The organism is Mycobacterium sp. NGS29 (genome assembly GCF_059812965.1).
The window spans coordinates 1-57268 of record NZ_JCALDR010000011.1 but is presented as its reverse complement, the minus strand read 5'-3'; the positions used below and the strand labels follow the sequence as shown (position 1 = coordinate 57268).

At 67.0% G+C, this 57268-nt stretch carries 49 protein-coding genes and 1 pseudogene (1 of these 50 cut by a window edge); 17 read left to right on the top strand and 33 right to left on the bottom strand.

Annotated elements, in window-relative coordinates; genetic code table 11:
• The 3 genes from AC5Y5Z_RS16075 to AC5Y5Z_RS16065 form a co-directional block, all read right to left on the bottom strand.
• Positions 1-1977 carry the 5' portion of an MMPL family transporter gene (locus AC5Y5Z_RS16075; RefSeq protein WP_499926247.1) on the bottom strand. The gene continues 1314 nt to the left of window position 1, outside the view, so only the first 1977 of its 3291 coding nucleotides appear in the window; the start codon lies at positions 1975-1977; the stop codon falls past the left edge of the window.
• Positions 1978-2097: 120 nt separating this feature from the next.
• A complete protein-coding gene (locus AC5Y5Z_RS16070; protein WP_499926245.1) occupies positions 2098-3120 on the bottom strand; it encodes a TauD/TfdA family dioxygenase in 1023 nt (340 codons plus the stop codon).
• A gap of 150 nt (positions 3121-3270) precedes the next feature.
• Positions 3271-4296, bottom strand: a complete 1026-nt coding sequence (locus AC5Y5Z_RS16065) for an AbrB family transcriptional regulator (protein WP_499926243.1) — start codon at positions 4294-4296, stop codon at positions 3271-3273.
• 309 nt (positions 4297-4605) lie between these two features.
• On the opposite strand from AC5Y5Z_RS16065, the gene AC5Y5Z_RS16060 reads away from it, so the two are divergent.
• The 5 genes from AC5Y5Z_RS16060 to AC5Y5Z_RS16040 all read left to right on the top strand — a co-directional run bounded on the left by AC5Y5Z_RS16060 (position 4606) and on the right by AC5Y5Z_RS16040 (position 11672).
• Positions 4606-6279, top strand: coding sequence for a PecA family PE domain-processing aspartic protease (locus tag AC5Y5Z_RS16060; RefSeq protein WP_463824328.1), 1674 nt, complete (start codon positions 4606-4608; stop codon positions 6277-6279).
• Between the two features lie 63 nt (positions 6280-6342).
• Complete coding sequence (locus AC5Y5Z_RS16055) at positions 6343-7494, top strand: AAA family ATPase (RefSeq protein ID WP_499926240.1); 1152 nt, start codon at positions 6343-6345, stop codon at positions 7492-7494.
• Between the two features lie 52 nt (positions 7495-7546).
• On the top strand, positions 7547-8155 hold the full coding sequence (locus tag AC5Y5Z_RS16050; protein ID WP_463824330.1) for a TetR family transcriptional regulator: 609 nt from the start codon (positions 7547-7549) through the stop codon (positions 8153-8155).
• Between the two features lie 185 nt (positions 8156-8340).
• Entirely contained in the window at positions 8341-8769 is a 429-nt protein-coding gene (locus AC5Y5Z_RS16045) for an MmpS family transport accessory protein (protein WP_499926238.1), read from the top strand.
• Positions 8766-11672, top strand: a complete 2907-nt coding sequence (locus tag AC5Y5Z_RS16040; RefSeq protein ID WP_463824332.1) for an MMPL/RND family transporter — start codon at positions 8766-8768, stop codon at positions 11670-11672. The genes AC5Y5Z_RS16045 and AC5Y5Z_RS16040 overlap by 4 nt, the downstream gene beginning before the upstream one ends.
• A gap of 11 nt (positions 11673-11683) precedes the next feature.
• On the opposite strand, the gene AC5Y5Z_RS16035 is transcribed toward AC5Y5Z_RS16040, so the two are convergent.
• Both AC5Y5Z_RS16035 and AC5Y5Z_RS16030 read right to left on the bottom strand, forming a co-directional pair.
• Positions 11684-13333: a PPE family protein gene (locus tag AC5Y5Z_RS16035; protein WP_499926235.1), complete on the bottom strand. Its 1650-nt coding sequence runs from the start codon at positions 13331-13333 to the stop codon at positions 11684-11686.
• Positions 13334-13412: 79 nt separating this feature from the next.
• Positions 13413-14315 (bottom strand): hypothetical protein, encoded by a 903-nt coding sequence (locus AC5Y5Z_RS16030; protein WP_499926233.1) that lies wholly within the window; start codon positions 14313-14315, stop codon positions 13413-13415.
• 99 nt (positions 14316-14414) lie between these two features.
• Between AC5Y5Z_RS16030 and AC5Y5Z_RS16025 the strand changes: the two genes are divergently transcribed.
• Positions 14415-16664, top strand: a complete 2250-nt coding sequence (locus tag AC5Y5Z_RS16025; RefSeq protein WP_499926231.1) for a molybdopterin-containing oxidoreductase family protein — start codon at positions 14415-14417, stop codon at positions 16662-16664.
• Here AC5Y5Z_RS16025 and AC5Y5Z_RS16020 read toward each other — a convergent pair whose 3' ends face one another.
• The 3 genes from AC5Y5Z_RS16020 to AC5Y5Z_RS16010 are packed head-to-tail and all read right to left on the bottom strand — an operon-like array spanning position 16665 to position 20070.
• Complete coding sequence (locus tag AC5Y5Z_RS16020) at positions 16665-18347, bottom strand: tetratricopeptide repeat protein (RefSeq protein ID WP_499926229.1); 1683 nt, start codon at positions 18345-18347, stop codon at positions 16665-16667.
• Complete coding sequence (locus tag AC5Y5Z_RS16015) at positions 18344-19240, bottom strand: alpha/beta hydrolase (protein WP_499926227.1); 897 nt, start codon at positions 19238-19240, stop codon at positions 18344-18346. The genes AC5Y5Z_RS16020 and AC5Y5Z_RS16015 overlap by 4 nt, the downstream gene beginning before the upstream one ends.
• Positions 19237-20070, bottom strand: coding sequence for an enoyl-CoA hydratase-related protein (locus tag AC5Y5Z_RS16010; RefSeq protein ID WP_499926225.1), 834 nt, complete (start codon positions 20068-20070; stop codon positions 19237-19239). Before AC5Y5Z_RS16010 ends, AC5Y5Z_RS16015 begins: the two co-directional genes overlap by 4 nt.
• A gap of 94 nt (positions 20071-20164) precedes the next feature.
• Here AC5Y5Z_RS16010 and AC5Y5Z_RS16005 point away from each other — a divergent pair, with 94 nt between their 5' ends.
• The 3 genes from AC5Y5Z_RS16005 to AC5Y5Z_RS15995 all read left to right on the top strand — a co-directional run bounded on the left by AC5Y5Z_RS16005 (position 20165) and on the right by AC5Y5Z_RS15995 (position 23743).
• Complete coding sequence (locus AC5Y5Z_RS16005; protein ID WP_499926223.1) at positions 20165-21556, top strand: NAD(P)-binding protein; 1392 nt, start codon at positions 20165-20167, stop codon at positions 21554-21556.
• Positions 21549-22322 carry an acyl-[acyl-carrier-protein] thioesterase gene (locus AC5Y5Z_RS16000; protein ID WP_499926221.1) on the top strand — a complete coding sequence of 258 codons (774 nt, stop codon included), beginning with the start codon at positions 21549-21551 and terminating at the stop codon, positions 22320-22322. Before AC5Y5Z_RS16005 ends, AC5Y5Z_RS16000 begins: the two co-directional genes overlap by 8 nt.
• 83 nt (positions 22323-22405) lie before the next feature.
• Positions 22406-23743, top strand: coding sequence for an acyltransferase family protein (locus AC5Y5Z_RS15995; protein ID WP_499926219.1), 1338 nt, complete (start codon positions 22406-22408; stop codon positions 23741-23743).
• Positions 23744-23777: 34 nt separating this feature from the next.
• Here the strand turns inward: AC5Y5Z_RS15995 and AC5Y5Z_RS15990 are convergent, their stop codons facing one another.
• Positions 23778-23951 (bottom strand): DUF3349 domain-containing protein, encoded by a 174-nt coding sequence (locus AC5Y5Z_RS15990; RefSeq protein ID WP_463824342.1) that lies wholly within the window; start codon positions 23949-23951, stop codon positions 23778-23780.
• 130 nt (positions 23952-24081) lie between these two features.
• Here AC5Y5Z_RS15990 and AC5Y5Z_RS15985 point away from each other — a divergent pair, with 130 nt between their 5' ends.
• Positions 24082-25884, top strand: coding sequence for a thiamine pyrophosphate-requiring protein (locus AC5Y5Z_RS15985; RefSeq protein ID WP_499926217.1), 1803 nt, complete (start codon positions 24082-24084; stop codon positions 25882-25884).
• Between the two features lie 292 nt (positions 25885-26176).
• A complete protein-coding gene (gene mbp1 / locus AC5Y5Z_RS15980) occupies positions 26177-26410 on the top strand; it encodes a microaggregate-binding protein 1 (protein ID WP_463824344.1) in 234 nt (77 codons plus the stop codon).
• Positions 26411-26478: 68 nt separating this feature from the next.
• On the opposite strand, the gene AC5Y5Z_RS15975 is transcribed toward mbp1, so the two are convergent.
• The 5 genes from AC5Y5Z_RS15975 to AC5Y5Z_RS15955 all read right to left on the bottom strand — a co-directional run bounded on the left by AC5Y5Z_RS15975 (position 26479) and on the right by AC5Y5Z_RS15955 (position 29324).
• Entirely contained in the window at positions 26479-27174 is a 696-nt protein-coding gene (locus AC5Y5Z_RS15975) for an HAD family hydrolase (protein ID WP_463824345.1), read from the bottom strand.
• 5 nt (positions 27175-27179) lie between these two features.
• A complete protein-coding gene (locus AC5Y5Z_RS15970) occupies positions 27180-27551 on the bottom strand; it encodes a hypothetical protein (RefSeq protein ID WP_499926214.1) in 372 nt (123 codons plus the stop codon).
• Between the two features lie 124 nt (positions 27552-27675).
• A complete protein-coding gene (locus AC5Y5Z_RS15965) occupies positions 27676-28092 on the bottom strand; it encodes a ChaB family protein (protein ID WP_499926212.1) in 417 nt (138 codons plus the stop codon).
• Between the two features lie 25 nt (positions 28093-28117).
• Complete coding sequence (locus AC5Y5Z_RS15960; protein WP_463824348.1) at positions 28118-28657, bottom strand: DUF1360 domain-containing protein; 540 nt, start codon at positions 28655-28657, stop codon at positions 28118-28120.
• 40 nt (positions 28658-28697) lie between these two features.
• Positions 28698-29324, bottom strand: coding sequence for a flavodoxin family protein (locus tag AC5Y5Z_RS15955; protein ID WP_499926210.1), 627 nt, complete (start codon positions 29322-29324; stop codon positions 28698-28700).
• A gap of 74 nt (positions 29325-29398) precedes the next feature.
• On the opposite strand from AC5Y5Z_RS15955, the gene AC5Y5Z_RS15950 reads away from it, so the two are divergent.
• Positions 29399-30859: an aminotransferase class I/II-fold pyridoxal phosphate-dependent enzyme gene (locus tag AC5Y5Z_RS15950; protein ID WP_499926208.1), complete on the top strand. Its 1461-nt coding sequence runs from the start codon at positions 29399-29401 to the stop codon at positions 30857-30859.
• A 5-nt stretch (positions 30860-30864) separates the two neighbouring features.
• Here the strand turns inward: AC5Y5Z_RS15950 and AC5Y5Z_RS15945 are convergent, their stop codons facing one another.
• Positions 30865-31188: a MerR family transcriptional regulator gene (locus AC5Y5Z_RS15945; protein WP_463824351.1), complete on the bottom strand. Its 324-nt coding sequence runs from the start codon at positions 31186-31188 to the stop codon at positions 30865-30867.
• Between the two features lie 139 nt (positions 31189-31327).
• Here AC5Y5Z_RS15945 and AC5Y5Z_RS15940 point away from each other — a divergent pair, with 139 nt between their 5' ends.
• Together AC5Y5Z_RS15940 and AC5Y5Z_RS15935 are read left to right on the top strand one after the other, a co-directional pair.
• On the top strand, positions 31328-31774 hold the full coding sequence (locus AC5Y5Z_RS15940; protein WP_499926407.1) for an Hsp20/alpha crystallin family protein: 447 nt from the start codon (positions 31328-31330) through the stop codon (positions 31772-31774).
• Positions 31775-31889: 115 nt separating this feature from the next.
• Positions 31890-32567 (top strand): PAS and ANTAR domain-containing protein, encoded by a 678-nt coding sequence (locus AC5Y5Z_RS15935; RefSeq protein WP_499926205.1) that lies wholly within the window; start codon positions 31890-31892, stop codon positions 32565-32567.
• 12 nt (positions 32568-32579) lie between these two features.
• Here the strand turns inward: AC5Y5Z_RS15935 and AC5Y5Z_RS15930 are convergent, their stop codons facing one another.
• The 11 genes from AC5Y5Z_RS15930 to pncA all read right to left on the bottom strand — a co-directional run bounded on the left by AC5Y5Z_RS15930 (position 32580) and on the right by pncA (position 39895).
• The gene (locus AC5Y5Z_RS15930; RefSeq protein ID WP_463824353.1) at positions 32580-32768 is read right to left on the bottom strand and encodes a hypothetical protein; all 189 of its coding nucleotides are present in this window, start codon (positions 32766-32768) and stop codon (positions 32580-32582) included.
• Positions 32769-32809: 41 nt separating this feature from the next.
• On the bottom strand, positions 32810-33697 hold the full coding sequence (locus tag AC5Y5Z_RS15925; protein WP_463824354.1) for a universal stress protein: 888 nt from the start codon (positions 33695-33697) through the stop codon (positions 32810-32812).
• A 15-nt stretch (positions 33698-33712) separates the two neighbouring features.
• Positions 33713-34057, bottom strand: coding sequence for a ferredoxin (gene fdxA / locus AC5Y5Z_RS15920; protein WP_463824355.1), 345 nt, complete (start codon positions 34055-34057; stop codon positions 33713-33715).
• Between the two features lie 76 nt (positions 34058-34133).
• Positions 34134-35000 (bottom strand): universal stress protein, encoded by an 867-nt coding sequence (locus AC5Y5Z_RS15915; RefSeq protein ID WP_463824356.1) that lies wholly within the window; start codon positions 34998-35000, stop codon positions 34134-34136.
• A gap of 66 nt (positions 35001-35066) precedes the next feature.
• Positions 35067-35324: a hypothetical protein gene (locus AC5Y5Z_RS15910; protein ID WP_499926202.1), complete on the bottom strand. Its 258-nt coding sequence runs from the start codon at positions 35322-35324 to the stop codon at positions 35067-35069.
• On the bottom strand, positions 35321-35908 hold the full coding sequence (locus AC5Y5Z_RS15905) for an RNA polymerase sigma factor (RefSeq protein ID WP_463824358.1): 588 nt from the start codon (positions 35906-35908) through the stop codon (positions 35321-35323). The genes AC5Y5Z_RS15910 and AC5Y5Z_RS15905 overlap by 4 nt, the downstream gene beginning before the upstream one ends.
• A 1-nt stretch (position 35909) precedes the next feature.
• The gene (locus tag AC5Y5Z_RS15900; RefSeq protein WP_499926200.1) at positions 35910-36977 is read right to left on the bottom strand and encodes an acyl-CoA dehydrogenase family protein; all 1068 of its coding nucleotides are present in this window, start codon (positions 36975-36977) and stop codon (positions 35910-35912) included.
• Between the two features lie 9 nt (positions 36978-36986).
• Complete coding sequence (locus tag AC5Y5Z_RS15895) at positions 36987-37511, bottom strand: OsmC family protein (protein ID WP_463824360.1); 525 nt, start codon at positions 37509-37511, stop codon at positions 36987-36989.
• 75 nt (positions 37512-37586) lie between these two features.
• The gene (locus AC5Y5Z_RS15890) at positions 37587-38411 is read right to left on the bottom strand and encodes a DUF3097 domain-containing protein (protein ID WP_499926405.1); all 825 of its coding nucleotides are present in this window, start codon (positions 38409-38411) and stop codon (positions 37587-37589) included.
• A 126-nt stretch (positions 38412-38537) separates the two neighbouring features.
• Positions 38538-39335, bottom strand: a complete 798-nt coding sequence (locus AC5Y5Z_RS15885; protein ID WP_499926197.1) for a nuclear transport factor 2 family protein — start codon at positions 39333-39335, stop codon at positions 38538-38540.
• Entirely contained in the window at positions 39335-39895 is a 561-nt protein-coding gene (pncA, locus tag AC5Y5Z_RS15880) for a pyrazinamidase PncA (protein WP_499926195.1), read from the bottom strand. The genes AC5Y5Z_RS15885 and pncA overlap by 1 nt, the downstream gene beginning before the upstream one ends.
• Before the next feature lie 109 nt (positions 39896-40004).
• On the opposite strand from pncA, the pseudogene AC5Y5Z_RS15875 reads away from it, so the two are divergent.
• Positions 40005-41006, top strand: a pseudogene (locus tag AC5Y5Z_RS15875) (DoxX family protein); the annotation flags it as partial.
• A gap of 79 nt (positions 41007-41085) precedes the next feature.
• Here AC5Y5Z_RS15875 and AC5Y5Z_RS15870 read toward each other — a convergent pair.
• The 3 genes from AC5Y5Z_RS15870 to AC5Y5Z_RS15860 are packed head-to-tail and all read right to left on the bottom strand — an operon-like array spanning position 41086 to position 45130.
• Positions 41086-41574, bottom strand: coding sequence for a gluconokinase (locus AC5Y5Z_RS15870; RefSeq protein WP_499926193.1), 489 nt, complete (start codon positions 41572-41574; stop codon positions 41086-41088).
• 26 nt (positions 41575-41600) lie between these two features.
• The gene (locus AC5Y5Z_RS15865) at positions 41601-43619 is read right to left on the bottom strand and encodes a DUF7064 domain-containing protein (protein ID WP_499926191.1); all 2019 of its coding nucleotides are present in this window, start codon (positions 43617-43619) and stop codon (positions 41601-41603) included.
• A 5-nt stretch (positions 43620-43624) separates the two neighbouring features.
• Positions 43625-45130: a carboxylesterase/lipase family protein gene (locus tag AC5Y5Z_RS15860; protein WP_499926189.1), complete on the bottom strand. Its 1506-nt coding sequence runs from the start codon at positions 45128-45130 to the stop codon at positions 43625-43627.
• Between the two features lie 78 nt (positions 45131-45208).
• On the opposite strand from AC5Y5Z_RS15860, the gene AC5Y5Z_RS15855 reads away from it, so the two are divergent.
• Complete coding sequence (locus tag AC5Y5Z_RS15855) at positions 45209-45859, top strand: hypothetical protein (RefSeq protein ID WP_463824367.1); 651 nt, start codon at positions 45209-45211, stop codon at positions 45857-45859.
• Positions 45860-45862: 3 nt separating this feature from the next.
• Here the strand turns inward: AC5Y5Z_RS15855 and AC5Y5Z_RS15850 are convergent, their stop codons facing one another.
• A complete protein-coding gene (locus AC5Y5Z_RS15850) occupies positions 45863-47074 on the bottom strand; it encodes a cytochrome P450 (RefSeq protein WP_499926187.1) in 1212 nt (403 codons plus the stop codon).
• Between the two features lie 93 nt (positions 47075-47167).
• Between AC5Y5Z_RS15850 and AC5Y5Z_RS15845 the strand changes: the two genes are divergently transcribed.
• Complete coding sequence (locus AC5Y5Z_RS15845) at positions 47168-47800, top strand: TetR/AcrR family transcriptional regulator (protein ID WP_499926185.1); 633 nt, start codon at positions 47168-47170, stop codon at positions 47798-47800.
• Positions 47801-47804: 4 nt separating this feature from the next.
• On the opposite strand, the gene AC5Y5Z_RS15840 is transcribed toward AC5Y5Z_RS15845, so the two are convergent.
• From AC5Y5Z_RS15840 to AC5Y5Z_RS15830, 3 genes are all read right to left on the bottom strand, one after another.
• Positions 47805-49379, bottom strand: coding sequence for a PE family protein (locus tag AC5Y5Z_RS15840; RefSeq protein ID WP_499926183.1), 1575 nt, complete (start codon positions 49377-49379; stop codon positions 47805-47807).
• Between the two features lie 49 nt (positions 49380-49428).
• Positions 49429-51972 (bottom strand): PEP-utilizing enzyme, encoded by a 2544-nt coding sequence (locus AC5Y5Z_RS15835; protein WP_499926181.1) that lies wholly within the window; start codon positions 51970-51972, stop codon positions 49429-49431.
• 10 nt (positions 51973-51982) lie between these two features.
• A partial coding sequence (locus tag AC5Y5Z_RS15830) for a type I polyketide synthase (RefSeq protein WP_499926179.1) occupies positions 51983-57268 on the bottom strand: 5286 nt, incomplete at its 5' end.

The window sequence follows — 57268 nt, the reverse complement described above, 5'->3', positions numbered from 1 at the left end:
GAACATCTTCATGAATGACAGACCGTTGGCGAACGAGATCAGCGTGATCGTCAACAACAGCGCCGCGCTGGTGACGATCCGGCCCACGCGCCCCAGTCCGATGACCGTCGACGCGGTGTTCGACAGACCGGAGTCGCGGGCCTCCTTGATGCGGCTGAGCAGGAAGATCTCGTAATCGACGGACAAGCTGAAGGCGATGGCACACAACAGCACCACCATCGAGAGATTCAGCGGCGCAGGCGTGATGCCCAGCAGGCCGGCGAGATGGCCCTCCTGGAATACCCACACCATGATGCCCAGCACCCCGCTCAGAACCAGGAGGTTGAGCACGAGTGCCTTGACCGGCACCACGACACTGCCGGTGAACAGGAACAACAGGATGAAGGTGGCGCCGGCGATGAGCCCGATCGCCAACGGGAGCTTGCCCCCGATCGCGGCTTGACTGTCGATGAGCGTGGCGGTCGGTCCGCCCACTTCCACCTGGCGGTTGGTGATCTTGGCCCGGATGTCGCGGACGATGTGTTGGGCGGTATCGGAGTCGGCCTGAACCGAGAGGTAGACGATCGCGTAGCTGGAACCCGACACCGCGGGCGTCGGCCCGGCCGCCTGACCGTGCTCGAACCGGCCGATGGGGCCCGTGACCAGCACGACGCCGTTCATGCGCGAGATGTCCGGGGCCAGGTTCTGCAGCACGGTGGCATCGTTGCGGGTCACCAGGGTGATCGCCTGCGACGGATCCAGCGTGAAGTCCCGCTGCAGCGATTCGGCTACCAGCCGCGCACTGGAGTCCGTCGGCAGGGCTCGCTCATCGGGCGTGGCGAATTGGACGTTGAGAAATGGAATGCCCAAACCCAACAGCAGGACCACCACGGGCAGCGCGTAGAGCAGCGGCCGGTGCGTGACCACCTCGGCGAACCGCCGCCAGAACAGGGAGTCGGCCGAGGGTGGCACCTTACGGCGGATGACGGAGAGCGAGTCCACGCGCTTGCCGAGCAACGCCAGCAGTGCGGGCAGGACGATGATCGCGGCGAACGCCGAGAGCAGCACGGTGGCCGTCGCAGCGAGACCGACCGACCGCAGGAAATAGGTGGGAAACACCAACAGGCTGGTCATCGCCATGGTGACAGTCGCCGCGCTGAACAAGATGGTGCGCCCGGCGGTGTTGACCGTGGCGATGACGGCCGGGTGGTGGTCTTTGCCGTTGGCCAGTTCCTCCCGGAACCGCGACACCATCAGTAGGCCGAAGTCGATGGACAACCCGAGGCCGAATGCCGTCGTGACGGTCAGGGCGTGCACTGACACATCGGTGACCGCTGTCATCAGCAGCAACACCGACAGGGTGGACACGATGGACACGACGCCGACCACCACCGGCAGTACGGCCGCTATCAGTCCGCCGAACACGATGACCAGCACCGCCAACGAGATAGGCACCGCAATGCTCTCACTGGTCTTGAGGTCGCCTTTGACCTTGTCGCGAATCTCCTGCTGCACGCCGAGCGCGCCACCCGCACGCACCGTGACGCTGGTGTCGTGGGGCAGATTCGCGATGATCCGCTTGGCCGTCTCGGCGGATTCGTCGGCGGTTCCCCCGACGTGGACGAGCATCAGGCCCGAACGACTGTCCTTGCTGCGTAGGTCGGCGGCTCCCTCGTCGCCGAAGGATCTGGTGATCTTGGCCTTGGGCTCGGCCGCGACGACTTTGAGCACTCGATCCCGGATGGCCGCGACCTCGGGACTGTCGATGGTGCCGTCCCGCGGCAGCAGCTGAACGACGAGATTCGCGGTGGTGCCGAAGTGCTGGTCCAGAAACTCGTCGGCTTTCGAGGATTCCGATGCCGGGTCGGTGTTTCCGCCGGTGCCCAGCTTGTCCGACACCGATCCGCCGAGCACGACACTGATCCCCAGCAGGACCAGAACGGCCGCCAGCACCGATTTCGGGCGCTTGACGGTGAACGCGGCCAGTCGCCTCAACATGTCTGCCTCTCCCCAGTGAACTTCGTGCTGCTCGCGGTGGCTTGTCGTGCGGGCCTGGGCGCTCTCCGAATTGGGATGTCAGCGTGAAATCTAGGCCCGCACCGTCAGTCGTGTCGACGGTCAGTTACGCGGCTCGCCGGCGAGCCACAGGCGCACCAGGCAGCGTCGGGCGTGCACGTCGGGCGAATCGATGAAAGCGCGGCGATTGTGCAGGGTCGTGTGGTTGTCGGCGAACAGCACGTCACCCGGGTGCAGCGTGAACTCGACGGCACTGGCGGCGTCGCTCAGTGCACGGTCGAAGGCGTCGAGTGCCTGGCGCTGCCGGTCGGTGAGCGGCCGACCGCTGCGGTAGTGGCCGAGTTCGATGTGCAACCGGTTGTAGCGGATCCGGACACCGTCGGTGGTGTCGGTGAAGATAGCGCCATCGGTGAACGGGTTTTCGCCCGGCTCGGTCTCGTGCGAACGGTCGAAGCAGAACTGCCCGTAGAGCTCGTCGACCAACTCGGGGTGGGCGGCCAGCATCGCGTTGTAGGCGGTGTGCGCACTGACCATCAGCGACTCACCGCCGGACACTGCCTTGCGCAGACACAGCAGCCCCAGGATGTCGGGCCGGCTGCCGGCGTAGGCGCAGGCCGAATCCGTGTGGTAGATCAGCGCGGAGTTGGTCTTGGAGCCGCGGGCCTCGGCCACCGATTGCCCGGTGTCCTGAACCAGGTACACACGGTCGCCCTGCTTGTTCTGCGGCTGCGGCTCACCCAGGTAGGTACCCAGGCCCCAGTACAACATCGAGGCTTCCGCGTCCGTCCAGCCGTCCAGCGGCAGGCCGCGCAGCACACAGAATCCCGGCCCCAGCCGCAGGCAGTGCCGCATGGCGCGGGCGATCTCGACGAGCTCGGGCTCCCGGAAGTCCGCTGCCACGATCGTCTCCAGCCTGCGGCCGCGGCGGCGCAGGTCGTCGCGGATGCGCAGGCATGCCGCCACCTGGCGTGGTCCCACCCCGATCAGGTAGTCCCATGCGTGCAAGCTGTCGCGGTTCCACACCGACGGTCCGGCAATCGGCCGGCGCCCAGTGCCCCGGGATGGGTGTGCCGCGTTCTTGCCCAAGAGTTCGTCCCTGGTGCGAGTGTCGGTGACAGCCCCCATGATCTCATCCCCTTTCTGAAACTTTGGCGCTTTCTATGAGTTTGACTTGCTGCACTTGGCGGATTCTTGACGATTTCTAGACGGCCGCTAGAACCAGTCGTGGCCGATCAGCGGGGCACTGATCAGCCACAACGAGGTCCGGCGGGTGAGTTATGCGGCGACGGGGATCAGTTCCCGGCGCGACGAGTGCGGCGCCGCGGCGGGGGCACTGAACCGGATGAACATTTTCGCGATGAACGGCGCAGCGAACAGCATCAGGACCACCCGGATCACTTGGGCCGCCATCACGAACGTGACGTTGGAACCCGATCCCGCGGCGGTGCCGAGGACGGCGTAGATACCGCCGGGGCTCGTCGCCAGGTAACCATCCAGCGAGCTCAGGCCGGCCTCGTCGGCCAGCACCACACCCAAGCCGGCCGCGGCGAGGTTCAGGATCACGATCAGCGCGAACGCGCCGGGCAGGATCCGTCGGATGGCGCGCAGCGATTGCCGGTCGAACGACAGCAGCGTCTGCCAGACGATCATCATGATCCCGGCCTGGACCAGCAGCATCGGAACGGCGAAACCCTGAACCAGCCCGGAGAACTCCAGCGCGATCGTGATGGCCATCGGTCCCAGCAATCCCGCGCCGGGCAGTCGCATCGACCGACCGGCGAAGCTGCCCACCAGCACGATGGCCGCGATCAGCGGCAGCGTGACGCTCATCGATCGGGAAGACGTGTCGTCGGCATGTGCGCCCTCGGCGGCGGTGCCGTGGAAGAAGACTGCGACGACGACGGGCATGGACGCGGTGATGAGCGCCACGCGCAGGTATTGAACGGCCGCGACCACCCGGTCATCGCCGCCGAGGTCGCGTGCGATGGCGACGAGGCCGGACGAGCCGCCGGCCACCAGGGCCAGACCCCCGGTCAGCGGGCTGACGTCCTTGTGCAGACCGAGCAGCGCGCCGCCCGCGACGCTGACGATCAGGGTGCTGACGGTGATGGCGATGACGATCGGCCAGTGCGAACCCAGGGCGGCGAACGATACGTTGCGGACCATGAGCCCGGTGTAGACGCCGAGCACGCCCTGAGCGGCCAGGCCTGCGCCCGACACTGTTCTCGGGGCGTACCGCGCCAAGGCCCAAGCGAAGATTCCACAGCCGATGCCTACAACGGCAAGGTCGATGGTGTTCATGCCGTAGAAGGTCCAACATCGGCCTTGACGAATTCTTAATGCGCAGGTGGAGCGCACTTGTCAACCCAGTGTCCGGATCTCGGACGGGTCTCTCACCTGCCGACTGCGACCCGTGTCCCGTCGTTGGACTGACTCGGCGGCAGGCGGGTGGCAGGGACGACGGACCCTGTCGGCCTTTCGACAGGCCCCGACAGGTTATTTGTGTGAGTATCGGATGAGCCGCGGCCGGTGTTGCGCAAAGCCGCGATGTCTCGGCGGGATCTGGATAGGCTTAGCGCTCACACCGGAGACGGACGTTAAGGGGGCGACGTGTCGTTGCTAACCGTGTCGCCAGACTGGCTGACCGCTGCGGCAGCCGATCTGGAAAACATCGGCACGTCGCTGCACTCGGCGAGCGCGGCCGCCGCCCTCCCCACCACCGGAGTGGCCGCTGCCGCCGCGGACGAGGTGTCGGCCGCAGTAGCGGCGCTGTTCGCCGATTTCGGCGACGAGTTTCAGGCGATAAATTCGCAGGTCAGCGCCTATCACGCGCAGTTCTTGCAGACGCTGGGGGCAGCGGCCGGGTCCTACGCCTCGGCCGAGGCGACCGCGGCCACTGTGCTGGACCCGTTCGTCAACGCGATCAACGCACCGACCCAGCTCCTGCTGGGGCGGCCCCTGATCGGCGACGGGGCCAACGGCACTGCCGCCAGCCCGAACGGCGGGGCCGGCGGCATCCTGTGGGGCAACGGCGGCGCCGGATATTCGCAGACCACAGGCGGTCTGGCCGGCGGTAACGGCGGCTCGGCAGGCCTGATCGGCAACGGCGGCGCCGGCGGCAACGGCGGCCTCAACGCCGCGGGCGGGGCGGGCGGCAACGGCGGCTGGCTGTACGGCAATGGCGGCGCGGGGGGAACCGGTGGCGCTTCGCCTACGGTGGCCTTCGGTGGAGCCGGTGGAGCCGGCGGGCGAGCTTATTTGCTGGGGTCGGGCGCAAACGGTGGTGCGGGTGGATTCAACAGCCCCAGCGATCCGTCGCACGCCATCCGTGGGATGGGCGGCACCGGCGGCGTTGGTGGCATGGTCTGGGGTGGGGCCGGCGTCAGCGGTGCGGGTCTGGACGGCAGAACGATCCCCATGCCCACCGTCGCCAATACCGAGCCGGTGGTGAACATTTCAGTGAACGGCGGCGGCAACGCGCCGATCCTCGTGGACACCGGGTCCGAAGGTCTGGTCATGCAGATCAAGGACATCGGCGGACTGCCCGGCCTGCTCAAGATGGGCCTGCCCACGGGCCTCAACATCAGCGCGTACAGCGGCGGCCTGACGTATCTCTACGCCACCTTCCCCACCACGGTGGACTTCGGCAACGGCATCGTCACCGCGCCCACCAGTGTCAATGTCGTCCTGTTGTCGCTACCGACCTCGCCGTTCGCGATCCAGGCATACCTGTCCAATGTCATCAGGAACCCGTTCGTCACCCCGTTCGACGCGTATTTCGCCTCGGCAGGCGTTGACGGCGTGCTGGGCCTGGGACCCAACGCGGTGGGGCCGGGACCAAGTATCCCAACGCAGGCGCTGCCGGGTGATCTCAACCAGGGGGTCACCATCAACATGCCGGCGCAGGAGTTGCGTTTCGGCCCCAACGATCTGGGCGGCCCGACTGTCTCGCTGAACGGGTCCCCCATCACCAACCTTTACGTCAGGGTAGGTAGCGGACCCCTCCAGATGGTGCCGTCCATCGTGGACTCCGGGGGCGTCTATGGGACCATGCCCTCCTCGGTGATCGGCTCCTCGACATTGCCGGCGGGCACCATGATCACGGTGTACGCCGATTCAGGTGGCATGACGAAGCTGTACTCGTTCAACACGAACGACTACGCGCCCACCGTTATCTCCTCTGGCCTGATGAACACGGGTTACCTGCCGTTCAGTCTGGGCCCGGTGCACGTCGACTACAACCCGGCCGGAGTCGGGACGACGATCCTTTATCCTGTGCCCTAGTCGAATCACTGTGTTGGGCTGAGTGTTCCGACGCTGTCGGCGCCCGACGCTAGAGTCGCCTTCATGCTTCAAACGATCGCTGTCCGCGGCTACCGCTCGCTGCGCGAGGTGGTCCTGCCGCTGAGCCGGCTGTCAATTGTCACCGGCGCCAACGGAACTGGTAAGTCGTCGGTGTACCGGGCGCTTCGCCTGCTGGCCGACTGCGGCCGTGGTGAGGTGATCGGCTCGCTCGCCCGCGAAGGTGGATTGGAATCGGTGCTGTGGGCCGGACCCGAGCAGCTCAGTGGCGCCCGTCGGGAAGGCAACGTCCAGGGCACCACCCGCACCCGACCGTTGTCACTCGAACTCGGCTTTGCCGCAGATGATTTCGGTTATCTCGTCGATCTCGGCATTCCGCAGATGGCCGGCCACCGTAGTGCGTTCGCACGCGACCCGGAGATCAAACGCGAGGCGTTGTTCGCCGGGCCGGTACTGCGCCGCGGGACCACTTTGGTGCGCCGTACCCGTCAACTAGCTGAAATCAGCGGCGACGCAGACGGATTCGACGAACTGTCCCGAAACCTGCCGCCCTACCGCAGCGTGTTGACCGAATATGCCCATCCGCAAGCACTTCCCGAGCTCGCGGCGGTGCGCGAACGGCTGCGCAGTTGGCGCTTCTACGACGGCTTCCGGGTCGATGCCGCCGCTCCCGCCCGACAGCCGCAGGTGGGCACGCGCACTCCGGTGCTCTCCGACGACGGCAGAGACCTTGCGGCAGCGGTCCAGACGATCATCGAGGCCGGCTTGGACGACTTGGCCCGCGCGGTCGCCGACGCATTCGACGGCGCCACCCTCGACGTCGACGTCAGCAACGGCCTTTTCGATCTTCGCCTGCAGCAGCGCGGGATGCTGCGACCGCTGCGCACAGCCGAATTGTCGGACGGCACTTTACGATTCCTGCTGTGGGCCGCGGCACTGCTGAGCCCGCAACCACCCTCGCTGATGGTGCTCAACGAACCAGAGACCTCGCTGCACCCCAGCCTCATCGGCCCATTGGCGGCACTGATTCACACGGCAGCCACCCACACGCAGGTGGTGGTGGTCACCCATTCCCGTTCGCTGCTCGACGCCCTCGACAGCGGAGTCGAAATCGAACTGCACAAGGATTTCGGCGAGACCCGCATCGCCGGTCAGAGCCTGCTGACGACGCCGCCGTGGGATTGGGGCAAGCGGTGAGCCCGCGGCGTCGAGTGTGCAAAGTGTGCAGAACGTGCAATTATTGGAAGCTATGGCCAATCAGTTGAGCCTCCGCGAGCGACGACGCCGACAGACCAGCGCGGACATCCGCGGTGCTGCGGTGCGCTTGGCGCAGGTCCGCGGCTGGGACCGGGTCACCATCGAGGAAATCTGCACTCAGGCCGGAATTTCCACCCGCACCTTCTTCAACTACTTCCCCAATAAGGAAGCCGCGATCGCCTACGGCCCGTCGGACCTGCCGCCGGAATTGGCCGACGAGTTCGTCGCAGCCGGACCCGCGCCCCTCCACGTGGTGCTGGCCGAACTGATCACTCTGGCGGCCCACCATCTTCGCGACATGCCACCGGAGCGTGAGCAGGCCGTCTGCATGCTCGACCTGGCAAAAACCACCCCCGCGGTGCTGGCGGCGTTCCTTGCCGACCTGGAGCGTTTCCAGACGCAATTGACCGAGATCGTCGCCAAACGCCAAGGCATGCCCTCCGACGACGAAGTCTCCGCCCTGATCTCCGCGCTAGCGTTGACGGCGGTGCGCTCGGGCATCGAGAGATGGTCGAGCAGCGAACCCGAGGACGCCGGTGACACGCCGATGCCCTATGTCGAACGTGCTGCCGCGCTGGTCAACAGCATCTTCACGCAGTGAGAGCGTGACCGGGATTACAGAAAGTTGCATACTCTGCAAAATATGCAGATGATGTACAGGTGGTCCGGTTAGCTCGTCTTACTATCGCATCGGGCCACCTCGGGCTGCGTAACTCGCGCGACCCATAATCGCTTGTGATGCAAGGCAATTCGTCGTGCGACCAGGAAAGGCTCACGTAGGTGCAGATGGCAAAGATCGTGCGCAACGCCTGGTTGCCGCTGCTGATCGTGGCAGTCGTGGCCATCGGGGGCTTCGCGGTGACCCGGGTCAAGTCGTTCTACACCGCCGACCAGCAAGATGATCTGACCAGCGCAAAGGTTGACGACTCCAAGCCCTTCAAGCCCAAGGTCGTCAAGTACGAGATCTTCGGCTCGGCGACCCGCGCCAACGTCAACTACCTCGATCTCAGCGCCGAGCCGCAGCGGCTGGACGGCGCTCCCCTGCCCTGGACACTGGTGCTCAGCACCACCGCACCCTCGGTCTTTCCGAACATCTCGGCGCAAAGTGACGGCGATTTCTTGGGCTGTCGTATCACCGTCGACGACGAAGTCAAAGACGAACAAACATCCAACGGCGTGCACGCCCTGACTTCCTGCTTGGTGAAATCAGCATGAGCACTACTCTGCAAGACGCGCCCACCGATTCGTTCCCCGTCGCCAAACACGCGGCCCGCGAGGCGATTCCGCACTTCATCCGCAAATTCGCCGTGCTGATCATCCTGGGGTGGATCGCGCTGATCGCGCTGCTCAACGTCGTCGTCCCCCAGCTCGACGAGGTCGGTAAGCTGCGTTCGGTCTCGATGAGCCCGGACGACGCGCAATCGGTGATCGCGACCAAGCGCGTCGGCGAGGTGTTCAAGGAGTACAAGTCCAACAGTTCGGTGATGATCGTCCTGGAGGGCCAGAACGCGCTGGGCGCCGAAGCGCACGCCTACTACGACCAGATAGTCAAAAAGCTCGAGGCCGACACCGCGCACGTCGAGCACGTTCAAGACTTCTGGAGCGATCCGCTCACCGGTGCCGGCGCACAGAGCAACGACGGGAAGGCCGCCTACGTCCAGGTCTACCTCGTCGGGAACATGGGTGAGACCAAGGCCAACGACTCCGTCGAGGCCGTCCAGACCATCGTCAAGCACACCACCCCACCCCAGGGGGTCAAGGCCTACGTGACCGGGCCATCGGCGTTGGAAGCCGACCAACACCTCGCCGGCGACCGCAGCCTGCAGGTGATCACCATGGCGACCTTCGTCGTCATCATCGCCATGCTGTTGATGGTCTACCGCTCCATCGTCACGGTTCTGCTCACGTTGATGATGGTGGTCTTCGAGTTGGCCGCCGCTCGCGGCGCGGTCGCATTTTTGGGCTACTACAAGATCATCGGGCTGTCCACATTCGCGTGCAACCTGCTGGTGACGTTGGCGATCGCGGCGGCCACTGACTATGCGATCTTCCTGATCGGGCGATATCAAGAAGCCAGAGCAGTCGGTGAATCACGAGAAGACGCCTACTACACCATGTTTCACGGCACCGCACACGTGGTGCTCGGCTCCGGCCTGACCATTGCCGGCGCGACGTTCTGCCTGCACTTCACCAATCTGCCCTACTTCCAGACCCTGGGCGTCCCGCTGGCCATCGGCATGGTCGTGGTGGTGTTGGCGGCGTTGACCCTGGGTCCCGCCGTCATATCGGTGGCGTCGCGCTTCCGGCAGACCCTGGAACCCAAACGCGCCCAGCGTATTCGCGGTTGGCGCAAGATCGGCGCGCTCGTCGTCCGCTGGCCCGGCCCGGTCCTGGTCGTGACGATCGGCGTCGCGCTGGTCGGTCTGCTCACCCTGCCCGGCTACCGGACCAACTACAACGACCGCAATTACCTGCCCGCCGACCTGCCGGCGAATGCGGGCTATGCGGCCGCCGATCGGCACTTCTCCAAGGCCCGGATGAATCCCGAGTTGCTGATGATCGAAAGTGACCACGATCTGCGCAATTCCGCGGACTTCCTGGTCATCGACAAGATCGCCAAGTCGATCTTCCGGGTACCCGGCATCAGCCGGGTCCAGGCCATTACCCGCCCCGAGGGAACCCCGATCGAGCACACCTCGATCCCGTTCCAGATCAGCATGCAGGGCGTCAGCCAGCAGATGACCCAGAAGTACCAGGAAGATCAGATCGCGGACATGCTCAAGCAGTCCGAGGAGATGCAGACGACCATCAACAGCATGGTGCAGATGCAGGACATCACCCAGCAGATGACCAACGACATGCACGTGATGGTCGCCAAGATGAAGAGCATGACCATGGACGTCGCCGAATTACGCGACCACATGGCCAATTTCGAGGACTTCTTCCGACCCATCCGCTCGTACTTCTACTGGGAGAAACACTGCTACGACATTCCGGTGTGCTTCTCGTTGCGGTCGGTGTTCGACGCCCTGGACGGCATCGACACGATGACCGATGACATCCAGAGCCTGATCCCGGTCATGGAACATCTGGACACACTGATGCCGCGGATGAACGCGCTGATGCCCGAGATGATCCAGAACATGAAGAACATGAAAACCATGATGCTGACCATGTATTCGACCCAGAAAGGTCTGCTGGAGCAGCAGCAGCGGGCACAGCGCGACTCGTCCGCCATGGGCCGGGCCTTCGATGCGTCGAAGAACGACGACTCCTTCTACCTGCCGCCGGAGACGTTCGACAACCCCGAGTTCAAGAAGGGCATGAAGAACTTCATCTCCCCCGACGGCCACGCCGTGCGCTTCATCATCAGTCACGACGGCGATCCGATGTCCGCGGAAGGCATTTCGCACATCGACACGATCAAGAAGGCCGCCTACGAGGCGCTCAAGGGCACCCCGATGGAGGGCTCCAAGATCATGCTCGGTGGCACCGCGGCCACCTTCAAGGACATGCGGGACGGCAGCAACTACGACCTGCTGATCGCCGGAATCGCGTCCATGTGCCTGATTTTCATCATCATGCTGATCCTGACCCGCAGCGTGGTGGCCTCAGCGGTCATCGTGGGCACCGTATTGCTTTCTCTCGGCGCGTCTTTCGGGCTGTCAGTGCTCATCTGGCAGCACCTGCTCGGCATTGAACTGCACTGGATGGTGCTGGCGATGTCGGTGATCATCCTGCTGGCCGTGGGAGCCGACTACAACCTGCTGCTGGTGTCGCGTTTCAAAGAAGAGATCCATGCCGGTCTGAACACCGGGATCATCCGGGCGATGGGCGGCACCGGTTCGGTGGTCACCTCGGCGGGGTTGGTGTTCGCGTTCACGATGATGACGATGGCGGTCAGCGAGCTCACGGTGATCGGCCAGGTCGGCACGACCATCGGGCTCGGCTTGTTGTTCGACACGTTGATCGTTCGGTCGCTGATGACCCCGTCGATCGCTGCGCTGCTGGGCAAATGGTTCTGGTGGCCGCAACGAGTCCGCCAGCGCCCGGTGCCCGCGCCCTGGCCCAAGAAGTCCGGAGAGCGGACCGAACAGGACGCCTTGGCGGGCGTCTGATCGGACGGGAGCTACCGGCGGAACAAACCGGCCACGAAGGTACCCACGTTGTAGACACCGGAGTTGCCGAAGCCCGAATTGCCCAAGCCGGACATGAACAGGAAGCCGGTGTTCAACACACCCGAGGACGAACCGCTGTCGTTCTGGTAGCCCGACGCCGGGGCCGTGTTGCGCACTCCCGATGCGTTGGAGTCGGTGTTCTGGAACCCTGAGGCACCACTGCCGGAGTTGTAGAAGCCGGAGCTGCCGACCCCGCTGTTGAACCAGCCGGAGCTGGAGCCGGTGCCGGCCACCGTCGATCCGACGCCGGTCTGCACACTGCCCGAGTTCCACAGCCCGGTGTTGCTGGCACCGGAGTTGCCGAAGCCGGTGTTGAAGCCGGCGGCGTTGGAGCTACCCGTGTTATAGATGCCCGCGTTGAAGCTTCCGGTGTTGCCGATGCCGGAATTGAAGTTCCCGGTGTTGAAATTGTCGGAGTTGGCGAAGCCGGTGTTCGAGGTGGCGGAATTGAAAAAGCCGGTCGATGACGCGCCGGAGTTGCCGAAGCCGGTGTTCACCTCGCCGCTGTTGGCCAGGCCCCAGTTCTTGGAACCGGCGTTGAACAAACCGGCGTTCTCGGTGCCCGAATTGAAGAACCCCGCGTTCGACGTGCCCGAACTGAACAATCCGACATTGCCACTGCCGGAGTTCAATCCGCCGATGCCGATCTGGTTGTCACCGGTGAGCCCGATGCCGATGTTGCCGTTACCGGTGTTCCACAGCCCCACGTTGCCATTGCCGGTGTTCGCCAGGCCCTGGTTGCCGCTGCCGGTGTTCGCCAACCCCACATTGTGGTTGCCGATGTTGGCCAGCCCGTGATTTCCGATGCCGCGGTTGCCGTTTCCGAGGTTTTCGTTACCGTAGTTCCCCGCGCCGAGGTTGGCGTTGCCGCGGTTTCCGACGCCGAAATTCTGGTTGCCGAGGTTGCCGCCGCCGATGTTCTGATTGCCGCTGTTGCCGCCGCCGAGGTTGGAATCTCCGTAATTGCCGCTGCCGACGTTTTGGTTGCCGAGGTTGCCGTTGCCGAGGTTGGCCAAACCGTTGTTGCCGTTGCCGAGGTTGAGTTTGCCGAGGTTGCCGATGCCGAGATTGATGGCCGGGGCCTCTTGGAGCAGCTGCCAGGGGGTCAACTGCGCCGCTGCCGACGCCGCTCCGCCGTAGTAGCTCACCATGGCGCTGACGTCGCGAGCCCACATCTGCTCATAGACCGCCTCGGCCGCCGCAATCGCAGGAGCGTTGAGGCCGAACAGGTTTGAGCGCACCAGCGCCACCAGCTGCGAGCGGTTGAGCGCGATCTCCGCCGGATGCACAATGGCCGACCGAGCGGCCTCGAACGCGGTGGCGATCGCCCTGGCCTGTCCGCCCGCACCCTGCGCATGGGCCGCCGCCGCGCTCAGCCATCCTGCATACGGCGACGCCGCAGCCGTCATCGCCGCGGCGGCCGGACCTTGCCACGCCGAATCGACGAGTCCGGCAGTCACCGAACCGAACGACGTGGCCGCAGCGCTGAGCTCCTCGGCCAGACCGTCCCAAGCTGCCGCCGCGGCCAGCAGCGGCTCGGACCCGGCTCCGAGAAACATGCGCAGCGAGTTGACTTCCGGTGGCAACATCGGAAAGTCCATCAGGTCGTCTCCCCCAATGACAGTTCGTGGTCGGCGCTCGGTAGGTCACCTTCGCGCGGCATCACCGGACCCTAGAACATCACGGAGCTATGCGGCTCGTTTCCGCGGAATCGGCACAGCCGAGTACGTCGAAGACCGCTGCGGCCGAGGTGACGGCCTTATCCCCGTTCCCCTCGTCGTGCAGCAACATCCGCACACCGACTCGTCCGGGTCCGCCCGGGTGCGCGCTGCCGTCGACCCGGAATGGCCCTACTTTGCCCCGCGACATGAACATCACGTGCCAGCTGACGACCTGAAGTCTCCGCGTACCGGCAACCTCGGCAGCGAGGTCGGTCGCTGCGGTCTCGAGGACGACATGTTGAGGCCCGATGTGCAGCGCCGCATCGGGCGAGGCGAATTCGGCGCTGAGGGCGGGAAGCACCCAGTGACCGTCGGGACGCTTGCCGGCGCCGAACGCATCCCACAGCGGCGGCAGGTCGGGTGAGTCCTCGATAACCAACTCGGTGCCCGAAACATCCATCCGGTCAAGGCCTTTCGGCGGAATACCGATGATCGCGCCCTGCCCCTCGTTGAACGCGATCACCCGGTCGGGGTTGTCGGCATCGACGATTTTGCACCGGCCGTAACCCATGGTGCGCCCCTGGTGCACGATGCCCGAATCGACGATCTCGATGCGGGACACATCGAAGCCGGGATCGACGATCTGCACCGAGGCGATCACCGGGTTGGGCACCGCCACCATGTCGGTCTGACACCCCTCCGGCGACGAGATAGCAAGCGGCGCAACGAGAATGCCGCCCGCCTCATTGCGCATGTCGCGGCGGATGGTGACCGTGTTGTCGACCTCGCCGAGGTCCATGGAGGAGTGCTTGCGCCCGATGTAGCGGTAACTGAGCAGGCCGGTCCAGCGCCGGTACAGCTCGTCGCGGTAAGCGTCGGAGTCGTCGGCCAGCTCCCGGATGTCCCGTAGTCGCTCAGTCATGGTCTTCCGCCTCTCCTGGCTGCGGACTGTAACAGCAATGCTGAGCGACTGTACAGCGCCGAACTATACAAAATCGGGCTGAAGTGTCACGCTCAAACGATGGATCCGCCCGACCGAACTGCCGGTACGCGGACCGTCTTCACCTTCTGCCGGTATTGCCTGGCCTCGTGCGGGATCGAGGTCAGCGTCGAGGACAACCGGGTGGTCAAGATCGCGGCCGACAAGCAGAATCCGCATAGTTGGCAGGACTTCTGCGCCAAGGGTCGCAACGCCGCCCAACTCGTCGAACACCCGCGCCGGATCCTCGCTCCGATGCGGCGCGTGGGCGACCGATATGTGGCGGCCTCCTGGGACGAGGCCATCGCCGACATCGCGACCCGGATGACCGCGCTGATCGACGCCGACGGACCCGACGCCATCGGCGCGTACTACGGCAACCCCGCCGGATATTCGTCGTCGAATCTGATCTTCATGAACGGCTGGCTGGACGCCGTCGGCACCCAGAATCGCTACGCGGTGGGCTCGGTCGACCAGAATGCGCTGCACGTGGTGGCCGAGGCGATGTACGGCTCGTCGATCATGGTGCCGGTCTCCGATATCGACCACTGCGACTACTTCCTGCTCGTCGGCGCCAATCCCGCAGTGAGCGCATGGAATTGGGTGGAAAGCGCCCCCGGCGGCTGGAAGCGCGCGCTGGCACGCCAACGGTCGGGCGCCAAGATCGTCGTCGTCGATCCGTTGCGCACCGAGTCCGCCGACAAGGCCGACGTCCATCTCGCCGTGCGTCCCGGCCAGGACTGGGCACTGCTGCTGGGCATGGTGAAGGTGATCCTGGAGGAGGATCTGCACCACTGCCTCGACTGCGCACGAATCACCAGCGGGCTGCCCGCGCTGCGGGCACTGGTGACTGAGGCAGACCTCGACGACCTGGCTCAACGCTGCGGCATACCGCGCATGCAGATCGAGTGCACGGCAAGGGAATTCGCGGGAGCCGCCGCGGCGATGGCGGTGACGCGCACCGGGATCTCGCTGCACGTGTCCGGCACCGTCGGTGAATGGCTGGGCCAGGTGCTCAACGTGATCACCGGGCGGATGGACCGGCCGGGTGGCCGGCGCTTCGAACCGGGTTACATCGACGCGTTGCAGCTGGCCGCCACCGCCAAACCCTCGGGGCACCGCAGTCGACTGGCCGGTCGCGCCATGGTGGCCGGGGCGCACGCGCTGAGCGAACTGCCGGCCGAGATCATCACCCCGGGGCCCGGGCAGATCCGCGCCCTGGTGATCAATTCCGGCAATCCGGTGGTCTCCGGTCCCGACGGTGCGGCGCTCGACCAGGCGCTGGCTCAACTCGACCTCTTGGTGGCGATCGACTTTGTGCAGCGCGAAAGTCACCGGCACGCGCACTGGTTACTGCCCGCGGTGCACTGGCTGGAGCGCGACGACCTGCTGGCGTTGACCAGCAATCTGCACGACGAGCCCTACGTGCAGTACGGCGTGCGTGCGGTCGATCCGCCCCCGGCCGCACGGGAGGAGTGGCGCGTCTTCGTCGACCTGGCGCTGGCCATGGACGTCCCCCTGTTCGGCGTCAAGGGCGTCAACGCGTTCGTCAAGACGAGCCGACGGCTGGCCCACGCCGTCCGACGGCCCACGCTGGCCTTCTCCCCGCACTGGATCAACCGGCTGATCGTCGTGATGTCGCGAAAGGTGAACGGCCGCAAGCTGAAATGGCGCGACTTGCTGGCTCACCCGCATGGCATGGTGCTCGGCCCGCGGGAGTACGGCCACTTCTCGGCTGCCTTGCGCACCGCCGACAAACGTGTCCAGGTGGCGCCACCGGAGTTCGTAACCCGCACCCGCGAGTTGCTGGCCAGTCCGCCACCCGAGGCGCCGTCCGACTACCCGTTCCAGCTGGGTAACCGCCGGCACCGGCACTCCATGAACTCGTTTCTCAACGACCTGCCCGGCCTGCATCCCGGCGGCAAGGGCAGCGCAGTGCTCATCCACCCGGCCGACGCCGCCGTCCTCGGTGTCCGCGACGGCGACCTGGTGCGGGTGTATTCGCCGGTCGGCGAGGTGCGGGCCACCGCGTCGCTGAGCGATCGGCCGCGGCGCGGCCTGATTGTGCTAGACCACGGCTGGGGTTCGCGGGTCTTCGACCCGCACGGCCGCGACGCGCCGCAATCATTCGGGGTGAACCGCAACCTGCTGATCGACGGCGAACCGGTCGATCCGCTTTCGCAGACCCCGGCGATGAGTTCTACCTACGTGGGCGTGGAACGCTGCGTCGGCGACATCCAGAACCACACGACGTTGGGCCGGCAACCGTCGGCACGGGTGCGCGATCCATGATCAACGACGGTGTCGCCCTGTCACGCTGCTAGCGTCGAGTCGGCACGCGCACGACGCGCGAATCGGTACGTCGGCGCGCGCTGCGGCGAGCCTGAGTTGCTGACCGATGATGACGGCTTCGTCGTTGCGCCCCAACCGTTTCAGGCATTCGTGGTAACCGTGCAGGCTCCACACGTTGCCGGGATGCTGACAACACCGGGCCAGCGTCGGGTCGAAGCCCAGATCAGCGGCGTACACCGCGGCCGCCTCGGCCACGTGGTCCTGCTCCAACAGCAGTGCCCCATAGGCGTGCCGGGTGGGCTGCATCCAGCCCCACGGCTCGTCGTAGGGTAGTGCGTCATCGAGTTCGACGGCGCGTCTCAGGTGTGCGAAAGCCTCGTCGAAAGAACCTGCCCGATAGGCGATTTCACCGTCAAGCATGGCGGCGGCCACCGCGAGGATGTCGCGGCTGGTGTTGTTGAACAAGTACCGCGTCTCCGGTATGCGCTGATACGCATCGGCGAAGGCCACGCGCGCCTTCTCAGCCTGTGCGATCTGGCCGGTGGCGGCCAGCGCGACACCGCGACCGTAGTGCACGGTTGCGGCGGTGGTGCAGTACAGCTGCGGGTCCGGCGGTAGCGCCTGCGCGGCCAACTCCGCCCAGCGACCGAATCGGACCAGGACATGAGTGCGCAGCGGCACGAATGCCTCCAGCCAGTCGGCCATCGGCGGGGACTGGATCGACAGCAGCTCGGGTGTCAGCTGCCCGGCGAGCTCGTCGGCAGCTTGCAGCGCGATGCGCGACTGTCCCTGGAACATCGCGGAATACACGATGAAGTGCAGATCGTGCGCACGGTACAACGAGTAGAAATTCAGCGGGCCCGCGCGGTCGAGGAAACGTCGATCCGCCTGCACCGCAGCACGGTTGGCGTCGATCGAACTGCCGTAGTCACCGCACAGCACGTCGATGTGGCTGGGCATGTGCTGCAGATGTCCGGCATCGGGCACCAGGCCGCGCAACGCGTCGGCGGCCGGCAGCGCCACCTCCGGCGTCGCCGACATCTCCATCGCGTGCAGATACAGGTGCAGGATGCCGGGGTGGGTACGGCCTGCCGGCTCGGCCATTGCCCGTTCGAGGATCGCTCGGGCCTCGACCACCCGCGAACCGGCGGCCGGCTCACCGGAAGCGGTGTCCCATAACGCCCATGCAGTGACGTTGAGCAGTGCGTCGGCGGCGAGGGCCTGCACGTCGAGGTCGTCGGGGTAGCTCGCGGCCAGCGCTGTCATCGCATCGGCGTACGCATCGAGAGCAGCGTCCAGCAGTGCGGTGTCCGCGGGGTCCTCGACGGGAAATCGGGTCCGCAGTGCGGCGATCAGGTCCTGCTCGACGGGGCTGCCGCGACCGGCGGCGGCCAGCGCAAGTTCAGCGCGGGCGCGGGCCAGCGAGGAGGTCAGATCGACGGGATCGAAAGCCGCCCAGGCTTTGTTGTAGTTGGGGCCCACCGCGTAGGCGATGCCCCACCGGGCGATGGCCAGATCCGGGTCTGCGTGCAGGGCGCGTTCGAAGCAGGCAATGGCCTCCTCATGGTTGAACGCGTAGGCCCACACCAGGCCACGATCGAACCAGAGCTGCGCGGACGGAGATGCGGTCTCGACCCGGCGGCGGTAGGAACCGAGGTCGTAGTACTGCTCGTCGGCGCTCACGTTCGCCCCAGCCGCTCCACGATGACGGCCCGCGCGGTGCGACCTTCGGGCGTCGGTGTCAGCGGGTAGACGTGCAGCAACCCGTCTTGTTCGTGGTAGTCGACGGATATGCCTGCGGCGGTGGCCTTGTCGACCAAAGCTCGGGCGTCGGGGTGCAGGATGTCGCGGGTGCCGCTGAAAATCGTCAGCGGACCCAGTCCGCTGAGGTCGGCCGCCAGCGGACTGACCCGCGGATCATCCACCGGCAGCTCGCCACGCCACCGCTCAGCGAACACGTGCAGGGCATCGCGACGCAACCACGGGTCGTCGACCGAATCGATGAGCGGATTGGACAGTGACAGGTCGACCACCGGTGAGATCAGCACCGTCTGCGGGACGACGACATCGTGATCGTCACGCAGTGACAGCGCCGTCGACAACGCGATCTGCCCGCCCGCGGAGTCGCCGGCCAGCCCTACGCTCTGCCCCCGCGCAACACTCGTGCGCACCATGTCCACAATCACTGGTACCACGTCGCCGGCGGTGGCGAACGGCACCAGCGGGTAGATGGGAACGATCACTTCCGCCTCGGATTCGGCGGCGATCTGTGCGGCCAATCGCCAATGCTGGCTTGCGATTTCGTTCACCCAGGCGCCACCGTGCAGATAGACGACGGTCCGTTCGGGCGGGCCGGTCTTGCGCTTCTTGGGCGTCAGCGTGTAGATCGGCCAACCCGTCCCACGCTCGAACGCCAACGCCACATCGCGCCGCAACCGCGGCGGCGGACCGAAGAGCTGCCGGTGCTGGGCGCAGTGTTCGATATGCGCGTGCGCCGCCGCCACGCTCGCATAGGCGCGCGTCCGACCCGTCCAGCGAAGCAGCGCCGGCAGCGCCCGACTCCGCAGACTTGTCAACGGTTCATCCCTTCGCCCTCCGCCGGCAACGGCTGCCACTGCCCCGCTACCGAAGTCGTCCAGTGCGGGGCGCGGCGTCCCAGAAACGCCGCTACGCCCTCGCGGGAGTCCGCGCTGCCCATCACCCGGTGATGCAGGCGCGTTTCCAGGTCCGCCACCCGGCGGGGTGGATAGCCGTTGATCATGGTGTCCCACAGCAGTCGCTTGCTCAGCGCGGCCGACATCGGCGCCACATTGACGGCGATGTCATAGGCCACCGCCATGGCATTGTCGAGCACCTGTTCGCTCGGCAGCGCGCGTACGGCGAGTCCCATCGCCACCGCCTCGGCCCCGCCGAAGCTCCGTCCGGTCAGCAACAGATCCGCCGCCACTGCCCCACCCACCAGGTGCGGCAGTGTCCAGTGCGCCATGCAATCCGGTATGATGCCGCGACGTACCTGTGCCACAGCATATTTGGCGTCTTCGGCCACGATCCGGATGTCAGTCTGCAGCGCAATGGTGAGGCCGATTCCGATCGCGTGCCCGTTGACCGCAGCGATCACCGGGGTGCGCAGTTCGAAGGCGGCGGGGTCGGTCGGTGACGCGGTGAACGCCTGGCCGGACGGCGCGTTGAACGGATCTGCTTCGGCGGCGAAGTCGGCACCGGCGCAAAAGGCCTCCCCGGCCCCGGTCAGCACGATCGCGCGTACCGCGTCGTCGTCGTCGCACTGCCGGTACGCCTGGTTGAGCAATGCACCCATCTCCGCGGTATAGGCGTTGCGGCGTTCCGGTCGGTTCAGGGTCAGCAGCGCGACGCCGTCTGCGATTGCGACGGTGAGATCGGCGCCCATCTGCGCAAACCTACCCGGTGGCCACGCTATCGTGGCGCAACGGCCATCTTGACCGTGCGGCAACAGGAGAACCGATGAGAGAAGAAGGCACCCAGTGACTGTCCAGACTCTGGACACCGACTACCTGGTGATCGGTGCCGGAGCTATGGGAATGGCGTTCACCGACACGCTGATCACCGAGTCGCAGGCCCGCGTGGTCATCGTCGACAAAGCACACCAGCCGGGCGGGCACTGGACTACCGCGTATCCCTTCGTGCGCCTGCACCAGCCGTCGGCCTACTACGGGGTGAATTCAAGGACGTTGGGCAACAACACCATCGACGGTGTCGGGTGGAATCAGGGACTTAATGAGCTTGCCCCCGTTGGCGAAGTCTGCGCGTATTTCGATGCCGTGATGCAACAGCAGTTCCTGCCTACCGGGCGGGTCGAGTACTTCCCGATGAGCGAATATCTGGGCGACAACCGTTTCCGCACCCTGGCGGGTGTTGAGTACAGCGTCAACGTGACGCGGCGTGTCGTGGATGCCACCTACCTGCGCGCGGTGGTGCCATCCATGCGCCCGGCGCCCTACGCCGTGGCTCCGGGCATCGACTGTGTGCCGCCCAACGAGTTGCCCCGGTTCGGCGCCCGGGACCGGTACGTGATCGTCGGCGCCGGCAAGACCGGCATGGACGTCTGTTTGTGGCTGCTGCGGCACGGTATCGGCGCCGAGCGGCTGACCTGGATCAAGCCCCGCGACTCCTGGCTGATGGACCGGGCCACGCTGCAACCGGGACCGTCGTTCATCAAGCAGTTCCGGGACAACTACGGCGCACAACTGGAAGCGATCGAGGCCGCGACATCGATCGAGGATCTGTTCGACAGGCTGGAGGCGGCCGGTACCCTGCTGCGACTCGACGCTGCGGTACGCCCGCGGATGTACCGCTGCGCGACGGTGTCGCAGCCGGAGTTTGAGCAACTCCGCCGGATCGAGGACGTGGTCAGGCTGGGGCACGTCCAACGCATCGAGCCGACCGAAATCGTGCTGGACCAGGGTTCCGTCACCTCGACACCGTCAACGCTCTACATCGACTGCACGGCCGACGGTGCGCCCGAGCGGCCCGCCACCGCGGTTTTCGACGGCAGTCAGCTGACGCTGCAGGCGGTGCGCGGGTGCCAGCAGGTGTTCAGTGCCGCGTTCACCGCCCATGTCGAGGTCGCCTACGCCGAGGATGCGGTGAAAAACGAGCTGTGCGAACCGATTCCGCATCCGGACCGCGATGTGGACTGGCTGCGTCTGACCCGTTCCGATCTGCGTAATTTCGCCCGCTGGCTCGACGATCCGGACCTGACCGATTGGCTGAGTGCCGCGCGACTGAATCTGCTCGCCGAGCTGCTGCCGCCGTTGTCGCACAAGCCACGGGTACGCGATCGGGTGGTGTCGATGTTCCAGTCGAAACTCAACACGGCCGCTGAGCAGTTGGAGAAGCTGCTCAGCGATGCCTAGCGGAGCAGCCGTGCCCGACAATGCCGAGCTGGACGCACCGCTGGTCGAGGTGCCCGACCAGGGATACGTGTATCGCACCGGCTGGCGGCTGGGCACATCCGACATCGACGAGCACCGCAGGCTGCGTCTGGACGGCGTCGCGCGCTACATCCAGGAGGTCGGTGCCGAGCATCTCGCCGATGCGCAGCTGGCCGAAGTCCACCCGCACTGGATCGTGCTGCGCACGGTGATCGACGTGTTCGAGCCCCTCGAGATACCCAGCGACATCACCTTCCGCCGGTGGTGTGCGGGACTCTCCAGCAGATGGTGCGACATGCGGGTGCAGCTGTTGGGCGCCGAGCGCGGTCGCATCGAGACCACGGGCTTCTGGATCTGCATGAACAAGGACACTCTGACCCCCTCGCGGCTCAGCGACGGCGCCGTTCAGCGGTTCGGCAGCACCACAGATGAGCACCGACTCAAGTGGCGGCCGTGGCTCATCGCACCGATCGAGGATGCGCGGGAAGTCACGTTTCCGTTGCGCCGCACCGACATCGACCTCTTCGAGCACGTCAACAACACGGTCTACTGGCACGGCGTACACGAAATACTCGGCCGCGTACCCGAACTGGAGCAGCGACCTTACCGCGCGGTGCTCGAATACCGCCGCCCCATCAAGTACGGCGAGAACTTGATCATCCGCTGGCAGCCCAGCGGCGACACCGTGCGCATGCATTTCACCGTGGGTGACGACGTGCGCGCAGCGGCTCTGGTGCGCAGAATCTAGTCGCCGCCGAAGCACTTCAGCTGTGCCGCGCGATCGTTGGCTGCGTGCCGTTGCGGCAACCCCGGACGCGTACTCTCGCGCTAATGCACGACGACAAAGCGCGCGATCTGGCAGTGGACTACTACCGCGTGTCCGGTGTGGTCCTCATCGTGCTGGGACACTGGCTCGCCGCGGCGATCACCTACCACGACGGCCAGTTCGGTCGGCAGAATCCACTTCTCGACCTGCCCTGGACGCAATGGCTGACCTGGATCTTCCAGGCGGTCCCGGTGTTCTTCCTGGTGGCCGGTTACGCCGGCGCGGTGTCCTGGAAACACCGTTACGACGGGGACAGCATGTCGCGTCAGGTGTGGCTGCGGCGTCGGCTGGCGCGCGTCCTCGGACCGACCGCCGTGTACGTCGCGCTGGTGTCCACCGCGGTGGCGATCCTGGATTACACCGGTGTCGCCGGGGCGGTGCTGGAGTACGCCGGCTGGGCGGTGGCCATGCACCTGTGGTTCCTCGCGGTCTACGTGGTGGTGGTGTCGCTGACGCCGATTGCGATTGCCGCCCAGCGACGTTGCGGCCTGTGGGCCCCGGCCATCCTGGGCGTAGCGGTGGTGCTCGTCGACGTGATCTCGCTCGCCGGGCAGGTGTGCTGGCTGGGCTGGCTGAATTACCTGCTGTGCTGGGCCGCGCTGTACCAGCTCGGAATAGCTTGGCGTGCCGGGTCATTGAGCGGCCGCCGCGCGATACTGCTGGCCGTCGGGTCGGCGGTGGCGCTGATGTTGCTGATCTGGCCCGGCCCGTACCCGGTGAGCATGATCGGCGTTCCGGGTCAGGCCATCCAGAACACCACACCCCCATCGATGGCGATGCTGGCGTTCGGGTGCATGCAGGCCGGGATCGCGGTGGCGGTGGCGCCGGCGCTGAACCGCGTGCTGGGGGGACGGTTCGTACACCGCGCCCTGGCGGTGGCCAACACCAACGTGATGGCCCTGTACCTGTGGCACATGCTGCCCGTGGTGATCGTGGCGGTCATCGCCTACCCGGCGGGGTTGTTGCCCCAGCCGCCTGAAGGAACCGCCGGGTGGTGGTTGGCGCGGCTGGAATGGTGGGCCGTGCTCGGCCTGGTCACCGCCCTAGAGCTGCTCGTGTTGTGGTGGGGCCGGCAGGTTTTCGCCGCGCCGTTGCCCAGCTTCGGGCTGCCGGTCGCGCCACGGTGGACCGAAGCGACGATGTTCACCGGCACCGCGGCCGCGGCGTACGCCCTGGCGTTCCTGGCCGCCTTGGGCTTTGCACCCGACGGCCATCTCCCCGGGCTGACCGTGCTCGTATTCGCCTGCGGGTTGACCCTGGTCGCGTTGTGTCCGGCGACGGCGAGTCGCGCGGCCGTGCCTCAGGATTCAGGTCTGCAGAACGAGTCTGCCGGCGACCGCTGACAGCTCGATCGCCGACCGGCGCGGGGTGGCGTCCCTATGCGGTGGCCGCGGTGGTGCGATCTGCTGAGCCGAGTCGCGCCAACTCCGGATAGGCCGGTCGGTGCGGCAGTACCGCCAATACCGGGAACGTGTCGGTTGCCGGCACTCCTGTGGGGTAGCCGGCCCGCAAGAAATTCACGAACTTCGCGACGGCGTCGATTACAACCATGTTCTTCACTTTCGTGGCCCGGAGAGGCCAGTGATTTCCCGCCAATCCGTGGGTCGAAACAACCCGGGCGCGTCTACAACGTCGCCAAGTGGGTAACCGCGACCACAATGCGAACGAGGGAGGGCCGTCGATGGCTGCCACGGAAGTAGGCGATTATCTGCTGCAGCGTCTGCGGGAATGGGGTGTCACCAAGGTCTTCGGCTACCCCGGTGACGGCATCAACGGTCTGCTCGCGGCCTGGGGGCGCGCCAAGAACGATCCGGCTTTCATCCAGGCCCGACATGAGGAGATGGCCGCGTTCGAGGCGGTCGGGTACGCGAAATTCGGTGGTGGGCTGGGGGTGTGCGCGGCCACCTCCGGGCCCGGCGCGATCCACCTGCTCAACGGCCTCTACGACGCGAAGCTCGACCGGGTGCCGGTGCTGGCCATCGTCGGTCAGACCAACCGCTCGGCGATCGGGGGTTCTTATCAGCAAGAGGTTGACTTGATGAGCCTCTTCAAGGACGTTGCCAGTGATTACGTGCAGATGGTCACGGTGCCCGAGCAATTGCCCAACGTGCTGGACCGCGCTATCCGTACCGCCCTGACCCGCCGGACGCCGACCGCGCTGATCATTCCCGCCGACGTGCAGGAGCTCGAGTATTCGGCGCCGACCCACGAGTTCAAGATGGTGCCGTCCAGTCTGGGATTCGAGCAACCCGTGGTCGAACCGTCGCACGAGGGCCTGCGGCAAGCTGCCGACGTGTTGAACGCGGGCGAGCGGGTGGCGATGTTGATCGGTTGCGGTGCACGCGATGCGGTGGCAGAGGTCACCGAGCTCGCAGATGTGCTGGGCGCCGGGGTTGCCAAGGCGCTGCTGGGCAAGGACGTACTTTCCGACGAATTGCCTTGGGTGACTGGGGCGATCGGCCTGCTGGGCACCCGCCCGAGCTATGAGATGATGCGGGACTGCGACACCTTGATCACCATCGGGTCGAGCTTCCCCTACTCGCAGTTCCTGCCGGAGTACGGCAAAGCACGTGGCGTGCAGATCGACATCGATCCGACGTTGATCGGAATGCGCTATCCCAACGAGGTGAACCTGGTCGGTGACGCCGCCGCCACGGTCCGCGCGCTGTTGCCGCTGCTGCGACGCAAATCCGACCGGACCTGGCGCGACACGATAGAGCGCAATGTGGCGCGGTGGTGGGAAACCATGGCGATGGAAGCCGATGTCGCCGCCGATCCGATCAACCCGATGCGGCTGTTCGCCGAGCTGTCCCCGCTGCTGCCCGACGATGCGATCGTCACCGCGGACTCCGGCTCCGCAGCGAATTGGTATGCGCGCCAACTGAAGTTGCGCGGCACGATGCGTGGATCGTTGTCCGGCACACTAGCCACCATGGGCCCGGCGGTCCCCTACGCCATCGGTGCAAAATTCTGTCAGCCGGACCGGCCGGTGATCGCGTTCGCCGGCGACGGCGCCATGCAGATGAACGGGATGGGCGAACTGATCACGATCGCGCACTACTGGCACCAGTGGCAGGACCCGCGACTGGTGATCGCGGTGCTGCACAACAACGACCTGAACCAGGTGACCTGGGAGATGCGCGCCATGGGCGGCGCGCCGAAGTTCCCGGAATCCCAGACACTTCCCGACGTCGACTATGCCGGCTTCGCCGCGAGTCTGGGGTTGGGCCATGCCACCCTGACCGATCCGGAGCAGATTTCCGCCGCTTGGGATAGGGCGCTGCACTCCGACCGCCCTACCGTACTGGACGTGCACTGCGACCCGGACATCCCGCCGGTGCCGCCGCACGCGACCTTCGAGCAGATGAAGAGCGCCGCCGGCGCGGTGTTGCGCGGCGACGAGGACGCCATCGGCATCATCAGAGAAGGCATCAAGATCAAAGCACAGGAGTTCCTGCCACACCGGAGCACTCGGAAACAGTGACGCGTATATTCCGCTCAGGCAGAGAGTAATTCGCGCAGACGCGCGCCTGGCCGACACCGCCTGGTCAGGCCCGCACGGAGCGCGTGGACCTGCGGTCCTGCGACTCGTTGCACGCGTGGGTGACACAGGCCACAGGTTTGATACCTCCGGCACGCGGAAACACCCCTTGATGCAGGGGAAGAAATCGGACAGACAAGTGCGGGAGAGCACGCGGTCCGGAACCTGTTGACCGAGCGCAATCGACGATCAGCGCGAAGTCGCCATGCACGCAAGTGAGCAACAGGAGGAATACATGGCCGAGAAGAGTGGACCCCAAGAGGCCGTCGAGGGTGTCGTCGAGGGCGTAAAGGGCAAGGCGAAGGAAGTCATCGGCGCCGTCACCGGCCGCGACGACGTCAAGCGTGAAGGCCAGGCTCAGCAGGACAAAGCCGACGCCCAGCGCGACGCCGCAAAGAAAGAGGCCGAGGCCGAAGCCGCCCGCGGTGGTGCCGAGGCTGCAGAGCAGCGCCAGAAGGCCAACCAGTAGTTTTCTCTCACGGAGAATGGGCCCAGTCCACGACTGGGCCCATTCTCGTATGATCATTCCCGGGACCGCTAGGACCGGCGTGTGCCGAGCCGTCCTATCGGAGTGTCGTCGAGATGTTCCAGCAGCTCGGCAGCATTCTCGAAAACTGCTATCGCACCGGCATTTTCAAGCTCGCCTCGGGACACACCCCCGCTGAGTACGCCGATGATCGGCACTTCGGCGCGTACGCACGCCTCGGCATCCCAGACGGCGTCTCCGACGAAGACAGCGCGCTCGGCGGTAACGCCGGCCTTGTCGAGTGCCACGTTGACAATGTCGGGTTTGGGTTTGGCGGTGTCGACATCATCTGCGGAGGTGACTGCGGCGACCACGTCGTCGCAGTCGAGCACCTCGCGGAGTAGCGACAGCTCGTCCGGCGGCGCTGACGTCGCCAGAACCACTTGCAAGCCCAGGTCAGCCACCCGTTGTAGCAGTTCGCGGGCCCCCGGTAGTGGCTGCAGCAGTGATGCAGACTCTTTGTAGTACTGAGAGTGGAGATCCTTCAATTTCGACTGCACATCATCTGACTCGCCCTCGGAGAACGACTTCACCAGAGTCGTGCCGTCCATCCCGATGGACCGGTGCACGCGCCACATCTCGGCATCGACGCCGAGTTCGGCGAAAGCCCGCTGCCAGGCTTGTACATGCAGGTAGTTGGAGTCCACCAGGGTGCCGTCGATATCGAACAGGACGGCGGGATTTGCCTGATTCTCGTTGCTGGACAAGGTGATCAGAAGATGATCGCGATGGCGGCGAAGTCGATGAGTAGCAACGCGAGTCCGGCCAGCGGAACCAGGTGGCCACGCCGGCGGAATGCGGTGAAGAAGGAGACGACGACCGTCAGCGCGGCCACCACCGGCGCGCCGTAGAACAGCACGCCGTACAGCAGTCCGCTGGGTCCCAGATTCGGGCAGTGCGCCGCGCTGCAGGCGGCCACGCTCATTGCCGCACCGACGGCGAAGATCATGATCAGAGCCGCCGCGGGCACGGTCAGCAACGCCAGCACCCAGTTCACCAACCCGCGACGCGAACGGTTGCTGTCCGACGGAGAAACGGGCGGGTCAGCGACGTGGTGGGTCGCCTCGCGTTGTTGCAGACTCATGGGCGCTCCTTGGTGGGTCACATTTTTCGACTACCCAGGCTGGTTGGACCGAAACCTGCGCGCTCAGACCCGGCACGCCAGCTCGGCCGCCCGACGCAGCCGGCGCCGCCATCGTCCGGCAGCCTCACCGGCGCGAAGTGGCGCGGCGATTCGCCTTCTTGATCGCTTCCACCAGTTCGGCTTTCGTCATCCGGGACCGGCCGGGCACGTCGAGACGACGGGCGATATCGAGCAGGTGCTTCTTGCTGGCGTTGGCGTCCACACCCTCGTCTGAGGGCAGCGGGTTGTCGAGCCCCCCGCGCTCGGCGCGGTCGTCGGACGGACCGCGTTGATCTTTGGCTTCCCAATGGTCGCCGACCTTTTCGTAACTGTGCTTGACCGCGGCGTAGGCGACCCGGTGGGCTCGCTCAGCGCTGTCGTACTGTTCGGCGGCAGCGTCGTGGGCCTTGGCGAAGGTGCGCTGCGCCTTCGCGCTCGACCGGCGCAACGTCGCGGGCAGTTCGTCTTTCTTCGGCGCGCCGCCCTTGGTGGTCTTCGGCATCTCAGCGCTCCAAATCTGTTCCGGCTCAAGAACTCTCAGCACGCTGCTGGGCGGCAGCGTAGCCAAGCTGCAGAAAATCGGCTCCCGCCAGCGCGGTGAACGTGCCGGCCATCAAACGGGTGAACCTGGGCGCAAACACCAGACCGAACGCGAAGCCGGTGGCGACCCACATGTCGAGGCAGAACGGGCAGGTCAGCAATTCGCCCATCGTGTGCCGAAAAGTGCTGTCGTGCCGCGCTTCTTCTTTCACCTCAGCCGGGCCTGCGGCGCCCTGGTAGCGGGTGAACGGCGCCCGGAGCGGGCTCGTCACCGCGTCTTTGGCGATTGTCCTGGACAGCTTGTGGGTACCGATCGTCACCAGCACCAGGTCTTGCGGATGCCAACGCTTCGGCAACCCCCGGCCGGTCACCCTGGCCGCCACCGTCGCCACGCTCACCACCAGGCAGTACAGCGCCATCGATGCGACGTATCCGGCCATCGGCCGGGATTCGGCGCCACGATAGGCATCGGCTTCCTGGCGCACCTTGTCGACGACGGCAACGCCTGCCTCGGTTATCTCAGCCATTTCGCTCCCTTTGACGCTTCCGCCGCGTCACCCATTCCAGTCATGAACCGTACGACGGATAGTTGTGCTGCTTCAGGATCCGCGCCAGATGAACTGCATTGCGCGCCGCTGCTGCGGTGGCCGACGCCACCGCTTCGGGCACCTCGTCGAGATCGTTGTAATCGACGGTTTCCATGGCGCGACCGTTCCAATAGGTGCTGGCCTGCGCCGGCAAGCTGAAGCCAATGTCGTTGAGCCCCTGGAACACATCGGCGATGACCTTGTGGGCCCCGTCCTCGTTGCCGACCACGCTGACCAGCGCCACTTTGCCGACCATCGCCGGCGTCCCGTCGTCGTCAGTATTGGACAGTTCGGCGTCGAGCCGCTCCAGCACGCGTTGCGTGATGCTTGACGGATGCCCCAGCCAGACCGGTGTGCTGATGAGCAGGATGTCGGCGGCCAGAATTTTTTTGCGGATGTCCGGCCACTCGTCACCGTCGCCCATGTCGCTTTCGACACCGGGTGCGATGTTGTGGTCGACACAACGAATGAGCTCACATTCGACCCCGGCACCGCCCAATTCCCTGCTGACATGTTCGGCGATGAGTTCGCTGCTCGAGGCCGCCGGACTGGGTTTGAGGCTGCATACCAGACCCAGGGCGCGCAGCGGCGGCAAGGAGTCAGTCACCCTGGGCAGATACCCGCTAGTCGGGTGGCAAAACGCGATGAGTTGCCGTCGTCGCCACCGGGTAACCGGCCGGGATGGATCAGTCGCAGGCGCCGTTGCTCGAAGCGCTGGATGATTACCACCGCTACCACCGCTACGGCTTCACCCCGCCGGGCCACCGGCAGGGCGCCGGCGCCGACGACCGGGTGTTGGCGATCATGGGCAAAGACCCGTTCCGCAACGACGTCCTGGCCAGCGGCGGCCTCGACGATCGGCTGAGCCGCGGGAAATACCTCAGCCGCGCAGAAGAATTGATGGCCGATGCGGTGGGTGCCGACTCGGCGTTCTTCTCGACGTGCGGCAGTTCACTGTCGGTGAAGGCGGCGATGCTGGCGGTGGCCGGGGGTGCCGACGGTGGCTTGCTGGTGGCCCGGGACAGTCACAAGTCGATCGTTGCGGGCCTGATCTTCTCCGGTGTCCGGCCGCAGTGGATCGCGCCGCGGTGGGACAGCGACCACCACTTGTCCCATCCGCCGTCGCCGGATCAGGTGCGGGAAGCCTGGGACCGGCATCCTGATGCCGCCGGCGCGCTGATCGTCAGCCCCAGTCCGTACGGCACCTGTGCCGACATCGCCGGTATCGCCGAGGTCTGCCACAGCCGCGGCAAGCCGCTGATCGTTGACGAGGCGTGGGGGGCTCATCTGCCGTTTCACGAGGACCTGCCGACCTGGGCGATGGACGCCGGTGCCGACGTCTGTGTGGTCAGCGTGCACAAGATGGGAGCGGGATTCGAACAGGGGTCGGTCTTTCATGTGCAGGGCGACCTGGTGGACGCCAAACATCTGTCGGCCTGCGCCGACCTGCTGATGACCACCAGCCCGAATGTGATGGTCTACGCCGCCCTGGACGGCTGGCGCCGCCAGATGGTGGAGCACGGCCATGAGTTGTTGAGCGCGGAGCTCGAACTGGCCCGGGTGTTGCGGACCAGGCTGTCGGAAATTGCCGACCTCGCTGTGCTCCAGGACGAGTTGCTGGGCAAGGAGGCGTCCCACGACCTGGACACCACCCAGGTGCTGATGGACGTGTCCGCAACTCGGACATCGGGATATCAGGCCGCCGACTGGCTGCGGGAAAACTGCCACCTCGACGTCGGAATGAGCGATCACCGTCGGATTCTGGCCACCATGTCTTTTGCCGACGACCACCGGACCGTTGCGCGACTTGTGCAGGCGATGACCCAATGGCGCAGCGCCGCAGCTGATTTCGACGAACCGCCACAGATTCGGCTGCCCGCACCGGACGAGCTGCAGCTGGAGTCGGTCCACCTGCCGCGCGACGCATTCTTCGGCCCGGCCGAGATGGTACCGGCGGCCAGAGCGGCCGGGCGGATCGCCGCCGAGCAGATCACCCCTTACCCGCCGGGCATTCCGGCGGTCGTGCCCGGCGAACGTCTCAACGAAGCCGTTGTCGACTACCTGCGTTCGGGCGCCGCGGCCGGCATGAACCTGCCTGATGCCACCGATTCAAGCGCCAAGGAGTTCCGTGTGGTCGCCTGAGCGCTCTACTCGGTGCCGCCCAACGTGCGGTTGGCCGACCGCAAGTCCGTATTGGCGGCAGTCAATTCGGCGTTGTGGTCCTCCAGACTCAGGATCCGCGCAATACCGGCCAGATTGACACCGGCCTCGACCAGCGCACTGATCCGCTTGAGTCGGGCCAGGTCCGCGCCGCTGTACCGACGGGTTCCGCCCTCACTGCGGGCCGGCGTGACCAGCCCATACCGCTCGTAGAGGCGCAGCGACTGCACGGCGATACCGGACAGTTCCGCGGCGACCGATATCCCGTATACACCGTGATCGGGTGCCGGTACGTCGACACGATCGGCCATTCACAATCCCCTCACATGCGCCACAGAAAACCTGTTTACCATACTTGCGAACAACTATCGAGAGTGTTATAAAAAATCTATGCCAGTTGGCATAGATAGTGAAGTCGCTCAGAGCAGACAGGAGTAAGGAGTGACCGCCATGCTGATGCGTACTGACCCGTTCCGTGAACTGGACCGATTCGCCCAGCAGGTGCTAGGAACAGCGGCGCGACCAGCAGTGATGCCGATGGACGCCTGGCGCGAGGGTGAGGAGTTCGTCGTCGAGTTCGACCTTCCCGGCGTCAGCGCCGACTCGCTCGACATCGACATCGAACGCAACGTGGTGACCGTGCGTGCGGAACGTCCCAGCCTCGACCCCGGCCGCGAAATGCTCGCCACCGAGCGGCCGCGCGGAGTTTTCAGCCGCCAACTGGTCCTTGGTGACAACCTCGACACCGAAAAGATCGAGGCCTCCTACGACGGAGGTGTGCTGCGGCTGCGCATTCCGGTCGCCGAGCGGGCAAAACCGCGCAAGATTTCCGTCGGTCTCCGCAATGGCCACAAGTCGATCGCCGAGGAGAACAGCCGGGAGGTGATAAACGCCTGATTACGCACTGGTTCGGGCCGCGGCCGTGGCCGGCGCTACGGCCGCGCCCGCACCGCGTCAGGCGGCACCGGCCGGTGCAGCTGTGCAACTGAATCTAGGGAAGGCGGCGTCCGCGATGTCCAGGGATCTCGAGGGTCCGACGACACCACCGGGACAGGCCGCGTCCGAGGGGGCGTCCCAGCGGCAGGGTTCGTTTCGGTTCTTCATCGCCGACCAGCGCTGGGAATGGTCAGACCAACTGCAGCTGATGCACGGTTACCAACCGGGCAGCATCAGCCCCACCACCGAACTGGTGCTGTCGCACAAACATCCCGACGACCGCGACAAGGTCGCCGCAGCCATCGCGGACACGGTGAAAACCGGCAGAGCGTGGCGCACGCGTCACCGCATCATCGACGCCACCGGACAGGTGCACCACGTCGTCGTGGTGAGCGACCAGCTCCTCGACGATCACGGAGAGGTTATCGGCACCCATGGCTTCTATGTCGACGTCTCCCCCATCGCCGGCCGGGCGCAAGAAGCACTGGTCACCGCGAAGTTGGCGGAGATCGCCGAGAACCGCGCCGCCATCGAACAAGCCAAAGGCATGTTGATGCTGATCTACGGCATCGACGACGATGCGGCGTTCGATCTACTTAAGTGGCTGTCCCAGGAATCCAACATCAAGCTGCGGGCGCTGGCCGAACAGATCGTCAGGGACTTCCGCACCGTAACGCCCGCAGTTGCCCCGAAGAATGACTTCGACCAGCTGCTGCTGACCGCACACCGGCGGGTCGGCCGCACCACTACCTGAGGTTTCAGCCCTTCAGTTCGATGCGCCCTCGGTGTCGTCGAAGAACGACCATTCTCCGTCTGCGTTGACCTCCAGACGCCAGCCCAGCTCGGAGTTGTCGGCGACCTGGTCGACGAACCAGGCGTGGGCATCTTCGGCGCTTTCGATCTCCTTGGTCGCGACGACTTCACCGTGCGGGTCCATAACTCTGAATTCAGCCATGCCACAGGGGTTCCCACGAGGCCGGGTTTCAACCCGGGTGATCACCGGGCGACGATCACCGGCATCCGCGCTGAGTGCACCACCGCGTTGCTCACCGAACCCAGCAACGCCCCGGCGATGGCACCTCGCCCGTGACTGCCCACGACGACGAGTTGAGCCGATTCCGATCGCGCGACGAGTTGGTGGGCCGGACGATCGGACACCACGACCGGGGAAACGGTGACGTCTGGATACCGCTCCCGCCAACCGGCCAGCCGTTCGGCCAGACTGAGCTCGGCTTCAACCTTGACCTGCGACCAGTCCAGTCCCGGCAGCTCGATCACTTCCCGGTCGCTCCAGGCGTGCAGCGCGATGAGTTCGACGCCCCGGCGCGAGGCCTGGTCGAAAGCCAGCGCGGTCGCCGCTTCCGATGCCGGCGACCCGTCGATACCCAGCAGCACCGGCGCACCGAGCGGATTGGGCATCAGCGGATCTTCGTCGTGGATGACAGCGACCGGGCACTTGGCGTGCCGCACCACGCTGGAACTGACCGAACCGAGCAACAACCGGGCCACGGCTCCCCGACCAGACGATCCCACCACCAAAAGATTTGCGTGTGTTGAGATTTCGATCATCGTGGCCACCGGGGTGGCAAAGATCAGTTCGCTGTTGACGGTCAGCTTGCGGTCCGGTGGGACGGATTTCTCGGCGAGCTGGACCGCCTCGGCGACGATCTTGCGTCCGCCGTCTTCCTGCCAGACCGTCCAGGTATCCGGGTAGGGCATCGGCGGCCAGGTCGACACGTCGGTGTTGACCACGTGCACGACGGTCAACGGGATGTTCTTGAGGGCCGCATCGCGGGCCGCCCATACGACAGCCGCGTTCGATGCAGGCGAACCGTCGGCGCCGACCACGACCCCGTCGGCCTTGATGTTCCCGGCTGCCGTCATCTCGCGGCCCTCCGATCAGGTGTTGTTGGCCGGCATGGCTGCGATCAGTGGCGTGTCGACACCCACCCGACCCACCACCGCGCTACCGCCTGGTGATCCGAGCGCGGCGCTGCGACCGGGCAGGATCTGGCGGAAGAACGCCGCGTTGTCGTCGAGGTGGATCAACTCGTCCTCCGGAAGATCGCCTTCCCAATAGATGGCATCCACCCGGCAGGCCGGCTTACAGGCTCCGCAGTCGACACACTCGTCGGGATTGATGTACATCGTTCGGGCGCCTTCATAGATGCAGTCAACGGGGCATTCCTGCACGCAGGACTTCTCGGCCACGTCCAGGCATTCCTTGCCGATTACATAGGTCATGGTGTCACGGTATGCGGCAACCGTCAGCCCCCGCGCCTATCCAAGGCCCTCAACGAGAAGGACCAAAGACCCCTTTTCAGGAGGGGACCACAACCACTGGCACCCGCGCGGCGTGCGCGACCCTCGAACTGACCGAGCCCAGCAGCATCCCGGTGAATCCGCCGCGGCCGCGGCTTCCGACGACGACCAACTGGGCCCGCTCGGCCGCATCCAGCAGCCACTTCGCGGGCGTGTCGCAGACCAGCGATCGCTGCACGTGGACGTCGGGATACCGCTCCTGCCAGCCGGCCAATCGTTCGGCGAGCACCTGTTGTCCCTCGCCCTCGCGCTCGTGCCAATCCATGCCCAGCGCCGGGAAGACCCCGACATCGCTCCACGCGTGCAGCGCGACCAGGTCGACGCCGCGGCGGGAGGCTTCGTCGAACGCGAACGCCGTCGCGGCCTCCGACGCCGGCGAACCGTCGATACCCACCAGCACGGGTGCGTGCGGGTCCGGGGCAACGATGCCGTCGCCGCACCGAATGACCGCGACCGGGCAATGCGCGTGCTGGAGCAGCGCCGCCGTGACCGAACCCAGCAGCATCCGGCCCAACGCACCCATCCCCTGGCTGCCCACCACCACCAGCTGGGCCTGTTCGGATGCTTCGATCAGCGACGGAACCGCGTTGGCGTAGACCACCTCCACGTGGACTTCGGGCGGTTCGGTCCCGGTTTCGGACACCGTCTTGCGAGCGTGCGCGACGACCTCGTCGGCGTTGTCCTTCTGCCACGCCGGCATCTCGGTATAGAGCTGACCCACCGGCCAGCCGACGACGACGGGTGCGACCGCGTGCAGCAGGGTGAGCTGCACATCGCGCAGGGCGGCTTCGCGGGTCGCCCATGCCAGGGCCGCGTCGGACTCGGCCGAACCGTCGACCGCGACCAGGATCCCGTATTTCGCCACAAGGCCCGATACTACGAGACCCCTGCCGCCGGGCGTTGGGCCTGGGCTGACGTTGAGACTCGGGTTCTAGCGGCCGTCGCGAAGCAGTGTGTCGATGATGCCCAGCACGTCGGTGTCGCTCAGGTGCTGACCGTCCGAGACGATTCTGAGCAGCGCCTTGAGGTCCAGCATCTGCTGCAGATAGACCAGGCACGGTGGGCAGTCGGCCAGATGCCTGGCCACGATCGCGTCCCACTGGCGCGGGTCGGAGTCGACCAGGTCGTCGACGAGCCGGACGAATTCGACGCAGTCGATGGCGGGCACGGAGTCGTCGTAGACGGTCATCGTTGATACCGCCTTTCCAGTTCGTTGCGAAGGTTCCCTCGGGCGCGATACAGCAGCGCGCGCTGCGCGTCGGCCGACAGTTCCAGGATCTCGGCGGCTTCCTCCGACGACGTGCCGACCAGGTCGCGCAGGATGATTAGCTGGCGCTGCCGCACCGGCAGCGTGTCCAGCGCGGCCCGCACGAACCCGACGAGTTCGCGTTGCACGGTCCGGTCTTCCGGCAGGAACCGTCTCGACGGCGGCAGGCTCCAGTGCCCGGCGTCGGGGTGACCCGCCGGGTGCATCCGGCCCGACAGCGGATCGTCGTCCTCGGAGAGCACCTCGTGTTCGCGGATCCGGGTTTCCCGACGACGGTGCCGCAACGCGGTGTGCTTGACGATTCCGAACAACCAGGTGGCGATCGAGGAGCGGCCCTCGAACGACTCCGCTGACCTGAGCACCTGGATCCAGGCCTCCTGCACCACCTCTTCGGCCATCGCGGGTGAACTGACCATCGTGCAGGCGAACTTCACCATCGGCCGGTGATAGTCGCGTACCAGGCCGGCCAGCGAGAATCCGCCGACCGAGTGCTCGCTCAGCGCCATCTCAGGGGCAGCGGCCCAGTTCCCAGCGCAACTGAGCCTCAGACGGCGACTGCACCGGGATGAACGCGGCCTCCCGGTAGCGGCGGCTGGCGGGCGTCCTGCTCGCGTAGCCTTTGCCGCCGGCAGTGCGGACCTCCAAAGCTGCTCCGGCACTGGCGATTTGGGCAGAATCGAGGCGCAATTTCAGCAGTTCCCTCTTGCCGGGCGCCCGTTCTCCCCCGACCGCATCGGCCATTTCGGTCAGCCGCGTCTCTGCTGCAACGAGCTGGTGACCCAGCGTGTCGACCTCGTCGGTGTATACCGCATTCACCCCGGACAACCCCGACCTGGCTTGGGCCACAGCGGTTTTCGCCAAACCGATGCACATGGCGGACTGCAGCACCAGGAAGGTCGGCCGCACCGCGGCAAGGAACTCCTCGAAATCGGTGGACAACACCTGTTCGGCGGGGACGTGCACGTCGGACAAGTTGAGATACGACGACGCCGTGCTGTCCATCGCCAGCAACGTGAACCGGTCTCCTACCGTGACACCTGCGGTCCGCAGCGGCAGCGCAACGATCAGTTGCTCGCCTCGGTCGGTACGTGCCGCGGTGACCAGCAGCGAGTCCTCGTACAAGTTCGACGCCCACCGGATCGGACCGCTCACCCGGTAGCCGCCGTCGGCCGCTGTGGCGGTGAGTTCGAGGTTGCCGCACCCGGCCGACTCCTTGAAGGCGGCGGCCATGCCGGTCACCCCCAGTGCGGTGCCGGCCAGCAGCGGCTGCACCGCTGCGAGGCTGAATGGCGTTGCCGCCGTAAGCAGGTACTCCACCGTCATGCGGTTGGCCCACACCGAGAACCCGGTGCTCATGCACTCCCCGGAGATCGCCTTGATCACCTCGGCCATCCGGCCCAGCTTGCCGTCCGCATTGCCCGGTGCTCCCGCCCCGAGCAGACCCGCGGCACCCAGGCCGACGAAGCTGCGGCGCGCAGTGTCCGCACCGCGGTCCAATGCGTCCGCCCAGGCACGGATGTCTGCCAACAGATCGGGGTCGAGCAGGCCGGTCGTGGCGTCGATCGTGGTTGTCACTCTGTCTGCCTAGCCGATCGAAAGTTCCGAGTCGACAGTTACGGGACGCCTGAATGTATTCACCACGGGCGACCAGGCGATGGCGTTGTCATGGATCTCTTGCAGCGTTGCATCGTCGGCGTCGCCGGCCAATGTCACCGTGCAGCGCACGTCGGTGATACCCAGCACTTTGCCGTCCGGAGTGTCACCGACGCCCCACACGGCGGAGATGTCGATGTCGCCCTCCATCTCGACCTCGATCTTGGTCAGGGTCACCCCGCGGTGGGTGGCATTGGCCAGCAATCCGACCGAGATGCACGAGCCGAGCGCCGCCAGGCAGGCCTCGGACGGGTTGGGCGCCGAATCGTCGCCCAGCAGCGCCGGCGGTTCGCCGACCAGCATCGGCGCCAGATCGCGCACGTAGGTCATGTTGCGGAACCCGGACTCGCAGACCGTCTTGGCTTTCAGGGTCTTTCGGCCCGTGCTGGGGTCGGCCTTGGCGTTGCACGACAGGCGGTCCAGACCCTGAGCATCGATGACAAGCGCGTTGGTCATGACGTCCTCCACTTCTGCAGGCGATGTGCTGTTCGAAGCGTTAGTGCCGGCCCGACCGGAGAACGTGACGGTGAGCTACGTCACAAAGTCGATGAGCTCTTCGACGCGGCCGATCAGCGCCGGCTCCAAGTCGTTCCAGTCGCGCACCCTGGACCTGATCCGCTGCCAGGCCCGGGCAATGTCGGCCTGGTTGGCGTGCGGCCAGCCGAGCGCCTGGCAGACCCCGCACTTCCACTCGATGGTCCGCGGCACCGTCGGCCAGGACTCCAGGCCCAGCCGCTGCGGTTTGACGGCCTGCCAGATGTCGACGAAGGGATGCCCGACCACCAGGGTGTCGGCGCCGCCGGGGCCTTGTCGCACAGCCTCGGCGATGCGCGACTCTTTCGACCCGGCGACCAGGTGATCGACCAGCACCCCCAACCGGCGCCCGGGACCTGGCCGGAACTTGGCTACGACCCCTACCAAATCGTCGACCCCGCCCAGATATTCGACGACCACACCTTCGAGTTTCAGGTCCGCACCCCACACCTGGGCGACCAGCTCCGCGTCGTGGCGGCCTTCCACGTAGATGCGGCTGGCACGCGCCACCCGGGCCCGCGCGCCCGGCACGGCGACCGACCCGGACGCCGTCCGCGCAGGCGGGGCCGGTGCTGCCCGGCGCGGTGCGGTGAGGATCACCGGCTGGCCGTCCAGCAGGAAACCCGGACCCAGTGGGAAACCGCGGGTCTTGCCGTGCCGGTCCTCGAGGTCGACACGGCCGTACTCGACGCGGACCACCGCGCCGACGTAGCCGGTCTGGGCGTCCTCGACGACCATGCCCATCTCGACGGGGTGTTCTACAGAGCGGGGTTTGCGCCGCGCACCTCCGGCCAGGACATCGGTTCCATAGCGATCCATCACCCGGCAATAGTTCTTGCCGATCGTGAATTTCACGACGGGACACGCCGTGGGCGCGTCGCCGCTTTCACCCTCGCGGCAGAGGTGTCGACAGTCGGCGCCGCGCGAATGAGTGCCGGAGACGGTGAATCAAGCTGCAAAGTAACGGATCTGATTGATCCGGTCGCCGCGCCATGCCACGTCGGCGAACAAGACGCCGCGTCCGCGGCGGGTGTCGATCGACACCGCCACGGTTGGCCCGGCCCCGATCACCTTGGTCCACTTGGCATCCCGCAGTTGGTCGACGAGTTGGGCGAGGTCGATGCCCTCCTCGTCACCCAGCGTGATGGTGGCCGTGGCCACCAACGCCCGGGACGCGACGCCCTGCTCACCCCGTGCCACCGCACCGAGGAAGTTCTCCAGCACCTTCTTGTGCCGCGCGCCGACCCGACGAAAACCCGCCATGAAACCGACGGTGCCGAGCGGACCCTGATTGCCGAGCAATCCCCGGGCCAGGTTCACACCCGGTGGCAGGGCGCGCGTCCCTGACTTGAGGAACTGCAGCATCATTGCCGGCAACTCCCAGTACGCCCGCAGCCGGGCCACCTGCCACTGATCGCCGACCTTGCGCAGGTCGTAACGCAGGAAGGCCGGAATGCGCATGGTGACCGCCGGTCCCATCCCGACTTCGAGTTCGAGATCGCGCAGAACGGTGTGGCCCACCACGATGTCCAGGTCGCGATGAAACGTGATGTCCCGCGGACCGATGAAGGTGTCGTAGAAACGATAGATCTGGTCGTGCCCGACGTGCGGCCTCGATCCCACCGGGTCCTCGATGCGACCGTCGGCGGCGAAAACCTGCACCCAGGAGGCGCGGTCGTGCGCAGCCACCGCCTGCGGCGACCGCTCGACAGTGGCCAGCAGTTCAGCTCGGTCCGGCGTGGCCATCAGCGGCTCCCGATCAACTCGATGCTGGCAGTGCGCATCTCGGCCAGCGCGCGGGCGGTGGCGTCCGCCGATACGCCGGCAGTCAGACCCAGCAGCACCGTGGTGGTCAAGCCGGACCTGGCCGCGTCGCAGGCGGTGTGCCGCACACAGTGATCGGTGGCGACACCGACCACGTCGACCGCGTCGACGTCGCGCAGGCGCAGCCAATCCAGCAGTGCGGTCCCGATTTCGTCGACGCCTTCGAATCCGCTGTACGCCGCCGCGTAGGCGCCTTTGCGGAAGACCGCCTCGATGGGGCCGGTGTCGAGGGCGGCGTCGAATTCCGCGCCCAGGCTGCCCGCGCGGCAGTGCGGCGGCCAAGACGAGGCATAATCAGGATGGTCGGAGAAATGGTCGCCGGGGTCGATGTGAAAGTCCTTGGTGGCGACGACGTAATCGTAATCGCAATGGGCGGTGAGGTACTCGTTGATCGCCAGGCTCAGCGCATGTGCACCGGTGACCGCAACAGCTCCGCCCTCGCAGAAATCGTTCTGCATGTCGACGATGATGAGCGCCCGCACGAGTAAACCTTAGCGTCGTCGGACTGGTGCTGGTAGGTGCTCGGGAGTCGGGGTGGATTGGCATGAATCCGGCGGTTTGTGGGCTGTCCGGCCGGGGAACACAGCGGCCATGTTGATCCGACGAATCGCGCGACCCATGTTGTCAGCTGTCTTCATCGGCCAAGGGGTGGAGGCGTTGCTTAACCCGAAACCCGCAGCTCAAGCCGCCCAACCGACCGTCGACGGTTTGCAAGCGCTGCCCGAGTCAGTGAGTGCCAACATCCCGTCTGACCCCGAGACGTTCGCTCAGATCAACGCGGCGGTACAGATCGGCGGCGGGGTGCTGCTCGCCGCTGGTCGGCTGCCGCGGTTGGCGTCGGCGGCGCTGGCTCTGACAGTCATTCCGGGCAACCTTGGGACACACCAGTTCTGGACCGAAACCGACCCCGAGCGCAAGGCCGAGAAGCGGCGTGCCTTCCTGGGCGACGTGAGCCTGCTGGGCGGGCTGATCATCGCCTCCGCCGACACCGCGGGTAAGCCGTCGTTGGGTTGGCGGGGCCGACGGGCGGCCGAGCGACTCTCCGAGCGGGTGTCCGGGTCGAGTGACTCGCTGCTCGACTCCGACGTGGCCGAGCGCATCGTGCACGGCCTGCAGGTCGGGGCGGAGCGCAGCCGCGAACTGGCCAGCACCGCCGCCGAGAAGAGCGCACCGTACGCCGAAGCCGCATTGGAGCGGGGCCGCGAACTGGCCAGCACCGCCGCGGAGAAAAGCGCACCGCTCGCCGAAGCCGCGCTGGAGCGCAGCCGCGAACTGGCCAGCACCGCCGCCGAGAAGAGCGCACCGTATGCGAAGAAAGCACGCAAACGAAGTGAAGAGCTGGCCAGCACTGCGGTCGAGAAGAGCGCGCCGTATGCCAAGAAGGCCCGCAAGCGCAGCAAGAAACTGGCCGACACCGCGCAGGCGCGCAGTCTCGAGCTCGCCGAGACCGCCCGGCACCGCGGTGCCGAGATCGCCGACCGGGCGGCGGCACGCAGCAGCGAACTCGCCGACCGCGCCGCGCACCGGGGCAGCGAACTCGCCGACCGTGCCGCGCACCGGGGCAGCGAACTCGCCGACCGTGCCGCGCACCGGGGCAGCGAACTCGCCGATCGGGCGGTCGCGCGCGGCAACGAACTCGCAGAGACGGCGCGGGACCGGATCGACGACGAGTTCAGCAGCCGTCGCAAGCGCTGGCGTCGTTAGCCAGGAACGCAGTCACGATCGTCTCAACGTCCTGGTGCTCGCTGAGTTCCACCACGACACCGCTTTCGTCCGGGGCCAGCGGCTCCAGGGCGTCGAATTGCGACTGCAGTAATGCGGCCGGCATGAAGTGGGCGGACCGGGCCTGCAGGCGTGCGGCGATCAGCTCGGGTGTGCCGTGCAGGTGCAGAAACCGTGCCGTGTCGTTGTGTTTGCGTAGTTGGTCGCGGTAGCTGCGTTTGAGCGACGAGCAGCCGGCCACGCCGTCGCCGTGTTCAGCGAGCCAGGCGCCGACGCGTTCCAGCCAGGGGTGCCGGTCGGCGTCGGTCAGCGGTTCACCCGCACCCATCTTCGCGATGTTGGCCGGCGGGTGCAGGGTGTCGGCGTCCAGGAACGGCACCGCCATTCGCTGCGCCAGCGCGGCGCCCACGGTCGTCTTGCCCGATCCGGATACGCCCATCACGACTATCGGACCGCGTACGCGGCTCACGGAGCCGGTTCGACGCGGCTGCGGTTCCATTCCATCCAGCCGACGCCGCTGCGGCCGTCGGCGGTGGTGACCTCGACCCAGGCCCGCGGGAACTGGCTCACTCGCCCGTTGACGGCGGTCAGCCGTACCGGTGCGTGCGCGCGCACCGAAACGGCCGCGGTGATCCCAACCGGTTCCAGCGTCAACGTGGTGTCCTCCGGTAAACCGTTGGCGCCGAACGCTTCTCGAATTGTCACGGTGCTCAGCTCGACAATGCCGCCCGCTGCGTCCTGGGCGTAGCCGATACTGATGTGCGGCGTGTTCGGTATCTGCAGACTCAAGCCGTGCAGGTGGGTGCCGTCCTGCAGGTGTATCGCGCTCCACATCCAGTCCATGCTCCACCAATCGCGCACCCCCCAGGAGTGGTCGCGTTGTCCTGGCACCGAATCCAGCTGGTAGCGAGCATGTTTGACGGTGACGGCACCTGTGACGGTGCACGGGATCTCATACCGGGTGGTCAGCCGGTATTGGTAGGGGATTCCGACGGTCGTCCAGACCAGGTCCATCGCGACCTCGACCGGCTCGCCCGGCTCGCCGCGCAGCAACGCCGACGGGTCGGCATAGGACTGCCCTTGTGCACGGAGGTCGACCCGGTAGGTCTGCAGCGGGTCCTCGGCTGCGTGCGCGAGCTCGACGGTTTCGGTTTGTACCAGCCACGGGTCGGGCGGTAGCGGCACTGTGCAGTCGACGGCAATCGTGGGCAGCTGGGGCCCACACAGCAGTGCCTGCACCCAGGCCTGCTGTTCGTTGGCTATCCGGCCGAGACGAAACCAGCCCCCCAATCCTTCTGCCGCGCAGACGAAATCGGCGTACCAGCTCTCGCTCCACAACGGTTCGTCGGTGGGGGCGTGGGCGAGTTCGTCCTGCGGCGAAGGTCGTAGCGGTTCCGGCACCGCCGCGGCGGGCAGGGTGGCCAACGCGTCGGTATCCAACACGTGCTGGCAGTGCCGCTGCAGCAGCGTCATGAACATGCGGTCGCCGCGCTCGGTCTGCACGACCAGCATGGACGAGACGATCGCCATCATCACGCCGAAGAAACTCTGCCGGCGCACACCTTCCCGGACTTCTGCCAAGGTGATGGGTGACTGCGGCCCCAGCGCCTGATGGTAGGCCTGCAGCAGGTCCTCATACTGGGCGCGACGGTCCGCCACCGGCAGGGCGCAGCCCAGGAAGTAGGCCAGATCGGTCTGCGCCGGACCCCAGGAGACGGTCTGCCAGTCGACGACAGTGAGCGCCCGGTTGGCGCCCGGGGCGCCGAACAGCATGTTGTCCAGCCGGTAGTCACCGTGCACCAGGCCCTGAATTCCGCCGCGGGCGGCTTCTTCGGCCACATATCCGTCGAACGATCCCACCAGGCGCTCGCAGACCTCACGATGTTCCGGTGCGATCTGGTCGCCGTACCGGGTGACGAAGTCGGCGTACAACGCGCTGACCATGGCCTGGTTGAGCGGCGAATCCCGGTTGAGCCACTGCGCGTCAGCCAGGGCCGCATCCCCCAGCAGGGGGCCCTGCAACCGGCCCAGCTCAGTGACCCCCAGCAACGCCTGATCGGTTGTGGCACCGGCGATTTCATCACCCGCAGTGGCGGGACCAGCATCGTCGAGCAACAGATCGAAGATCCCGGTGGAGACGTCGACAGCGGCGTGGTAGCACGGCGCGATCGCCCCACCCAGGCGCGGTGCGATGCTGCGATAGAACCGGACTTCGCGCTCGTAGAGTCCCATCGCCAGGCCGGTCTGCCGGCTCACCGGGTCGGTGGCGGCGACTTTGAGCACCACCGATTGCGGGCGGTCGACATCGGGGGTGGCGTCGGTGGCGTACGTCAGCGCGATGCGGTAGCACTCGCTCATCTGGCCGGTGCCGATGCGTTCGACGGTGAAGTCGGTGACGGTACCGGCGCGCAGCGTCGCGGTCAGCCACTCGGCAGTGAGGTCGCCGGGCCGCTCGAGAGCCTGGTCTGTGTAGGGAGACGCCATACCGGTCAGCGTGCCAGGGAGAAGCCGTCCCAGGCCAGTCTGCGGTGCTGATGCGGATCGAACTCGACGCGGGTTTTCCGGTCGATCACCAGCACGGCACGGTCGGCGTGGGTGTAGACCGGCCAGTCGTCCCCCGGTACCCCGGTACGGCTGAACGCCCGCCAGCGCCGTTGTACCTGGTTGCTGACCTTGAGTGCGGGACGCCGATCGCCGGTGGCGGTCAGCAGCGCGCCGAACCGGGTCCGGTAGATGTCGAAGACGGCGAACAGTTCGGTGGCGTGCGTGGCGCCGAACCCCGACCACTGCAGCGTCCGGGGCGCGTAGTCGTACCGGTACAGATACGTGGGCGCGTGCGCGCCGTGCGCCTCGGCGATCTGCCAGGCCGCGGAACTGAACGCGAAATCACCACCCAGCTGGATGCAGGCCGAGGAATGTGGATACCTGGGGTAGGCGGCGGTAATGCGTTCGCGCGCAGCGGGTTCCAAGTCGGCGAGCAGCGCTTCGACCATCGCCTTATTGGTCGGCAACATGCCGAGGAAGCGGGTGAACAGACGTCCCTCGTCGGCGTTGGTGCCCACGATCAGCGGGACCTGGTGCGCCTGGCCGGACCGCATCGCCTCGATCGGATCGACCGGCACAACGTCGTCGCCGAAGACCGGACCGATCGGGAAGGCACCCAGGCGCTGTTGCATGCCCTGATCGATGAGCCGGTGCTGCGTGTCGATCAACTCGGCTGCCGACGCCCGCATCACCGCCTCGGCCGCATGCTGGCGGTTCGCGCCGAGCAGCTGGGCGAAACGGTCGGCGAACTCGGCGGCGACCTCCTGCGAACGCGTCATACCGGCTGCCGGGCTCTCCGAGATCGCCCGCTGGAACAGTCCCGCGGCGGCGGGAACGGCTAGCAGTGTCGCAGTGATGTGCGCGCCGGCGCTCTCCCCGAAGATCGTCACGTTGTCCGGGTCACCGCCGAACCCGGCGATGTTGTCCTTGACCCAGCGCAACGCCAGCACCAGGTCGCGCAGGTAGAGGTTGCTGTCGATGGTGACATCCGCGGTAGACAACGCCGACAGGTCCAGACAACCGAGGGCGCCCAACCGGTAGTTGACCGACACGTAGACGCAGCCGCGCCGGGCCAGCGCGGCCCCGTCGTAGATCGGGGTAGCCGAACTGCCCAGGATGTAGCCGCCGCCGTGCACGAAGACCATGACCGGCAACGGTTCGTCGTGCCCCTGTTCGGGAGTGACGACATTGAGGGTGAGGCAGTCTTCGCTCATCGGCTGGTACCTGCCGAGACCAAGCAGGGTATAGCGACGCTGCTGCGGTGCGCAGTTGGTGAACCCGTGACAGTGCCGGACCCCGGACCAGGGCTGCGCGGGCTGGGGCGCGCGGTAGCGCAGCGGGCCTACCGGTGGCCGGGCGTAGGGAATGGATCGCCACCGGTTGACGCCGTTGCGGGTGAAGCCTTCGACGGTGCCGGCGGTGGTGCGGGCGCGGACAGTGCGCTCATGCATAGACCGACGGTATCCGACACTACGTACATAGTGCGCACCGAAGCCCGAATCTCTGGGCGCGGCGGATAACCTGTCGGAATGCGCAACGCCGTGCTGGTGGCAGTGACACTGCTGGTTGCCGGCTGCTCGCAGACCGGTGGGGACCATGCCGGTCCTTCGCAGACCAGCAGCGCGGCCAGTTCGACCGTGACCAAGATTCCGTCACAAGCCAACCCGCCGTCGGCGGCGGTACCTGCTGCCGGCGCTCCGGTCGCTGCCGTGATCGCCTGGATCGAAGCTGGTCGCCCCGCCGAAGCCACGGGCTACAAGATCGGTGCGGACACCGCGTTCAGTGCCTCGGGGGGCAAAGCGAAATGCACGACCGACGCCAAGCACACCGCCGGTCTGCTGTCCTGTCTGGTCGAGCTCACCAACCCCCCGCCCCGACCCGAGACCGCCTACGGTGAGTGGAAAGGCGGCTGGGTCGATTTCGACGGCAGCCACCTGCAGGTCGGCTCCGCCCGCGCCGATCCGGGACCTTTCCTCAACGGCACCGGAGCCGAACTGGCCAACGGAGCCTCGGTGGCGTTTGACGACTTTCGTTGCCGCGCAGACCAAGTCGGCTTGTTCTGCGTGAACTACGCCCATCAGTCCGCGGCTCGGTTCAGCGCCGCGGGGATCGAACCGTTCGGGTGCCTGAGTTCGGTGCCGGCGCCCGAGGGTGTCGGGGTTGCCTTCAACTGCCCCTGACCGTCACCAGCTGACCGGTAGCTCTTTCATGCCGTAGATGTCGGATTCCTTGAACCGCAGTTCTGCTGCCGGCACCGCAAGTTTCAGGTCGGGCAGTCGGCGCGCCAACGTCGCGAACGCGACCTGCATCTCGACCCGGGCCAGGTTCGCTCCGATGCACTGGTGCGCACCGTAACCAAAGCCCAAGTGGCCGCGGGTATTTCGATCGACATCGAGATCGTCTGGATGGTCCACGAACGTCTCGTCCCAGTTCCCGGCGGGCAGGTTCATCAGCAACGCATCTCCGGCGCGGATCAGCTGACCACCGAGCTCGAAGTCTTCGGTCGCGATCCGATCCACCTGGCTGTGCACGATGGACAGGTAGCGCATGAGTTCCTCGACGATGTTGGCGATCACCGCCTTATCGTCGGTCTCCCCCAGGCGACGATAGACATCGGGATGCTCGAGTAGCGCAACCGTTCCCAGCGAAATCATGTTGGCCGTGGTTTCGTGACCGGCCTGCATCATGATGACGCTGCTCATCCCCGCCGTCTCGCGGGTGAGCTGTCCGGTCATGACGTAGTCGGTGACCAGGCGGCTTATCAGGTCGTCACCGGGTTCGTGTTCCTTGCGGTCCACGAGTTCCTGAATGTAGGCGTACATGGCCATGAAGGCCTGTGCCTTCTCCTCGTCGGAGGACTTGACGTCCAGGCCGACCGTGGTGTGGTGATGGAACAGTTCGAGGTCTTCCGGCGGCACGCCGAGCAGCAGCGCGATCACCAGCGAGGGGACCGGCAGCCCGAAGTCGCGGACCAGGTCCGCCGGGGGTCCGTTGCTGATCATCCGGTCGAGGTAATGGTCCACCAGTTGCTGAATCTGTGACCGCATCGCCTCGGTGCGCCGGAAGGTGAAATTGCTGGTCAGCATCCGGCGCAGCCGATGGTGCTCGGGATCATCGATCCGGGCGAACATGATCGGCGCGTTCTCGGTGTGCTGCGGTTTGAGGAAATCGGGGATGGTGTCGGCTGACAACCGCGGATCGACCAGCGCCGCCCGGATGTCCTGGTACCGGTTGACGATCCAGGCCTCTTGACCGTGCCACATGACTTTGCGCAGCCCGGCCTCGTCTCGCCAGGTGCCGAATTCGGCGGGCGGCGTGAGCGGGCACTGCGGCGAGCGCGGGACCGGGATGACCGGAAGGTCCGGTTCGGATCGGACATCGGAAGTTGTTGCCATGAACGATGATTCCCAACAAGTGTCAGTTGACTGTCAGTTATCCGAGCGTAGAGCTGCCCGCATCGGCAGTCAACAGCCCGTTACCCTGTAGCGGTGACAGCCGTTCAGGACCGGCCGACGCTGCGGGCCGATGCCGCGCGCAACGTCGAGCGGATCCTGCGCGCCGCGCGGGAGGTCTACGGCGAGATCGGGCCGGACGCGCCGGTGGAAGCGGTCGCGCGTCGAGCCGGCGTCGGCGAGCGCACCCTGTACCGCCGATTTCCCACCAAGGGCGAATTGGTCCGGGCCGCCCTGGACCACAGCATCGTCGAGAACCTGGGCCCGGCCATCGAGGTCGCCGTTCGCAGTGCCGATCCAGTGCGCGGTCTGACACAGCTGATCGAGGCGGCGGTCACCCTCGGCGCCCGCGAACAATCTCTGTTGATCGCAGCGCGGCGGGCCGGCTCACTGACACCGGACGTCTCTGACACCCTGAACGAGGCACTCGGCGAGCTGGTCCGGCGCGGCCAACGAGTCGGCCGCATCCGGTCCGACGTCGTCGCCGACGATTTGCCGCGGTTGATCGCGATGCTCTACGGCGTGCTGTCGACGATGGAACCAGCCAGCGACGGGTGGCGACGCTATCTCGCGCTCGTCATCGACGCGATCTCCAATGACCCGAGGCGACCGTTGCCGCCTGCCCCCGCCTTCTGTTTTGCGCCCGACCCGAACACCTGGTCGATCTAACCCGTCACCCGGATGCGCCGGGGGTCCCGTCGCCGCCGAACAGCAACCCGCCCACGCCACCGTTCCCGCCGGTCCCGTTGGCGCCGACGGTCGTGCCCGGCCCGCCGCCGGCACCGGCTCCCCCGTCGCCGCCGTCACCGATCAACGTGGTGGATCCGCCGTCGCCGCCGCTGCCGCCCGGCCCACCGGTACCGGCACCGGCCGACCCCCCGGCACCGCCGCGGCCACCGCCCCCACCATTGCCGAACAACCAGCCGCCGGAACCACCGCGACCACCGCGCGCACCGGCACCGCCCGTGCTGTCAGCGGGCGCGCCGGCACCGCCCACCCCGCCGATCCCGCCCTCGCCGAGCAGCCTGGCGGCACCACCCGCACCGCCGGCACCGCCGTTGCCGCCGACCCCGATCGCCTGGGTCAACGCGTCGCCACCGGACCCCCCGGCACCACCGTTGCCGAACAGCCAGCCACCGGCACCGCCGCTGCCCCCGATGCCGCCGTTTTCGCTGAAGTGCCCGCCACCCAGTCCGCCGCCGCCACCGGCACCACCCGCGCCGATCAACCCGGCACTGCCACCCAGCCCGCCGGCGCCGCCGACGCCGCCCGCTGCACTGGTCCCGCCGCCGCCTCCACTGGCGCCGTTGCCCAGCAACAATCCGCCGTTACCGCCGGCGCCGCCGAAACCACCGAGCCCGCCGGTGTCCGCGGCTGCCGTGACCGCGGCGCCGTGCCCACCGGCGCCGCCGTCACCGATCAACCAGGCGCTGCCGCCGGCGCCGCCCACCCCGCCGTTACCTGCCGCCGTCGCCAGTCCGCCCGGGCCGCCGGCGCCTCCGTTGCCGACGAGCAGACCACCCCAACCGCCGGCTCCACCGTTGCCGCCGCCGTTGGCACCCAAGCCGCCGGCACCGCCGGTGCCGCCCGCCCCGAACAGCATCGCCTGGCCGCCGGCGCCGCCGAGCCCACCGATCCCGGCGGGAGCGTCCCCGCCGGCGCCCCCGGTCCCGCCGTTACCGAACAACCAGCCACCGTTTCCGCCGGAACCACCGACAGCGCCGACCGCCCCCGCACCCCCGGTGCCGCCGTTGCCGAGCAAACCCGCCGCACCACCCCGGCCACCGGCGGGATGAACCCCGCCGCCCGACCCGCCGGCGCCGCCGTTGCCGAACAATAATCCGCCGGCCCCACCGTCGGCGCCGGTCCCGGCCGCGCCGTCGGCGCCGTTGCCGATCAACGGGCGGCCCAAAATTAACTGGAACGGCGCGTTGATCAGGTTCAGCAGGTCGGTCAGCGGCGCCGCGGCGGCCGCGTCGGCCCCCGCATACGCCGCGGCACCCCCGGCGAGCGCCGCCGCGAACTCGGTGTGGAGAGCTGCGGCCTGCGCACTCACCACCTGGTATCCCAGCGCGTGGCGGCCGAACACCGCCGCAACGGCGGCAGACACCTCATCGGCGCCCGCCGCGAGCACCTCTAGTGTCGGGGACGCGGCAATTGCGTTGGCCGCGTTGACCATTGACCCCAGCCTCGTCAACTGCGCCGCGGCGGCAGCCATCGTCTCAGGCGTGGTAACCACGGACGACATCGGCGCACCTCCCCGGATCCCGGCGGACGTGCAGCACAGAGTAGCGCTATCAGAGTTCGAGCAGGTGGATTTCGCCCGTCGTGCCGTCGACCTCGACGAGCGCCCCGGCCGGCAACACCCGGGTGGCGTCCCGCACGTCGACCACACACGGGAACCCGAACTCGCGGGCCACCACAGCTGCGTGCGACATGGGGCCGCCGAGCTCGGTGACCACCGCGGCGGCGTAGCAGAACGCGGCGGTGTAACCGACGTCGGTGACCTCGGCGACCAGGATCTCACCCGGTTGCAGGTCGTCGATGGTCTCCGGACGGACGATGCGCACCCGGCCGCGCACCCGGCCACCACAGACGCCGACGCCGCGCAGCGTGTCCCCGCCGGCCAGCATCGCCGCCGACGAGGTGGTGGGCTGCCAGGTTCCGCTGAACACGGTCGGCGGGACGACGGCCACCAGCCGGCGTTGCTCGGCGCGGCGCCTGGCCACCAAATCACCCACATTCGCGGGCAACGCGTCGAGTTCGTCCACCAACAGGTAGAACACATCGTCCACGGATCCGAACACACCCTCCTCGACCATCCGGCGTCCGTACTCGCGCAGCAGCCCACGAAGAACCCAGATGGCGCGCACCATCCTGTCCCGCCGTACCTCGCGGTCACGCAGCTGGCGGGCTGCCAACACCGCAACGGGCTTAGCGTGCAACGGGATCGACGCATGCTCGGGCGTGGGAGCGGGCGGGGCGTCGAGGGCCTTGGTCACCATCCGGACCAGCAACTCGGGATCGTCGGCGTAGCTCGTGGAGAGCATCTCGACCTCGGCCGGGCCACGGTGGCCCATCAGTGCCAGCTCGGCGAACACCGCGGCATGAAACTCCGGAGCCTCGACGGCCAGCTTGCCCAGCCGCGCACCGGGTTCGGCGAGCACCCGAAGCACCGTCGGGTCACGCCGCGCGGCCGCCACCAGCCGCTGCACCGCTTCGACGGATCGGGCGCTGACCAGCTCCGGTCCGGCGGTCGGCGCGGCCTCCCGACCGCACAGCCCCCGCAACAGGACGTTGAACGCGGCGCACAGCATGAACGACCCGGAGGCCAGCAGCCAGCCGTGCACCACGTGGTCGCGGGCCAGCAGGATCAGGCTGCGCAGCCGGCGATCACCGAGCCGGGTCACGTCGTCGCCGACCAGTTGCTCCAGTCGCTGCACGTCGGCGAGGTAGTCATCGGTGTCCAGCTGCGAACCGGCGCTCAGTCCCACCAGGTTGACGCCGAACACGCCGATATTGCGCACGGTGCGCAGCTGCCGGCGCACCGGATTCGTCTCCGACGGCGGACGTTCGTCACCGAAGATCGGCAGCGACGCCATGCTGGGACCGAAGAATCCGCTGTTACTGACGATGGTGGCGGGCTTGGCGAACGGCACTGTTTCGGCCATGAAGTGCGCCGACGTGATGGCCCCGTACAGCCGGTGCGCGAACACCGCGACGGTGCGCATCGCGATTTCCTTCTGCACCACCCCACCGGGCCGCAGCCGTTCGGCGATGCCCACCCCGCCGGCACGCAATCCCCGCACCGTCACCGATGCCGACGACGGCGAGAACGGACCGGGTAGCGCCTCGGACAAATTGGTGGCCAGGAAGGTCGGGAACCGCGGGTCGATCGGGGTGTCGAATTCGCCGTTGTCACCGGCGGGGCCGGCCAGCCGGGGCACCACGCCGTCGTCGGCGGGGGTGTCGACGGCGGGCAGGTCCTGGACGGGGGCCAGCCGCCACGGTAGCGCGAACACCCGCCGGCCCACCGCGACTCGGCCTCGCACCGCCAGCGCGAAATCCTGCAGGCATTCTTCGGCGGTCCAAGCCGGGGTGAATCCCCAGGCGTCATGTAACCGCGAGGTGTCCAGCAGCGCCGCGTCCGGCAGCATGGCCCGACGCCCGAGGGCGGCGAGCCTGGCGCCGACGGGCAGGACCGGACGTCCCAGCGCCGCCGCGAACTGACGCCACGTCAGCGAACCGACTGCGGCCAGATGGATTGCGCCGAAGCAGTTTTCGTCGCCCAGTACGGCGAGCGTCAGCAGCCGCAGCACATCATCGGTGTGCACCACCTGCACTCGCCGGTCGGTCGAGGCGACGGGCAGCACCGGGCGCGCGGCGAGCCGGCGCAGTTCATCGTCGACGCCGCGGCCCACCACCAGCGGCAGTCGGATCGCCACCCACGGCGTGCCGGACGCGGCAAGCACCGCCTCGGTCTGCGCCGATCGCCAACCGGCCAGAGTTACCGGATTGACCGCGGCGTCCTCGGTCACCGGTCCGGTCGCATCGCCGTAGACCTGCGCCGAGGAGACGAACACGATGCGCTGGGCTCCGGCCGCGACCACATCGGCGATGCCTTCGGGCGCCAGCTCGAGCAGCACGACGACGTCCGCTCCCGCGGCGGCACGCCGCAACACCGTGGCGTCGCGGCTCTCAGCGGTAACGAATTCAGCTGCGGCGGGCCAACTCTCGGGCCGCCGGCGGTCGATACCGATGACCTGGTGACCCAGGTTCAGCAACCCGGTCACCAGGCCGCGGCCCAGCACTCCGCCGGCCCCGGTGACGGCAATCCTCACTGAATCGCCACTATTCGTCGTCGTCCATGAATGCCGCGTTGACCAGGTCGTCGAGGTCCATCTCGGCGATGTCCTTCTGGCCGGATTGAACCGCACCGTTGCCGGCGCTCGCGGTTTCGTCGGCCAGCGCCAGCAACAGATCCAACACGCCAGCCTGGCGCAGCCGTTTGACGGGGATGGACGCGACGACCCGCTGCAGCTCCTCTTCGCCGGGCGCTGCTGTCGCCCGGTCCTCCTGCCCGTCGGTGCCGAGCAGCTCGCGGTGGAAGTAGCCGGCCAGGGCCGCCGAGTTCGGGTAGTCAAAAATCAGCGTCGGCGAAAGCGGCAGACCGGTGGCAGCTTTGAGTCGGTTGCGCATCTCGACCGCGGTCAGCGAATCGAAGCCCAGTTCCTGGAAGGCCCGGTCCGGGTGGATGGACTCAGGTGTGCCGCTACCGAGCACGGTGGCGATATGTGAGCGCACCAGATCCAGCAGTAAGGCATGCTGCTCATCCTCGGCCAGTCCCTCCAGCCGTTGCAGCAGCGCGGATTTCGACTTCGCGGCGGCCAGCGAGTCGTCGACCTGGCGGCGCGCCGGCGCATTGATCAGGTCGACGAACATCGGCGGCAGCGTTCCCGCATCGAACTTGGCCCGTAGCGCCACCAGGTCGATGTGGGCGGGCAGCAGGAACGGCTCGTCGACAATGACTGCGGTGTCGAACAATTCCAGCGCTTCCTGCGACGACATCGCCACGATCCCGTCCCGGGCGAAGCGGGCCAGATCGGCCTGTCCCAACCCCGCAGCCAAACCGCCGGACTGTTCCCACAGCCCCCAGCCGAGGGAGACGGCGGGCAGGCCCTGCGCGTGCCGGTGGGCAGCGAGCGCGTCCAGGAACGAATTGCCGGCCGCGTAATTGGCCTGCCCGGAGGCGCCCGCCAGGCCGGCGATCGAGGAAAACATCACGAACGCCGACAATTTCAGGTCGCGGGTCAATTCGTGCAGGTTCCAGGCCGCGTCCACCTTGGCCCGCAGCGCCGCGTCCACCCGCTCCGGTGTCAGCGACGTCACCACCGCATCGTCCAATGTTCCCGCCGCATGGATCACCGTCGACAGCGGATGCTGTGCCGGGATGTCGCCGATGACCCGGGCCAGCGCGTCCCGATCGGCGGCGTCGCAGGCCACTACCTGCACGTCGGCGCCGGCGGCGGTCAACTCGGCGGTCAATTCCAGCGCGCCCGGAGCGTCCGGCCCGCGCCGACTCACCAACAGCAGGTGACCTGCGCGGTGGCGGTGCACCAGATGGCGGGCCAGCGCAGCACCCGCCATACCGGTCCCGCCGGTGATCAGGATGGTGCCTTCTGCCAGGGTCGACTGCATGGTCATCACGACCTTGCCGACGTGGCGGGCCTGGCTGAGGTAGCGCAACGCCGCGGGTGCGCGTCGCACGTCGAACGTGGTGGCCGGCAACGGCTTCAGCACGCCCGCCCGGAACAGCGCGGCCAGCTGGGCCAGCAGCTGCTGGATGTGGTCGGGTCCGGCTTCGAACAGGTCGAAGGCGCGGTAGCGCACTCCCGGGTGCTGTTCGGCGACGGTGGCGGCATCGCGGATGTCGGTCTTGCCCATCTCCAGGAAGATCCCGCCCGCCGCGACCAGTCGCAGGGAGGCGTCGACGAATTCACCGGACAGCGAATCCAGCACGACGTCGAATCCCGCGGCCCTGCCATTCGCGGCAGCGACAGCACTGAACTTGCCCTCGAACTCCAGGCTGCGCGAATCGGCGATGTGATCGTCGTCGAAGCCCAACGCGCGCAGGGTGTCCCACTTGCCCCGGCTGGCGGTGGCGAAGACCTCCACGCCCCAGTGCCGGGCCAGCTGCAGCGCGGCCATGCCCACGCCGCCCGCGGCGGCGTGCACCAGCAGCCGCTGGCCGGGTTGCACGTCGGCCAGCACTCTGAGTGCGTAGTACGCGGTCGCGAAGACGACCGGGGCGGTGGCCGCCTCGACATCCGACCAACCTGCCGGAATGCCGATCAACAGCCGCTCGTCGGTGGTGGCCACGGTTCCGGTCCCCTCCGGGAACAGTCCGGCGACCCGGTCACCGACAGCGAAACAGCTTGCATCCGAACCTGTTTCGATCACCGTGCCGGAGGCTTCGACGCCCATCGCCGCATCCGGGTCAGGGTAGAGCCCCAGCGCGATCATCACGTCGCGGAAGTTGGCGGCCATTGCGCTGGTGGCGATCCGCACCTGACGCGGCGGCAACGGGTCGCCGACGTCGGGAAGCGGTTCGGCGCGCAGGTTATCGAAGGTGCCCGCGGTGCTCATGGCCAACCGCCACGGCCCGTCGGCAGGTGGTGTCAGCAGCGCGCGCACCGCGCGACTGCCGTGCACCCGCGCGATGTGGGTGACGCCGTCACGCAGCAACACCTGCGGCTCTCCGACCGCCAGGACGGCAGCTGCCTCGTCGTCACCGATGGGTACATCGGTGTCCACCAACACGATCCGGCCCGGGTTCTCGGTCTGGGCCGAACGCACCAGGCCCCAGACGGCGGCACCGGCCAGATCCTCGACATCCGCGCCGGGCGCCGCCACCGCACCGCGGGTGACCACGAGCAGCACCCCCGATTCGTGCTCGGCCAGCCACGATTGGACGGCGCGCAGCGCCGCGTGGGTGGCACGGTAGACACCGGCGAGGCCGGCACCAACGGCGGGGGTGGATTCGTAGACCTGGTACGGCGGAATGCTCGTCGCCGCGACCGTCGGCGACGGTGACCAGACCACCTCGAAGAGCCGGTCGCCGCCGGCACCCGTCAGCGCCGCCTTGAGCTGTTGCTCGGTCACCGGGCGGGCCACCATCGAGGCCACCGACAACACCGGCAACCCCAGCGCGTCAGTCAGTTCCAGCGACACCGACGACGGCCCGGTGGGTGTGATGCGGGCCCGCACCGCTGACGCACCGGCGGCGTGCAGGGATACGCCCTGCCAGGCGAACGGCACCAGGACTCCGTCGCTGCGCTCGAGTGCGGCGTCGTCGCCGGCGATCAGCGCGTGCAGCGCCGCGTCCAGCAGCACCGGGTGCACCCCGAAGCCTGCCGGCGACACCCCGGCCGCATCCGGCAACGTCACCTCCGCGAACAGGTCCTCACCGCGACGCCACATCGCGGTCAGGCCCTGAAAGCCCGGACCATAGCCGTATCCGCATTCGGCGAGCCGCTCGTAGGTTCCTGCGATATCCACCGGCTGGGCCCCGGCCGGCGGCCACGCCGTCACATCGGTACCGCCCTGCGCGGGTGTTGAACTGACCGTTCCCTCAGCGTGCAGCAGCCATCCCGATCCCTCCGCGCGGGAGAACACCGATACCGCACGCGAGCCGGTGTCGGTGGCGGCATCGACGACGACCTGCACCGCCACCGAACCTGTGTCCGGCACGAGCAGCGGTGCGGCCAAAGTGAGTTCGTCGACCATCGAGCAGCCGACCTGATCGCCGGCGCGGATGACCAGCTCCACGAAACCGGCGCCGGGGAAGATCACCACGCCACCCACGGCGTGGTCTTTCAACCAGCCGTGTGTGGCCGACGACAGCCGACCGGTGAGCACCACTCCGCCCGACGACGGCAGGTCGACCACGGCGCCGAGCAACGCGTGTTCACCGGCGGTCAACCCAAGACCGGCCGCGTCGACGTTGGCGGTCCCGTTGGACAACCAGAATCGGCGCCGCTCGAAAGCGTACGTCGGCAGTTCGACGAAGTGGGCACGGCCCAGCACGGCCTGCCAGTCCACCTGGGAGCCCGCGACGAAAGCCTGTGCCACCGCATTGGTCAGCGTCACCGGCTCGGGCCGGTCCTTGCGCAGCGCACAGACGGTGGTGACGGGGACGTCGGGCAGTGACTCCTCGATGGCGGCCGTCAAACCGCCGGTGGGACCGACTTCGAGGAACCTTGTCGCGCCGGACGATTGGGCGAAGCGGACGCTGTCGGCGAAGCGAACCGATTCGCGGACATGCCGTTTCCAGTAGGCAGCGGAGCCGAAGTCGTCTCCGACGAGTTCTCCGGTCAGGTTCGAGATGACCGCGATCTTGGCCGGCCCGACCGGAAGTCCGGCCGCGACCGCACCGAACTCGTCGATCATCGGGTCCATCAGCGGGGAATGGAAGGCGTGCGACACCGCGAGTTGGTGCACGCGGCGGCCCTCGGCGCGGAAGTGTTCGGTGACCGCGGCCACCCCTGCCGCGGCGCCGGAGACGACCACCGAGGCGGGGCCGTTGACGGCGGCGATGCTGACCTCCGGGCTGAGGCGCGGACGGACTTCGTCCTCCGTGGCCTGGATCGCCACCATGGCACCGCCGGCGTCGAGGCGCTGCATGAACCGGCCGCGTGCGGCGACCAGGACCGCGGCGTTCTCCAGTGCCAGCACCTCGGCGACATGGGCGGCCGAGAGCTCACCGACGGAGTGGCCCATCACGAAATCGGCTCGCACACCCCAGGATTCCAGCAGCCGGAACAGTGCGACCTCGACGGCGAACAACGCCGGTTGCGCGAATTCCGTAGTATTCAGCAGGTTTTCGTCAGTGCCCCACATCACCTCGCGCAGCGGGCGCAGCAGGTGGCGATCCAGCTCGGTGACGACGGTGTCGAACGCCGCGGCGAACACCGGGTAGGTGGCGTGCAATTCCCGGCCCATGCCCAGGATCTGGGCGCCTTGGCCGGGGAAGACGAAGACGGTCTTGCCGCCGGGTTGGGCCACACCCTGGATGGCAGTGCCGGCCTGGTCACCGTGCGCTACCTCGGCGAGCCCGTTCAGCAGCGTTGCGCGGTCGGCGCCGACCACCACCGCCCGGTGCTCGAAGGACGACCGTCCCGCCAGGCTCCAGCCGATGTCAGCGACATCCAGCTCGGCGTGGGCGGTGACGTAATCGGCCACGCGAGCGGCCTGCGCCTGCAGCGCTAGGGCCGACTTCGCCGACACCACCCATGGCACCACCGCCGGTTTGGGCCCGTCCGCGTCGACCACTTCCACAGCCGGCGCGGACTCGATGATCACGTGCGCGTTGGTGCCACTGATCCCGAACGAGGACACACCTGCACGCCGCACCCGGCCCGATGCCGGTTCGGCCGGCCACGGCCGCGCCTGGGTCACCAGTTCGACCGAACCCGCCGTCCAGTCCACGTGCGGGCTCGGCTCATCGACATGCAACGTCGCCGGCACCACCTCATGACGCAACGCCTGCACCATCTTGATCACACCGGCCACCCCGGCAGCAGCCTGCGTATGACCCATATTCGACTTGACCGAACCCAGCCACAGCGGTCGACCCGC

What these genes read in the sequence shown, in the direction of transcription:
- AC5Y5Z_RS15860 (WP_499926189.1), bottom strand. Translation starts at nt 45,130, where the DNA reads ATGCATGAGCGCACTGTCCGCGCCCGCACCACCGCCGGCACCGTCGAA.
- AC5Y5Z_RS15990 (WP_463824342.1), bottom strand. Translation starts at nt 23,951, where the DNA reads ATGGTTGTAATCGACGCCGTCGCGAAGTTCGTGAATTTCTTGCGGGCC.
- AC5Y5Z_RS15950 (WP_499926208.1), top strand. Translation starts at nt 29,399, where the DNA reads ATGGATCAGTCGCAGGCGCCGTTGCTCGAAGCGCTGGATGATTACCAC.
- AC5Y5Z_RS15985 (WP_499926217.1), top strand. Translation starts at nt 24,082, where the DNA reads ATGGCTGCCACGGAAGTAGGCGATTATCTGCTGCAGCGTCTGCGGGAA.
- AC5Y5Z_RS16010 (WP_499926225.1), bottom strand. Translation starts at nt 20,070, where the DNA reads ATGGGCGCCGATCTCACCGTCGCAATCGCAGACGGCGTCGCGCTGCTG.
- AC5Y5Z_RS16000 (WP_499926221.1), top strand. Translation starts at nt 21,549, where the DNA reads ATGCCTAGCGGAGCAGCCGTGCCCGACAATGCCGAGCTGGACGCACCG.
- AC5Y5Z_RS16050 (WP_463824330.1), top strand. Translation starts at nt 7,547, where the DNA reads ATGGCCAATCAGTTGAGCCTCCGCGAGCGACGACGCCGACAGACCAGC.
- AC5Y5Z_RS15910 (WP_499926202.1), bottom strand. Translation starts at nt 35,324, where the DNA reads ATGACCGTCTACGACGACTCCGTGCCCGCCATCGACTGCGTCGAATTC.
- mbp1 (WP_463824344.1), top strand. Translation starts at nt 26,177, where the DNA reads ATGGCCGAGAAGAGTGGACCCCAAGAGGCCGTCGAGGGTGTCGTCGAG.
- AC5Y5Z_RS15850 (WP_499926187.1), bottom strand. Translation starts at nt 47,074, where the DNA reads ATGGCAACAACTTCCGATGTCCGATCCGAACCGGACCTTCCGGTCATC.
- AC5Y5Z_RS16045 (WP_499926238.1), top strand. Translation starts at nt 8,341, where the DNA reads ATGGCAAAGATCGTGCGCAACGCCTGGTTGCCGCTGCTGATCGTGGCA.
- AC5Y5Z_RS15840 (WP_499926183.1), bottom strand. Translation starts at nt 49,379, where the DNA reads ATGTCGTCCGTGGTTACCACGCCTGAGACGATGGCTGCCGCCGCGGCG.
- AC5Y5Z_RS15865 (WP_499926191.1), bottom strand. Translation starts at nt 43,619, where the DNA reads ATGGCGTCTCCCTACACAGACCAGGCTCTCGAGCGGCCCGGCGACCTC.
- AC5Y5Z_RS15925 (WP_463824354.1), bottom strand. Translation starts at nt 33,697, where the DNA reads ATGACGGCAGCCGGGAACATCAAGGCCGACGGGGTCGTGGTCGGCGCC.
- AC5Y5Z_RS16055 (WP_499926240.1), top strand. Translation starts at nt 6,343, where the DNA reads ATGCTTCAAACGATCGCTGTCCGCGGCTACCGCTCGCTGCGCGAGGTG.
- AC5Y5Z_RS15995 (WP_499926219.1), top strand. Translation starts at nt 22,406, where the DNA reads ATGCACGACGACAAAGCGCGCGATCTGGCAGTGGACTACTACCGCGTG.
- AC5Y5Z_RS16040 (WP_463824332.1), top strand. Translation starts at nt 8,766, where the DNA reads ATGAGCACTACTCTGCAAGACGCGCCCACCGATTCGTTCCCCGTCGCC.
- AC5Y5Z_RS15855 (WP_463824367.1), top strand. Translation starts at nt 45,209, where the DNA reads ATGCGCAACGCCGTGCTGGTGGCAGTGACACTGCTGGTTGCCGGCTGC.
- AC5Y5Z_RS15895 (WP_463824360.1), bottom strand. Translation starts at nt 37,511, where the DNA reads ATGACCAACGCGCTTGTCATCGATGCTCAGGGTCTGGACCGCCTGTCG.
- AC5Y5Z_RS16025 (WP_499926231.1), top strand. Translation starts at nt 14,415, where the DNA reads ATGGATCCGCCCGACCGAACTGCCGGTACGCGGACCGTCTTCACCTTC.
- AC5Y5Z_RS16035 (WP_499926235.1), bottom strand. Translation starts at nt 13,333, where the DNA reads ATGGACTTTCCGATGTTGCCACCGGAAGTCAACTCGCTGCGCATGTTT.
- AC5Y5Z_RS15905 (WP_463824358.1), bottom strand. Translation starts at nt 35,908, where the DNA reads ATGGCGCTGAGCGAGCACTCGGTCGGCGGATTCTCGCTGGCCGGCCTG.
- AC5Y5Z_RS15885 (WP_499926197.1), bottom strand. Translation starts at nt 39,335, where the DNA reads ATGGCCACGCCGGACCGAGCTGAACTGCTGGCCACTGTCGAGCGGTCG.
- AC5Y5Z_RS15940 (WP_499926407.1), top strand. Translation starts at nt 31,328, where the DNA reads ATGCTGATGCGTACTGACCCGTTCCGTGAACTGGACCGATTCGCCCAG.
- AC5Y5Z_RS15960 (WP_463824348.1), bottom strand. Translation starts at nt 28,657, where the DNA reads ATGGCTGAGATAACCGAGGCAGGCGTTGCCGTCGTCGACAAGGTGCGC.
- AC5Y5Z_RS16030 (WP_499926233.1), bottom strand. Translation starts at nt 14,315, where the DNA reads ATGACTGAGCGACTACGGGACATCCGGGAGCTGGCCGACGACTCCGAC.
- AC5Y5Z_RS15930 (WP_463824353.1), bottom strand. Translation starts at nt 32,768, where the DNA reads ATGGCTGAATTCAGAGTTATGGACCCGCACGGTGAAGTCGTCGCGACC.
- AC5Y5Z_RS16070 (WP_499926245.1), bottom strand. Translation starts at nt 3,120, where the DNA reads ATGGGGGCTGTCACCGACACTCGCACCAGGGACGAACTCTTGGGCAAG.
- AC5Y5Z_RS15945 (WP_463824351.1), bottom strand. Translation starts at nt 31,188, where the DNA reads ATGGCCGATCGTGTCGACGTACCGGCACCCGATCACGGTGTATACGGG.
- AC5Y5Z_RS15870 (WP_499926193.1), bottom strand. Translation starts at nt 41,574, where the DNA reads ATGGGCGTATCCGGATCGGGCAAGACGACCGTGGGCGCCGCGCTGGCG.
- fdxA (WP_463824355.1), bottom strand. Translation starts at nt 34,057, where the DNA reads ATGACCTATGTAATCGGCAAGGAATGCCTGGACGTGGCCGAGAAGTCC.
- AC5Y5Z_RS16065 (WP_499926243.1), bottom strand. Translation starts at nt 4,296, where the DNA reads ATGAACACCATCGACCTTGCCGTTGTAGGCATCGGCTGTGGAATCTTC.
- AC5Y5Z_RS15970 (WP_499926214.1), bottom strand. Translation starts at nt 27,551, where the DNA reads ATGAGTCTGCAACAACGCGAGGCGACCCACCACGTCGCTGACCCGCCC.
- AC5Y5Z_RS15965 (WP_499926212.1), bottom strand. Translation starts at nt 28,092, where the DNA reads ATGCCGAAGACCACCAAGGGCGGCGCGCCGAAGAAAGACGAACTGCCC.
- AC5Y5Z_RS15935 (WP_499926205.1), top strand. Translation starts at nt 31,890, where the DNA reads ATGTCCAGGGATCTCGAGGGTCCGACGACACCACCGGGACAGGCCGCG.